Annotated in this window: 30 protein-coding genes (1 of these 30 cut by a window edge); 18 read left to right on the top strand and 12 right to left on the bottom strand. The window is 34.4% G+C overall.

Features of this window, described 5'->3' with window-relative positions; genetic code table 11:
• Positions 1 to 134 precede the first annotated feature (134 nt).
• Both ACODSI_RS01480 and ACODSI_RS01475 read right to left on the bottom strand, forming a co-directional pair.
• Positions 135 to 779, bottom strand: coding sequence for an endonuclease III domain-containing protein (locus tag ACODSI_RS01480; RefSeq protein WP_488915067.1), 645 nt, complete (start codon positions 777 to 779; stop codon positions 135 to 137).
• A gap of 2 nt (positions 780 to 781) precedes the next feature.
• Positions 782 to 1,645 (bottom strand): alpha/beta fold hydrolase, encoded by an 864-nt coding sequence (locus tag ACODSI_RS01475; protein WP_488915066.1) that lies wholly within the window; start codon positions 1,643 to 1,645, stop codon positions 782 to 784.
• A gap of 74 nt (positions 1,646 to 1,719) precedes the next feature.
• Here ACODSI_RS01475 and ACODSI_RS01470 point away from each other — a divergent pair, with 74 nt between their 5' ends.
• From ACODSI_RS01470 to ACODSI_RS01415, 12 genes are all read left to right on the top strand, one after another.
• A complete protein-coding gene (locus ACODSI_RS01470) occupies positions 1,720 to 3,660 on the top strand; it encodes an alpha-1,4-glucan--maltose-1-phosphate maltosyltransferase (protein WP_488915065.1) in 1,941 nt (646 codons plus the stop codon).
• A 66-nt stretch (positions 3,661 to 3,726) separates the two neighbouring features.
• Positions 3,727 to 5,349: a maltokinase N-terminal cap-like domain-containing protein gene (locus tag ACODSI_RS01465; RefSeq protein WP_488915064.1), complete on the top strand. Its 1,623-nt coding sequence runs from the start codon at positions 3,727 to 3,729 to the stop codon at positions 5,347 to 5,349.
• Positions 5,350 to 5,507: 158 nt separating this feature from the next.
• Positions 5,508 to 7,409 (top strand): 1,4-alpha-glucan branching protein GlgB, encoded by a 1,902-nt coding sequence (gene glgB, locus ACODSI_RS01460; protein ID WP_488915063.1) that lies wholly within the window; start codon positions 5,508 to 5,510, stop codon positions 7,407 to 7,409.
• Positions 7,410 to 7,560: 151 nt separating this feature from the next.
• Positions 7,561 to 9,960 (top strand): glycoside hydrolase family 31 protein, encoded by a 2,400-nt coding sequence (locus tag ACODSI_RS01455; protein ID WP_488915062.1) that lies wholly within the window; start codon positions 7,561 to 7,563, stop codon positions 9,958 to 9,960.
• Positions 9,961 to 9,992: 32 nt separating this feature from the next.
• On the top strand, positions 9,993 to 10,811 hold the full coding sequence (locus ACODSI_RS01450; protein WP_488915061.1) for a M48 family metallopeptidase: 819 nt from the start codon (positions 9,993 to 9,995) through the stop codon (positions 10,809 to 10,811).
• Between the two features lie 83 nt (positions 10,812 to 10,894).
• Entirely contained in the window at positions 10,895 to 12,190 is a 1,296-nt protein-coding gene (locus ACODSI_RS01445) for an MFS transporter (RefSeq protein WP_488915060.1), read from the top strand.
• Between the two features lie 19 nt (positions 12,191 to 12,209).
• Positions 12,210 to 12,932 carry a hypothetical protein gene (locus tag ACODSI_RS01440; protein ID WP_488915059.1) on the top strand — a complete coding sequence of 241 codons (723 nt, stop codon included), beginning with the start codon at positions 12,210 to 12,212 and terminating at the stop codon, positions 12,930 to 12,932.
• A 59-nt stretch (positions 12,933 to 12,991) separates the two neighbouring features.
• The gene (locus tag ACODSI_RS01435) at positions 12,992 to 13,588 is read left to right on the top strand and encodes a lipocalin-like domain-containing protein (protein ID WP_488915058.1); all 597 of its coding nucleotides are present in this window, start codon (positions 12,992 to 12,994) and stop codon (positions 13,586 to 13,588) included.
• 224 nt (positions 13,589 to 13,812) lie between these two features.
• The gene (gene lon / locus ACODSI_RS01430) at positions 13,813 to 16,266 is read left to right on the top strand and encodes an endopeptidase La (protein ID WP_488915057.1); all 2,454 of its coding nucleotides are present in this window, start codon (positions 13,813 to 13,815) and stop codon (positions 16,264 to 16,266) included.
• Positions 16,267 to 16,397: 131 nt separating this feature from the next.
• A complete protein-coding gene (gene porQ / locus ACODSI_RS01425) occupies positions 16,398 to 17,420 on the top strand; it encodes a type IX secretion system protein PorQ (RefSeq protein WP_488915056.1) in 1,023 nt (340 codons plus the stop codon).
• 27 nt (positions 17,421 to 17,447) lie between these two features.
• A complete protein-coding gene (gene cmk, locus ACODSI_RS01420; protein ID WP_488915055.1) occupies positions 17,448 to 18,140 on the top strand; it encodes a (d)CMP kinase in 693 nt (230 codons plus the stop codon).
• Between the two features lie 66 nt (positions 18,141 to 18,206).
• Positions 18,207 to 19,463 (top strand): nucleoside permease, encoded by a 1,257-nt coding sequence (locus ACODSI_RS01415; RefSeq protein ID WP_488915054.1) that lies wholly within the window; start codon positions 18,207 to 18,209, stop codon positions 19,461 to 19,463.
• Between the two features lie 42 nt (positions 19,464 to 19,505).
• Here ACODSI_RS01415 and ACODSI_RS01410 read toward each other — a convergent pair whose 3' ends face one another.
• Positions 19,506 to 19,637 (bottom strand): hypothetical protein, encoded by a 132-nt coding sequence (locus tag ACODSI_RS01410; RefSeq protein WP_488915053.1) that lies wholly within the window; start codon positions 19,635 to 19,637, stop codon positions 19,506 to 19,508.
• 169 nt (positions 19,638 to 19,806) lie between these two features.
• Between ACODSI_RS01410 and rpsA the strand changes: the two genes are divergently transcribed.
• Positions 19,807 to 21,579, top strand: a complete 1,773-nt coding sequence (rpsA, locus tag ACODSI_RS01405) for a 30S ribosomal protein S1 (protein ID WP_488915052.1) — start codon at positions 19,807 to 19,809, stop codon at positions 21,577 to 21,579.
• 189 nt (positions 21,580 to 21,768) lie between these two features.
• On the opposite strand, the gene ACODSI_RS01400 is transcribed toward rpsA, so the two are convergent.
• Positions 21,769 to 22,308: an ExbD/TolR family protein gene (locus ACODSI_RS01400; protein WP_488915051.1), complete on the bottom strand. Its 540-nt coding sequence runs from the start codon at positions 22,306 to 22,308 to the stop codon at positions 21,769 to 21,771.
• 158 nt (positions 22,309 to 22,466) lie between these two features.
• Here ACODSI_RS01400 and ACODSI_RS01395 point away from each other — a divergent pair, with 158 nt between their 5' ends.
• Positions 22,467 to 23,033 carry a fasciclin domain-containing protein gene (locus ACODSI_RS01395; protein ID WP_488915050.1) on the top strand — a complete coding sequence of 189 codons (567 nt, stop codon included), beginning with the start codon at positions 22,467 to 22,469 and terminating at the stop codon, positions 23,031 to 23,033.
• A gap of 84 nt (positions 23,034 to 23,117) precedes the next feature.
• Here ACODSI_RS01395 and pheT read toward each other — a convergent pair whose 3' ends face one another.
• Complete coding sequence (gene pheT / locus ACODSI_RS01390; protein WP_488915049.1) at positions 23,118 to 25,538, bottom strand: phenylalanine--tRNA ligase subunit beta; 2,421 nt, start codon at positions 25,536 to 25,538, stop codon at positions 23,118 to 23,120.
• A 248-nt stretch (positions 25,539 to 25,786) separates the two neighbouring features.
• On the opposite strand from pheT, the gene ACODSI_RS01385 reads away from it, so the two are divergent.
• Positions 25,787 to 27,292 (top strand): aldehyde dehydrogenase family protein, encoded by a 1,506-nt coding sequence (locus ACODSI_RS01385; protein WP_488915048.1) that lies wholly within the window; start codon positions 25,787 to 25,789, stop codon positions 27,290 to 27,292.
• Positions 27,293 to 27,364: 72 nt separating this feature from the next.
• Positions 27,365 to 27,748, top strand: coding sequence for a DUF779 domain-containing protein (locus tag ACODSI_RS01380; RefSeq protein WP_488915047.1), 384 nt, complete (start codon positions 27,365 to 27,367; stop codon positions 27,746 to 27,748).
• Here ACODSI_RS01380 and ACODSI_RS01375 read toward each other — a convergent pair whose 3' ends face one another.
• The 6 genes from ACODSI_RS01375 to recG form a co-directional block, all read right to left on the bottom strand.
• Positions 27,749 to 28,675 (bottom strand): AraC family transcriptional regulator, encoded by a 927-nt coding sequence (locus tag ACODSI_RS01375; RefSeq protein ID WP_488915046.1) that lies wholly within the window; start codon positions 28,673 to 28,675, stop codon positions 27,749 to 27,751.
• Between the two features lie 89 nt (positions 28,676 to 28,764).
• Positions 28,765 to 30,063 (bottom strand): TolC family protein, encoded by a 1,299-nt coding sequence (locus tag ACODSI_RS01370; protein ID WP_488915045.1) that lies wholly within the window; start codon positions 30,061 to 30,063, stop codon positions 28,765 to 28,767.
• Positions 30,064 to 30,067: 4 nt separating this feature from the next.
• The gene (locus ACODSI_RS01365) at positions 30,068 to 33,154 is read right to left on the bottom strand and encodes an efflux RND transporter permease subunit (RefSeq protein ID WP_488915044.1); all 3,087 of its coding nucleotides are present in this window, start codon (positions 33,152 to 33,154) and stop codon (positions 30,068 to 30,070) included.
• A gap of 45 nt (positions 33,155 to 33,199) precedes the next feature.
• On the bottom strand, positions 33,200 to 34,261 hold the full coding sequence (locus tag ACODSI_RS01360; protein WP_488915043.1) for an efflux RND transporter periplasmic adaptor subunit: 1,062 nt from the start codon (positions 34,259 to 34,261) through the stop codon (positions 33,200 to 33,202).
• 126 nt (positions 34,262 to 34,387) lie between these two features.
• Entirely contained in the window at positions 34,388 to 35,251 is an 864-nt protein-coding gene (locus ACODSI_RS01355) for a bestrophin family protein (RefSeq protein ID WP_488915042.1), read from the bottom strand.
• A gap of 56 nt (positions 35,252 to 35,307) precedes the next feature.
• A complete protein-coding gene (gene recG, locus ACODSI_RS01350) occupies positions 35,308 to 37,410 on the bottom strand; it encodes an ATP-dependent DNA helicase RecG (protein WP_488915041.1) in 2,103 nt (700 codons plus the stop codon).
• A gap of 125 nt (positions 37,411 to 37,535) precedes the next feature.
• Between recG and ACODSI_RS01345 the strand changes: the two genes are divergently transcribed.
• Both ACODSI_RS01345 and ACODSI_RS01340 read left to right on the top strand, forming a co-directional pair.
• Complete coding sequence (locus ACODSI_RS01345; RefSeq protein WP_488915040.1) at positions 37,536 to 39,617, top strand: M1 family metallopeptidase; 2,082 nt, start codon at positions 37,536 to 37,538, stop codon at positions 39,615 to 39,617.
• Positions 39,618 to 39,689: 72 nt separating this feature from the next.
• Positions 39,690 to 41,426, top strand: coding sequence for an Ig-like domain-containing protein (locus tag ACODSI_RS01340; protein ID WP_488915039.1), 1,737 nt, complete (start codon positions 39,690 to 39,692; stop codon positions 41,424 to 41,426).
• A gap of 35 nt (positions 41,427 to 41,461) precedes the next feature.
• Here the strand turns inward: ACODSI_RS01340 and ACODSI_RS01335 are convergent, their stop codons facing one another.
• Positions 41,462 to 41,682, bottom strand: the 3' portion of a protein-coding gene (locus ACODSI_RS01335) for a DUF7935 family protein (RefSeq protein WP_488915038.1). Its footprint extends 301 nt past the window's final position; only the last 221 of its 522 coding nucleotides appear in the window; its start codon lies beyond the right edge, outside the window; the stop codon is at positions 41,462 to 41,464.

Here is a 41,682-nt window from a genome sequence, read left to right as displayed (position 1 = left end):
TTGTTTTGTTCTGTTTTTTAAAAATAATCATGACTATTTTTACTAAATCGAGTGAAGTATTCTAGCGGCATCCTTTTCTTAAAAAAAAAGTAAAGATACAGCCAAAAGAATGACCCAAAGGAAACGCTAAAATGTTAAGTATTTTTATGAGGATACGAACAGTCTTTACTAATAGGGCATTCAATGCATTTTGGATTTGTTGGACGGCAAGTTTCCCTTCCTAAAAAAGATATTGCCATACCGATTTCACCCCAAATTTCTTTTGGTAAAATTTTCATTAATTCTTTTTCTACTTTATTACCATCTTTTGATTCTTGAATTAAGCCAATTCTGGGTGCTATTCGGATTACATGTAAATCTGCTATGATACCTTCAGCAGGAACATTCATTTCTCTCATTATAACATTGGCTGATTTTCTTCCAATACCTTTTAATGCAATTAAATCATTTAAGTTGGTTGGAATATTATCATTAGTTTTTAAGGTTTGAGCAATTTCGACCAGCCAACTTGATTTGGTGTTGAAGTTTCTAACTTTATTTACATAAGGAAATAAACTATCAATTGTAGCAGTCGACAATGCTTCTAAATTCGGATACTCAGTAAAAAAGGTTGGTGCAATTTTATTAATATTGGCATCAGAATCTTGAGCTGATAAAATAACGGCTACCATCAATTGATATAGGTTGTCATAATTCAGAGGATGTTTTTTGCCTATATATTTGTGAATTAAAGGCTGTAATTTTTCTGCCCAACCATTTGTGTTTTCAAATAATTCCATAATTATTCATTTAGATATTCTACAATTCGTTTTGTAACTTCGCTATTCCCTAGAATTTTTCGATGACCCAAATTTTTGGTTATCATTAATTCTGAGTTTTTTAAATTTTTATGAATATGATATGCGGCTTTAACATTGACATCAATATCATTTTCATCGTGAATTATTAAAACAGGAACAGTAACTTCTTTAGCCGCATTTGAGGCAGAGTAATAGTCCATTTCAACTCCATATTTTTTTTCAAAATGATCTCTGAGTTTGATACTAATTTCCGGATTTAATTTTAATTTTTTAATAAAATCATCAATAATATCTTGAATAACATCACCACTTCCAATAATTATTGCTTTTTTGACGTTTAAATTTTCTCTAATTGCATTTAGAATAGACATCCCGCCAAGTGAATGACCAATTGCGAATTCAAATGATCCGAATTGTTTTTCTATTTCTAAAATAGCAGCAATAAATTCAACCATAATAGTCGAATTTCCCTTTGATTTTCCATGGGCTGGAGCATCAAAACTTATTGTTGAAAATCCCAAATTTACTAATTCATCTGCAATTTTTACCAATTGGGTTCCTCTACCAGACCAACCGTGAACCAGTAAAACTTTCTTTTCAGATTTTCCATAATGATACACTATAATTTCTTTTTTTATCGCAGGAACGTAAACTCTTTCTTGAATGCTGGTTCTATCCATATGAAATTCGCGTTTCGGAATTTTATGTTTTATAGGTGTTGTAAATAATTTTGCTGCAAAAAGCGTTGTCAATTTTGGAGATATTGCTTCTAAAAATTTAGCTGTAACGAGAATTATCTTAGGAATTTTTAATGTTTCGGCTTGAAAAACTTTATTTTTTGACATTTTAATAAATTTTGATGCAATTTATAACCTATTATATTTTTTTGTAATTTACGACAATATAAATATAACTTAAAATGTTAAATCAAAGACGCGTAATAATTGAAAATGTACTGCCTCAACTAGACAATGGGGCTTTTTTTATAAAAAGAATACTTGGACAAACTATAAACGTTACTGCTGATGTTATTTCAGATGGGCACGATGTCATGGAGGCTGTTGTTCATTTTAAACATGAAAAAGAAAAAAAATGGTCAGAGATTCGAATGAATGCATTTCCAAATGATGCATATGAAGCAACTTTTTCTGTAGAAAAACAAGGCTATTACTCTTATTTTGTAGAAGCTTGGATTGATTATGCTTTAAATTGGCAATACGGAATTGGAAAGAAAATCAACGACAATCAGTTTGTTAAATCAGAATTATTAGAAGGAGTAGAGTATATTAAACCATTATTGGCAAAGGTTTCTGTATCAGATAAAAAATACTTAAACGAAGTTATCGATTTATTTTCGAATGAAGTTCATTATGATAAAGCTACAATTGAGGCAGTTTCAAATAGGCTTAAAACCATTTTTAAAGAAAATCCTGCTAAATTTTTAGCCAATCAAACCCAAGAATTAAAAGTTTATGTTGATAGACAAAAAGCTTTGTTTAGTACTTGGTACGAATTTTTTCCTCGATCAGCCTCTAATGAAGAAGGCAAACATGGTACGTTGAAAGACTGTGAAAAATTGTTGCCACGTGTGGCTAAAATGGGATTTGATACCTTGTATTTTCCTCCGGTACATCCCATTGGAGAAGTGAATCGCAAGGGGAAAAATAATGCCACTGATGCCCAACCCGGAGATGTGGGTTCGCCTTGGGGTATTGGTTCTCAGTATGGTGGTCACAAGTCGATTCATCCCGAATTGGGAACTCTAGACGATTTTAAATCTATGGTGAATACGGCTAAAGATCTAGGAATTGAAATTGCAATGGACTTTGCGCTTCAAGCAGCACCCGACCATCCGTGGGTTAAAGAATTCCCACAATGGTTTAAATGGCGTCCAGATGGAACAGTGCAGTATGCTGAAAATCCACCCAAAAAGTACCAAGATATTTTACCAATTTATTTCGAAAGTGGAGATTGGAAAAATCTGTGGAAGGAGCTTTTAGATTGTGCTTTGTTTTGGGTAGAAGAATGTGGTATTAGAGTATTCCGTGTTGATAATCCACACACTAAACCCTTTTATTTTTGGGGTTGGCTGATTGCTGAAGTAAAGAAAAAATATCCAGATGTTTTGTTCTTAGCCGAAGCTTTTACACGTCCGAAGATTATGCACGAATTGGCCAAACAAGGATTCACACAATCATATACCTATTATACATGGAGAAATTCAAAAACCGAGTTGCAAGACTATGTAACTGAATTAACTCAGACCAATCAAAAAGAATTTTTCCGTCCCAATTTCTGGCCAAACACTCCTGATATTAATCCGTTTTCCTTACAAGGTGCCAATGAAAGTACGCATTTACAAAAATATTTTTTAGCGGCTACATTAAGCTCATCCGTTGGGATTTACGGACCAATATTTGAATTTATGGTTTCAGATGCGATTCCAGGTAAAGAAGAGTATATGGACAGTGAAAAGTATCAAACTCGTCTTTGGGATTGGAATAAAGAGAACAAAATTACGATGTTGATTTCTAAAATCAATCAGATTCGAAAAGAGCAATTTTCTTTGCAACAAACCAACAATATTGAGTTTTGTGATACCGATAATGATCAAGTAATTGCCTATTATAAATTTGATGACAATAAAGAAAATGAGACGCTAATGATTGCGAGCTTAGATGCTTATTATGCGAAACAAGCTTGGGTTAAATTACCGTTAAAATCTTTAGGAATCAATGAAGGTCAAACCATTACAGTAGTCGATTTGATTACGGGTAACAGCTATCACTGGGACAAAGAATGGAATTTTGTAGAATTGCATCCAACACTTCCATTTCATTTATTTAAAATTATTAAGTAGTCGTAAGCTATAGACAATAAGCTATATGCTTGCTGTCTAAAGCCTAAAGCTGAAAGCAACATAACCATGAAAAACGAAAATCAAGACAACTTTTCAGCTCCATTTGTATTTAAAAACGAATGGAAAAATGCCCTAATAGATGATGAATTTATTAAAATATTTTCATCAGATATTTTAGAAAACTATATCATCAATAAGCGTTGGTATGGCGGAAAAGCAAGTACGTTGAAGTATATTGAAGTCGTTGATCATTTCAAAATAACCTCCAAAAAAAATACCTATTACGGAGTTTTATTGGAAGTAAATTTTAAAGAAGCATTCTATCAGCATTACTTTATGCCACTTGCTTTTATGGAAGAAGAAGAACTGGATACGAACACCGTAATTGCGCCAGTAAAATTCGGACATATCAGTGGTTTTTTAGTAGATGCTTTACATCAAGATGATTTTAGAAAATTATTGTTTGATAAAATCATCAATTCTAAAGACAAAAATACCGATAAATTGGTGTTTCATAAAGGTTCTTTGTTGGAAGAAACCGAATATAAATCTTCCAAATTCATGGGAGTAGAACAAAGTAATACGTCTATAGTTTATAATGACGAGTACGTTTTAAAAATTTTCCGTCGTATTTATGTCAGCACCAATCCCGACTATGAAATTAGCCGATTTTTAACCGAAAGAATGCATTTTGAAAATACTCCAGCCTATACTGGGAGTATCAATTTAGCGCTTCCTGAAGGCAATATCACACTCGGATTAATGCAAGAGTTAGTGCCAAATCAAGGTGATGCCTGGAAATTCATGCTCGAACAAATGGACGGTGTTTTTGATAATCTTTCCAGAAAGAAAATTAAAATTGATAAACTGCCCAATGTTGAGTTGTTCCGAAGATTAAAAATAAACGAAATTCCACCCGAAATCATTGATTGGGTCGGATTAAGTTTGTTCTTACGCATTCAAACATTAGCGTTACGCACGGCCGAAATGCACATTGCACTCGGAAGTGATATTCACGAAACAGCTTTCACACCAACCACTTACAACGGCGATTACACCGTTTGGCTTAAAAATAGGTTGTTGTATCAATTTCAAAACCGATTGAATATTATCGAAAATAGTTTGCACAAACTAGACGGAATGGCACTCGATTTAGCGCACCAATTTCTAGAAAATAAAAAACTCATTCGTAAACATTTTGTCGATTTCGATTGGACCAAAATGAAATCAGAACGCATTCGTATTCATGGCGACTATCATTTAGGTCAAGTTTTAGTGAATGGTGACGATTTTTACATCTTAGATTTTGAAGGCGAACCCGAAAGTACCATTCGAGATAGAAAAGTAAAACAACCGCCATTGAAAGATGTAGCCGGAATGTTTCGCTCATTTCATTATGCCATTTATGCCACCATTTTTAACAATGCCGATAAATACCCATATCAGCAAGAGGAATTGTTCAAAGCCGGTGAATTACTGTTTAAATATATGGTGGGTACTTTCCTTGAAACTTACATTGAAAAAGCGCAATCGGGTAATTTAAACATTGGCTACAGCCACGAAATCAGCTTTTTACTGAAGTATTGTATTCTTGAAAAAGCGGTTTACGAGTTGGGTTATGAGTTAAATTCTCGTCCTCGATGGGCCGTAATTCCGTTGCGCGGTATTCAAACCATCATGGGATATTAGAAGCGAATGGCTGGGCATTTTACTAATCCCTATTCCCGCTTTTCGTCATGCGCGGCATTTCCTGCAATCGGGGCTAACAAGTAATCTAATCGAATAAAAATAGCATTAAAAAACAAACATATTTTAAAAAAGAATGTGTTTACAATAAAAACAAAAAAATGAACCACGTACAACCTTATTCTATATTTACTGATTTCGATATTAACCTATTCAAAGCAGGAAAACATTTTCAACTCTACGAAAAACTTGGGGCACATCTAATCGAAGTCGATGGAGTTAAAGGCGTTTACTTTGCCGTTTGGGCGCCGTCTGCGCGTTCGGTTTCTGTAGTAGGTGATTTCAATTTTTGGGTTCAAGGCGAACACCAACTCAATGTGCGTTGGGACGAATCCGGAATCTGGGAAGGTTTCATTCCAGGTGTCGATAAAGGCACTACCTATAAATATAAAATTCAATCCAACAATGGCGGTATCATTACCGAAAAAGCCGATCCGTTTGCTTTATATTGTGAGCATCCACCACATACAGCTTCAGTTGTTTGGGACTTAGAGTATAAATGGAAAGATTCCAAATGGATGGACATCCGTAAAGACAAAAACGGCTTAGACCAACCATTTTCAGTCTATGAAGTACATTTAGGTTCTTGGAAACGCAATGGAGAAGGCAAGTTTTTGACTTATGTTGAATTGGCCGATCAACTGGTTTCCTATGTTAAAGAAACTGGATTTACCCATGTCGAATTCATGCCCATAATGGAATATCCTTACGATCCGTCTTGGGGGTATCAATTGGTAGGTTATTTTGCACCCACATCGCGTTTTGGAAAACCACAAGATTTTATGCTTTTGGTGGATAAATTGCACCAAGCTGGTATTGGAGTAATTCTAGATTGGGTACCCTCACATTTTCCTGACGATGCACACGGATTAGGATTTTTTGACGGTTCTAATTTATATGAACATCCCGACAGAAGGAAAGGCTATCACCCAGATTGGAAAAGTCTAGTGTTTAATTATGGCCGTAATGAAGTGCGTTCATTTTTAATCAGTAATGCTATTTTTTGGTTGAAGCAATACCATGTTGATGGACTTCGAGTAGATGCAGTTGCATCCATGTTGTATCTTGATTATTCAAGAAAAGACGGCGAATGGGAACCAAATATTTTTGGTGGAAGAGAAAATCTTGATACCATTAGTTTCCTTAAAGACTTTAACGAAGCGGTATATGCTAACTTTCCTGACGTGCAAACTATTGCGGAAGAAAGCACTAGTTTTCCAATGGTTTCCAGACCAACATTCCTAGGTGGATTGGGATTTGGAATGAAATGGATGATGGGTTGGATGCACGATACATTGCAATATTTTGCTAAAGAAAGTGTCTATCGAAAATACCATCAAAACGACATTACGTTTTCCATGACCTATGCGTTTACAGAAAATTTTATGTTACCGCTTTCTCATGACGAAGTGGTGTATGGCAAACATTCTATTCAAGGAAGAATGCCAGGCGATGAATGGCAGCGTTTTGCTAATCTTCGTTTGCTTTACGGATATATGTTTACACATCCTGGAGCAAAATTATTGTTTATGGGTGGCGAATTTGGACAAACATCCGAATGGAATTTTGAAAGCAGTCTCGATTGGCATTTGTTACAATACGGATTCCACGATGGTATTAAAAAATGCATCACCGATTTGAATGCTTTATACAAAAGTTATCCTGCTTTGTACGAAAAACAATTTAGTGCTGAAGGCTTCGAGTGGATCAACTATTCGGATAATGAAAACTCGGTTTTGGCATACATTCGTAAAGGAACTAAAGAAAAAGAAAATTTGATTGTAGTGTGTAATATGACGCCTGTTGTTCATGAAAATTACCGAATTGGAATTCCGGTAAAAGGAAAACTAACAGAAATTTTCAATTCAGATAAAACCGAATACAATGGTAGTGGAGTAGGCAATACTAAACCGATTAAAATAGAAAAAGAACCCTGGAATGGTAGGGAATTTTCGGCAGAAATTGTCTTACCACCGCTGAGTGTTTGCGTCTTCAAACTCTAATTTATAGAAAACCTATCATTTTAAATAATTTGATAGGTTTTTTCATATTGTTTTAAAAATCGAAAACGTTATAGTTAAAAAAACCTTTAATTTCTTACAAATTTATAAGTCGCAACTTTGTAAATTTGACACCTTGCCAAAAAACTAAACTATGATTATTAATACCGAACTTGAATATAAAGGCGATTTATTTCCTTCTCAAATTATATCTTACAAACACGAAGTTGATTCGATAGATTTTCACACGGATAATAACGTAATTCTGAGGGTGACTGTTCTTCGTGACAGTATGATTCGTTTTCGATTTACTGCCAAAGGATATTTTAGTAATGATTTTTCATATGCTATAGACAAAACTCAATCACATGGCTATAATGTGTTGGAAGTTGTGGAAGAATCCGATCACTATCGCATTAAAACTTCCAAAGTATATGTTGTAGTTCAAAAACACGATTGTAGGGTTGGAATTTATGAATTGGATGGAACGACCATTCTAGAAGATGAAATCGGTTTTCACTGGGAAGAATGCTATGAATTTGGTGGAAACATTGTAAAAATGAGTAAAACGTCTCACGATGGAGAAAGCTTTTACGGTTTAGGAGATAAAGCCACTCATTTGAATTTAAAAGGAAAACGCGTTGAAAATTGGGCTACCGATCAATATGCATTTCACAAAGATCAAGAGCCATTGTATAAAGTAGTCCCTTTTTATATCGGTCTTCATCACAATAAAGCGTACGGAATTTTCTTCGATAACACGTTCCGTTCGTTCTTTGATTTTAGTCATGAACGCAAAGGCGTAACCAGCTTTTGGGCCGATGGTGGCGAAATGAATTACTACTTTATTTATGGTCCTAAAATGAGTGATGTAGTGACTACCTATACGCATTTAACAGGAAAACCAGAACTACCTCCATTATGGACATTAGGCTACCAACAATGTAAATGGAGTTATTATCCAGAAGCAAAAGTTAAAGAAATAACAGGTAAATTTAGAGAACTTCAAATTCCTTGTGATGCCATTTATTTGGACATCGATTATATGGATGGGTTCCGTTGTTTTACTTGGAACAAAGACTATTTTCCTGATCCAAAACGTATGGTTGCCGAATTGGCTAAAGACGGATTTAAAACCGTTGTTATTATCGATCCAGGAATAAAAATAGACAAGGAATATTCGGTTTATAAAGAGGCTTTAGAGAAAGATTACTTCTGCAAACGTGCTGATGGTCCATATATGAAAGGAAAAGTTTGGCCAGGCGAATGTAATTTTCCAGATTATACCAATCCAGAAGTGCGTGAGTGGTGGGCTGGCTTGTTTAAAGAATTAGTCGCCGAAATAGGAGTAAAAGGGGTTTGGAATGATATGAACGAACCTGCCGTGATGGAAGTGCCTACCAAGACTTTTCCATTAGACGTGCGTCATAATTATGATGGAAATAATTGCAGTCACAGAAAAGCGCATAACGTATACGGAACGCAAATGGCGCGTGCTACCTATGAAGGTGTGAAACGATTTGCTTATCCAAAAAGGCCTTTTGTAATTACACGTTCTGCTTATTCGGGAGCACAACGCTACACCTCGTCATGGACAGGCGATAACGTGGCCACTTGGGAACATTTGTGGATAGCTAATATTCAAACCCAACGCATGTCAATAAGCGGTATGGGATTCACCGGTTCTGATATTGGTGGATTTGCCGAACAACCTTCGGCCGAATTATATGCCCGTTGGATTCAATTGGGCGTTTTTCATCCATTTTGCAGAACCCATTCGTCTGGACATCATGGTGAACAAGAACCGTGGAGTTTTGGTGAAGAAGTTATAGACATCACTAGAAAATTTGTGGAATTGCGTTACCAATTGTTACCGTATTTGTATACCATGTTTTGGCAGTATGTAAATGATGGTGTTCCAATGCTGAAACCGTTAGTCTATTTTGATCAAAATGATGCACAAACGCACTACAGAACCGATGAATTTGTTTTTGGAAATCAAATATTAGTTTGTCCAATTTTAGAACCAAATGCTTTGGGAAGACGCATGTATTTGCCTGAAGGAAATTGGTACAACTTCTGGACCAATGAGTTAGTAAAAGGGAAGAAGGAATTGTGGGTAGCAACCGATTTTGATCAGATTCCGATTTTTGTAAAAGAAGGAGCTATAATCCCTAAATATCCTGTACAACAATACGTTGGACAAATAGAATCGCCTGAATTATCGTTAGATGTTTATTTTAAATTGGGTAAAGAAAAGTCTTATGTTTATGAAGATGCTCAAGATGGATACGACTATAATAAAGGTAGATTTAGTTATAAAACATTTACTTTAAATGGGAAGGAAAATGAAATGTTCATTACCCAACATAAAGAAGGTACTTTTGAAACACAATACAAAACAATCAAAATTAATTTGAAAGGATTGCCATTCAAAATTAAAGGTATTGAGATAGATAATGAAAAAATTATTTTTGATAAAGAATCGTTAATACTTGAAAATGGTTTGGAAGTGGATAAAGATTTTACAGAATTGCACTTTATTGGTGTTTAAATTTTGTAAATTTGATTTCAATTATCAAAATTATGAGTTATAAAAGAGTTACCCTTAGTTTTCTCGCCTTAGCATTGGCTTTTTCATGTGCTAAGAATCCATTTACCGGCAAAAATACCTTAGCGTTAGTTTCCAACAGTGAAATTTTGCCATCTGCTTTTCAGCAATACAGTCAGTTTTTATCTGAAAACAAAGTAATTTCTGGAACTGCTGATGCTAAAAGAGTAGAAGCCGTTGGTATTAAAATAAAAAATGCTGCCGAAAAATGGTTGAATGCCAATGGACAATCGGGTTATTTAGCCGATTATCAATGGGAATATAAGTTAGTCGAAAGTAAAGACGTCAATGCGTGGTGCATGCCAGGTGGTAAAATAGTAGTGTATTCGGGTATTCTGCCAATCACAAAAGATGAAGCTGGTTTAGCCACTGTCTTAGGTCACGAAGTTTCTCATGCATTAGCTAATCATGGTCAACAGCGAATGAGTGCTGGTTTAATTCAGCAATTGGGTGCTGCTGGTGTTGCAGTAGCCGTTGGAAATAAAAGTAAAGAAACACAAGATTTGGCTATGACAGCTTATGGTGTTACAACACAATATGGCGGAATGCTTCCATTTAGCAGAAGTCACGAAAGTGAAGCTGATAAAATTGGCTTGACCTTAATGGCCATTGCGGGTTATAATCCAGAACAAGCTATTATTTTTTGGGAACGAATGGCGGCTAATTCTGGAGGACAAGCGCCACCAGAATTCATGAGTACGCATCCATCCGATGCTACTAGGATAGCTCAACTGAGAGCATTAATTCCTGAAGCCAAAGCTGAAGCGGCTAAATTTGGTGTGGTTTTTAAATAATATTGAGATAACAAAAAATGAGTATATTTGAAGCTGTCAATTAATTTTGACAGCTTTTTTTTTTAAAATAAAAACTTAATATTATGCCAAACTTACCTAAAGGTCATCCTAAATTATTAAATGCTTGGGCTTTTTACGATTGGGCGAATTCGGTTTATAGTCTTGTAATTGCTTCTGCTGTTTTTCCTATTTTTTACGAAATGATTTTTAAAGAAAGCGGTCGGAATTATGTTCTTCTATTTGGAACAAAAATAAAAGATACCGCAATGATAAGCTTTGTAACGGCATTTGCATTTCTAATTGTGGCTGTTTGCTCTCCAATTTTATCCGGAATTTCTGATTATTTAGGAAATAAAAAAGCCTTTATGAGGTTCTTCTGCTATATGGGCGGATTGTCATGTATTGGGTTGTATTGGTTTGATATTGATAATTTATTTTTGAGTTATACAGCCTATTTTTTCGGACTTATAGGATTTTGGTCCAGTTTGGTTTTCTACAATTCGTATTTACCAGATATTGCATTTCCAGAACAACAAGATCGCGTAAGTGCCAGAGGATTCTCAATGGGCTATATTGGAAGCACAATCTTATTGATTATTAATTTGTTAATGGTAATGTACCCACATACTTTTGGGAGTGAAACTTCTAAAGAAGCTATGAAAATTTCTTTCGTTATGGTTGGCGTTTGGTGGATTGGTTTTAGTCATATTACGTATTATTATTTGCCAAAAGGAAATAGAACTAATGTACCGTTAACCAGTGATTTTATCTTTAAAGGATTCCACGAACTAAAATTGGTTTGGAAACAACTACAATCTAATGTGCAATTAAAAAGGTATTTGTACAGTTATTTCGTTTTTATTATGGCCGTTCAAACCGTTATGCTGGTGGCAACTTATTTTGGAGCTACCGAAATAGAATGGGGCAGTGATGACAAAACAATGGGATTGATTATTAGTATTCTTCTCATTCAATTGGTTGCCGTAGTTGGAGCTGTTATTACGTCAAGAGCTTCAGAACGCTTCGGAAACATCAATACCCTTATTTTCCTGAATGGGATTTGGGCTATACTGTGTGCTTTTGCTTATTTTGTTCATACCCCAATTCAATTTTATGCGACAGCTGGCTTTGTAGGCTTGGTTATGGGAGGTATTCAATCGATTGCTCGTTCTACTTATTCCAAATTTTTACCTGAAACTGAAGACACGGCTTCGTTTTTTAGTTTTTACGATGTGACTGAAAAAGTCGGAATAGTAATTGGGATGACCATTTATGGAACTATCGATTTAATCACAGGCTCAATGCGAAATGCTATTGTATTTCTAGGAGTTTTCTTTGTACTAGGTTTATTATTGTTGACCCGAGTACCCAAAAAATAAATCCATAAAAATAATTGCTATGAAACTTAAAAATCTTCTAACCTCATTTATTGTTTTGTTTTCAATATCATTATTTGTTTCTTGTGACAACGAACCTGTTGATCCTGTATTAACAAATAGTTTAACATCTCAAATCAATCCTTCATTAATTGATTATTGGCCATCAAATCTTGATAATGAATGGAACTATAATCAAGGAATGTTGTATCAAAATCCATTTAAAATAGTTTCAACTTCAAATATAAACGGTTACACTTATTATAATTTTACAAATACATTTGGACAATTTGATTTACTTGATAATTCTATTCAAATGCAAATGAGAAAAGATAATGGAAATTATTACATTCGACGTCCAGATTCATTTACAACAGAACCGGGTCAATATACAACCCAAGTCAATGCTATTGAATACTTACTTTTTAATCATCACAAAAATGTAGGTGAAACTTGGTCTAGTTCGTATACAACAAATATTACGAGTACTTTTCTTAATCCGCCATTTTTATCTTATACTACGACAACAATAACAAATGTTTTAGGAACGATGCTTGGTAGAAACATGAGCGTTGTGATTAACAATGTAACTTATAATGATATTTTATACTTTAGATTGGATATAACTAGTACAGGTTCGAGTTCACCAACTACAGAATATTATTGGTTTTCAAAAGATATAGGTTGTGTTAAAGCTATATTTTATGATACATCTATTGAAATTTCATCATATACTTTGAACTAAATTTGGCATATTATTTTTTGAAATCTATTTAAATTATATTTATCTAAAAATAATTATATTTGAAAAAAATTAAACCACAGATGAACAAGCAGATTATTTCCAAAATTATAGTATTTACTTTTTCAATGTTTTTATTGGTTTCTTGTGACAATGAAGTTGTTGATCCTGTTTTAGCAGCACAAGTAGCAGCAAGCAATCCTACCAATGGTGGTGGCGGAGGTGGAGTAATTCCAAATTCTATTGCAGGCACTTACATTCTTACTGCTTTTAACACCTCTGTACCAACTGATTTGAATGGTGATGGTACTAATTCTACCAATCAAATGAATGAAACAACTTGTTTTAATAATAGTTTATTTATTTTAAATTCAAATAATACTTTCACTGCTAATTCTAAAGGTATTGATATCGATATTACCTCAACTCCTAATACACTAACTTGCTTTACGGATCCCGATACTACTGGTACTTGGTCTTTATCGGGTAACATTCTTACAACAACTTATGTTGAAAGTGGCGTTACTTATAATGATCAATTTACGGTTGTTGGCAATACTTTAGTTTTTAATGAACCAAGTGGTCAAATTGTAGGTATGGCATCAGGAAATCCGGTATATTTAACTTCAAGTATCGCTCTAGTATATTCTAAACAATAATATTTTTTAGAATTATTTATAAGTTCAAATCCGTCTTTTTGGCGGATTTTTTTTATGGCATAATACTTGACTTATTAGAGCAGTCATTAATAAAGTGCATTCTTACTTGTTTTTGACAACATTTCGGTGTCATACATCGATTTTAATTTAGTAATAGTATAGCAAATCCTATATTTGTTATAGATTTTTAATCCTTTAAATGTCATTTTGACTTAATTTATACTATGTCAAACCATAAACTAATTGCCTTTGACAATTTGTCACTTCAAGAATTCGATACAGAAGCCGAATTAATTCCACTTTTAACTCCAGAAGATGAAGAAGAAATGGCCAATGAAGAATTGCCTGATTCACTTCCAATATTGCCATTACGAAATACCGTTTTGTTTCCAGGTGTTGTAATTCCGATTACGGCTGGTAGGGATAAATCGATTAAGCTAATCAATGAAGCCAATGCTGGCACTAAAATCATTGGTGTTGTTGCCCAAAAAAATGAAGAAGATGAAGATCCAACCAATGAAGACATCAATCAGATTGGAACGGTAGCTCGAATTCTTCGTGTTCTCAAAATGCCAGATGGAAATGTAACCGTTATTCTTCAAGGAAAAAAACGTTTTGAAATCGATACGGTTATTTCTGAAAGCCCTTATTTAAAAGCTACAGTTAAAGAAGTTCCTGAAAAAAGGCCTAGCAAACACGACACGGAGTTTGGTGCCATTGTTGATTCCATCCGTGAATTATCGATTCAAATTATAAAAGAGAGTCCGAACATTCCAACGGAAGCTACTTTTGCTATAAAAAACATTGAGAGCCAATCGTTTTTAATCAATTTTGTTTCTTCCAACATGAACCTTACAGTTGAAGAAAAACAAAATTTGTTAGCGATGAATGCTTTAAAAGAAAGAGCTTTAGAAACACTTCGCTATATGAATGTTGAGTTCCAAAAATTGGAACTTAAAAATGATATTCAATCAAAAGTTCGTTTCGATTTAGATCAACAACAACGCGAATATTTCTTGCATCAGCAAATGAAAACCATTCAAGAGGAGTTGGGAGGCGTTTCTAACGAACAAGAATTTGAAGACATGCGTCAACGTGCCAAGACTAAAAAATGGGACGATAAAACCAGCAAACATTTTGAAAAAGAGTTTTCAAAATTGCAACGCATGAACCCACAAGCACCTGATTTTGGTATTCAAAGAAATTATTTGGATTTGTTTTTAGACTTACCATGGAGTACTTTTTCTAAAGATAATTTCGATTTAAAAAATGCTCAAAAGGTTTTGGATAGAGATCATTTTGGTTTGGAAGATGTTAAAAAACGGATGATTGAACATTTAGCAGTTTTGAAATTGCGTAACGATATGAAATCGCCAATCATTTGTTTAACAGGACCTCCAGGTGTTGGTAAAACGTCTATAGGAAAATCGGTTGCCGAAGCTTTAGGTAGAGAATACGTTCGAATTTCATTAGGTGGATTACGTGATGAAGCAGAAATTCGTGGACACAGAAAAACCTATATTGGCGCTATGCCTGGAAGAATTATTCAAAGTATTAAAAAAGCTGGGACATCCAATCCTATTTTTATTTTAGATGAAATTGATAAACTATCTACGAGTAATCAAGGCGATCCATCTTCGGCTTTATTGGAGGTTTTAGATCCTGAACAAAACAATGCTTTTTATGATAATTTCCTTGAAATGGGGTATGATCTGTCAAAAGTGATGTTTATTGCTACTTCAAATACGATGTCAACCATTCAACCCGCATTGAAAGATCGAATGGAAGTAATCAAAATGTCGGGCTATACTACCGAAGAAAAAGTTGAAATTGCGCGTCAGCATTTGTTTCCAAAACAATTAAAGGAGCACGGATTGACTTCTAAAGACTTAACTATTGGTAAAAAAGAATTAGAAAAAATAGTAGAAGGATATACCCGTGAATCGGGTGTAAGAAGTCTAGAACAAAAGATTGCTCAAGTCATTCGAAATGCAGCTAAATCGGTTGCAATGGAGGAAGAATACAATAAAAAAGTTACGGTAGACGATATTGTAACAGTTTTGGGTGCGCCAAAATTAGAACGTGATAAAGCCGAAGGAAATGATGTGGCTGGTGTGGTAACTGGTTTGGCTTGGACTGCTGTTGGTGGCGATATTTTATTTATTGAATCCTTGATTTCTAAAGGAAAAGGTGCTTTAACCTTAACAGGAAATTTAGGTACTGTAATGAAAGAATCGGCTACTATTGCTTTAGAATACATCAAAGCAAATGCTGAATTATTCGGTCTAAATCAAGATGTTTTAGGAAAATACAACATTCATTTACACGTGCCAGAAGGTGCTACTCCTAAAGACGGACCAAGTGCCGGAATTGCAATGCTAACGTCATTGGTTTCTTTGTTAACGCAACGCAAAATCAAGAAAGGTTTAGCCATGACAGGCGAAATAACCTTGCGCGGAAAAGTATTGCCAGTTGGCGGTATTAAAGAAAAAATATTAGCAGCCAAACGTGCCAATATTAAGGAAATTATATTGTGTCATGAAAACAAAAGTGACATCGATGAAATTAAAGCCAACTACTTAGAAGGATTAACTTTTCATTATGTCAAAGAAATGAGTGAAGTGATTGCAATTGCTTTAACCAATGACAAAGTAAAAAACGCAAAAGTTATTGATTGATACCTTGATCATACATTTAAAAAGGCATGAGAAATTAACGCTCATGCCTTTTTTATTTTTGCTTTTACCTTAACTTTAAAAATAATATCTTCGCATTTCCGTTATAGGTATTGTAAATTGCTATTTTTTCTATGTTTAAAAAACTATTTATCTCCATTATAATGCTTTTTTGCGCTGTTAGTTACAGTCAAATAGGAGGTAAGTCAGTTTATCAGTTTCTAAATTTGGTAACGTCACCACGACAAGCGGCTTTGGGAGGTAAAGTCATCACTATTTTTGATGAAGATGTCAATCAAGCGCATTTTAATCCAGCAACGATCAATCCAGAAATGGACAATCATTTGGCAATCAATTATGGTAGTTATTTTGGCGCTGTAACGTATGGAACGGCTGCCTATGCTTATACGTATGACCGTCACGTACAAACGTTTCATGCTGGAGTGAATTATGTAAACTACGGAAAATTTGAAGGTTATGATGAAAATGGCAATCAAACGGCTTCCTTTACGGGTAGTGAAATGGCCTTATCACTAGGGTATTCGTATAATGTTCCGTTCACTACTTTTTATTTTGGTGCCAATGCCAAGTTGATTTCGTCTACTTTAGAAAGTTATACCTCCTATGGAGGCGCGGTTGATTTGGGTGCCTTATTTATTGATGATAGAAATGATGTGAATTGGGCTTTAGTCATTCGAAATATTGGTACACAAATAACGACTTATGCAGGAACTCAAGAAAAATTACCCATGGAAATTTTGCTTGGCGTTTCTCAAGAAGTAGAGAATGTTCCGGTTCGCTGGCACTTGACATTAGAGAATATGCAACAATGGAAAGTTGGATTTTCTAATCCGAATAGAGCCGTTGGAAGTATAGATGGCTCAGCAACGCAAGAAAAAGTTGGTTTTGTTAATAACGCTTTACGCCATGTGGTTTTTGGAGCAGAATTATTTCCTAAAAAAGGATTTAATTTGCGATTAGGTTATAATTTTAGACGAGGAGAAGAATTGCGTGTGGTAGATCAAAGAAATTTTTCTGGAATTTCATTAGGTTTCGGACTAAAAATGGGAAAATTAAAATTCAATTATTCGTATTCAAGATATACTTTAGCCGGAAATACAAGCCTTTTTGGATTGACTATCAATTTTCAAGAATAAATATAAATCAGATAAACCAACTACATTTTGAAAAAAATTACCATTGCCATCGACGGATATTCATCAACTGGAAAAAGCACTTTAGCCAAACAATTAGCCCAACATCTTGGTTATGTTTATGTGGATACAGGAGCAATGTACCGTGCGGTAACTTTTTTTGCTATGGAAATGGGGTATATTACTGCCGATTTTTTTGACAAAGAAACCTTAATTAATAGTTTGCCCAATATCAAATTGCATTTCGAATTCAATCCCGATTTAGGTTTTGCCGAAATGTATCTAAATAATGATAATGTGGAAAAACAAATCAGAACTATTGAAGTCTCTAATTTTGTGAGTAAAGTAGCCGAAGTTTCTGAAGTTCGTGCCAAATTGGTAGAACAACAGCAAGAAATGGGACATAATAAAGGAATTGTAATGGATGGCCGTGACATTGGTACGGTTGTTTTTCCAAAAGCTGAACTGAAAATATTCATGACGGCGAGTCCAGAAACTCGAGCCCAACGTCGTTTTGACGAACTACAAACTAAAGGTGACAATGTAACTTACGAAGAAGTTCTGAAAAATGTGCAAGAGCGCGATTATATTGATACTCACAGAAAAGATTCTCCGTTGGTTATTGCAGATGATGCCATAGAAATTGACAATTCCTACCTTACCAGAGAAGAACAATTCGCTGCTGTTTTGGAATTGGTTGAAGAAGTTACTAAAACGTTGTAATATTTTTGCAAATCTCAATTTTAATAGTAGATTTACAACCTATTTACATTAAATGAACTATTAACTATGAGTATTAAAAATAGATTAATTGCCATGAACTTCTTTCAATTCTTTGTATGGGGAGCATGGCTTATAACGATTGCAAATTTTTGGTTTGGTACAAAACATTGGGAAGGAACTCAATTTGGTTTGGTTTTCGGAACAATGGGAATCGCTTCTTTGTTCATGCCTACAATCACAGGAATCATAGCAGATCGTTGGGTAAATGCAGAAAAATTGTATGGTGTACTACATATTCTATACGCCTTAGTTTTATTCTGTTTACCACAAATAACAACACCAGATAATTTTATTTACACAATGCTTTTGGCTATGTGTTTTTACATGCCAACCATAGCTTTATCCAATTCAATATCATATAATGGATTGAAAAACAACCCCAATACAGATGTGGTTAAAGATTTTCCACCAATTAGAGTATGGGGAACAGTAGGTTTTATTGCAGCTATGTGGCTGACTAATTTATCTGGAAATAAAGCTACAGCATACCAATTTTATATAGCAGGAATAGCCGCTGTTTTACTTGGACTGTATTCTTTTACCTTGCCAAAGTGCAAACCACAACATGTTAAAAGTGAAAAATATTCATTTATTGAATCTATGGGGTTGGAGGCTTTTAAATTGTTTGGAAGTTATAAAATGGCATTGTTTTTTATTTTTTCCATGTTTCTAGGAGGTGCATTGCAGTTGACCAATGCTTATGGGGATGTGTTTTTGGATGAGTTTAAAAACATTCCTGAATACAAAAGCTCATTTGTAGTTAAATATTCTACGATAATTATGTCGATTTCTCAAATATCGGAGACCTTATTTATTTTAGCAATCCCATTTTTCTTGAAGCGTTTTGGAATAAAACAAGTGATGTTAATTTCTATGTTGGCTTGGGTATTGCGATTTGGATTATTTGCTTTTGGAAATCCAACAAGTGGTTTATGGATGATTATCATGTCTTGTATTGTATACGGAATGGCATTTGATTTTTTCAATATTTCAGGGTCACTTTTTGTAGAAACGTCAACCAATTCCAAAATTCGTTCTTCGGCTCAAGGATTGTTCATGATGATGACCAATGGATTCGGAGCTGTTTTGGGAAGCTTTACATCGGGCTGGGCAATTGAAAAATTCTTTACCCATGAAGGTACTAGAGATTGGCATAACATCTGGCTGGCTTTTGCATCATATGCCTTAGTAATTGCAATATTATTTGCCATTTTCTTCAAGCACAAACACAATCCTGATGAAGTGACTAATGTGAGTCATTAAAAAATATTCTATTACCCGATAATTTCTTTTTTATCGGGTTTTTTATGCCATACCATTCCCATTTAGCCCTGATTGAAGCAATCCGCCGTGCGGTGCGAAAAGCAGGAATAAGGAAACCAAAAAATGCCCAAGCCATTCGCTTCTATAAAACAATCTTTTCTCTTGTTTCTTCACGCTATTTTATTTCTATAATTATTTTGTAATTAAGAAATTATGCTTACTTTTGCACACCTTTTGGCGAAGAAGAGTTTCCTTTAGGTATCAACTATTTATGTAAAACACTGCTGCTGTTTTCTATTCGATAAAAAACTCAAGAAACCCAGCATACAAATTTTTCATCAGCATGTCTGAATTAAACAAAGAACAACAAGCGTTTTTAAACGAATTTAACTGGCACAATTACGCAGAAGGAATTGATGCAGTAGATCAAAAAAACTTACAAGAGTTTGAAGATTTAGTAACTAAAACTTTTATCTCTACGGATCAAGAAGAAGTAGTAGAAGGTGTGGTAGTTAGAATCACTGACAGAGACGCAATTGTTGACATTAATGCAAAATCGGAAGGTGTTATTTCATTAAACGAATTCCGTTACAACCCAAACTTAAAAGTGGGTGACAAAGTAGAAGTATTAATCGACGTTCGTGAGGACAAAACAGGTCAATTAGTATTGTCTCACAGAAAAGCAAGAACTATCAAATCATGGGATAGAGTTATTTCTGCAAACGAAACTGGTGAAATTGTTACAGGTTTTGTTAAATGTAGAACTAAAGGTGGTATGATTGTAGATGTTTTCGGAATTGAAGCATTCTTACCAGGTTCACAAATTGATGTGAAACCAATCCGTGATTACGATGTATACGTGAACAAAAACATGGAATTCAAAGTGGTGAAAATCAACCACGAATTCAAAAATGTTGTAGTATCTCACAAAGCGCTTATCGAAGCCGATATCGAAGTTCAGAAAAAAGAAATTATTGGTCAATTAGAAAAAGGACAAGTATTAGAAGGTGTGGTTAAAAACATTACTTCTTATGGTGTGTTTATTGACTTAGGTGGTGTAGATGGATTAATCCACATTACTGACCTTTCTTGGTCTAGAATCAATCACCCAAGTGAAGTTCTTGAATTAGATCAAAAATTGAACGTAGTTATCCTTGATTTTGATGACGAAAAAACAAGAATTCAATTAGGATTGAAACAATTAAACGCGCACCCATGGGATGCTCTTGGAGCTGAACTTAAAGTAGGTGACAAAGTGAAAGGTAAAGTAGTAGTTATCGCTGATTACGGTGCTTTCATTGAAGTTGCTGAAGGTGTTGAAGGTTTAATCCACGTTTCTGAAATGTCTTGGTCTACACACTTACGTTCGGCTCAAGATTTCGTAAAAGTGGGTGATACTGTTGAAGCAGTTATCTTAACTCTTGATAGAGATGAAAGAAAAATGTCTTTAGGTATCAAACAAATGACGCAAGATCCATGGACAGATATTACAGCTAAATACCCAGTAGGTTCTAAACATACCGGTATCGTTAGAAACTTTACTAACTTCGGAATTTTCGTTGAATTAGAAGAAGGAATCGACGGATTAGTGTATATCTCTGACTTATCTTGGACTAAGAAAATCAAACATCCATCAGAATTTGTTAACGTAGGTGATAAATTAGATGTAGTAGTATTAGAATTAGATGTTGACGGACGTAAATTATCTTTAGGTCACAAACAAACTACTGCTAATCCTTGGGACAAACACGAAGATGCATTTGCTGTTGGTACTATCCACACAGGTACTATTGCTGAAATCGTTGACAAAGGTGCTACTGTAGATTTCGGAGATGATGTTGTTGCATTTATTCCAACTCGTCACTTAGAAAAAGAAGACGGTAAAAAATTGAAAAAAGGCGAAGAAGCACAATTCAAAGTTATCGAATTCAATAAAGAATTCAAAAGAGTAGTAGCTTCGCATACTGCTATCTTTAGAGAAGAAGAAGAAAAAGTAGCTAAAGCTGCTTCTGAAAATGTTGCTGCTTCTAACAGTAACAATCAAGCTTCAACTTTAGGAGATAACAATGATATTCTTGCTGAATTAAAAGCTAAAATGGAAAAAGGAGGTAACTAATCTCTCATTTTCAATAATAATTAAAAAGCCTTACAGTAATGTAGGGCTTTTTTTATGTGAAGCTGTTTCCTGCTGTGCGCTTTATCTTTTTATTTTTTGTCATTGATTTGTACCTCTCAATAACAAAAAATAAAAAGGATATCGCTGCCATCAGGGCTAGGGCTATATCTGTGAGTAGGGATTATGATGTTATAGCGAACTCAATAATTTACGTTCCTCTGGAGTATAATCGTTTATAATGGTATACGTTGGAATGTTTGCTATAGACATCTCATCTAAAATATCTATTAAATTTTTGAAATTTGATTTCTTACTCGGTTTGATAATTACAATTGCACCAGAATTGCGTCTTTCCGAACTAAAACCTTTGTTTTGAATTTGCTTGCTTTTTAAGAGCAGTTCTTTCCGAATACCGTTTTTACCATATTCAAATACTTTGGGAGATTCGGGTGTATATTCAAGATTTCCTATATAACGTACGATTTTATTATCACCATCCAATAATAAGGTAATAACCCTATCACTTACAACGCCACAATGAATAACACAAGTAGGACAACCAGTATAGTGTTCAGGTAAACCTAACTCCATCGCATTTGGTTTTGATAATTCTATGGTTACCATAAAAAATACCATAAGTAGAAATGAAATGCTTATCATAGCCGACACATCAATCTTTGGATTTAATTTTTTACATCTTGGCTTTTTCGATATATTTTTTTCATTCATAACACTGATCTTTACTATTTTAAACGCAAATAAAATCAGGAAATTATGTACCCTATGTATTTTAATCCTACTAAAAATTATGTTAATTTTTATTCATTAAAAACCAAAACAAATTCTTCTGCGTAAATGCTTGTATAACTCTTAAAAAATAACATATTATGAAAAGTAAAAATTTGTTCTCAGCAGTAGTAGTATCTTTAAGTCTTTTTGCAACTGGTTTGACATTTGCTCAAAAAGAAAAAACAGTAACTGTAGGTGGAGCACCAATGTATCCTTCAAAAAACATTGTTGAAAATGCCGTAAACTCAAAAGATCACACTACTCTTGTAGCTGCTGTTAAAGCCGCAGGTTTGGTAGAAACATTACAATCTAAAGGACCTTTCACCGTTTTTGCCCCAACAAATGCAGCGTTTGATAAATTACCAAAAGGTACCGTTGAAAGTTTATTGAAGCCAGAAAACTTAAAAACATTACAAACCATCTTGACCTATCACGTGGTTGCAGGAAAATTAAGTGCTGCTGATATCATGGATTTAATCAAGAAAGGAAATGGCAAAGCAACATTAAAAACAGTTTCAGGCGGAACACTTACTGCTTGGATGAAAGGAAAAGATATTTATCTTACAGATGAAAATGGTACGAGTTCAAAAATTACTATTTCGGATGTAAATCAATCAAATGGTGTGATTCACGTAGTTGATACGGTGGTGCTACCAAAATCATAATTCTTTAAATTTTGTTAGGTTTGGTTAAAGAAAAAGCCATCTACTGTATGTGGATGGCTTTTTTGATTGTATAAATTTATTGGATTATCTTAATTGTGCTCCTAATTCACTTTCAAAATTAGATTGTAATTTACTCATAATCTTATCAATTTGTGCATCAGTCAAGGTTTTAGTAGTATCTTGAAGCACAAAGCTTACCGCATACGATTTTTTTCCTTCGGGCAAATTCTTACCTTCATAAACATCAAATAAGTTGATGTCTTTTAAAAGTGATTTCTCCGTTTGACGCGCAATTTTATAAATCGATTCAAAGGCAACACTAGTATCTACTAGTAATGCAAAGTCACGACGCACTTCAGGATATTTTGGAATGGCTGCAAATTTGATTTTATTCGATAACAATTTGATGACTAATTCCCAATTGAACTCGGCATAAAATACTTCTTGTTTGATGTCAAAATGTTTCAATACCGATTTTTTAACGGTACCCATTTCAACCAAAACATCATTCCCTAAAGTAAAAGCAATTCCTTCGGCAAAAATATCGTTGGTAATAGGAGCGTTTTGTGTTTTATCAAATCCTAAACGAGAAAGAATAGATGAAACGTATCCTTTAAATAAAAAGAAATCGGTTGGTTTTTGCGAATTTGTCCAACTTTCGGAAGTTCTGTTTCCTGAAACAAAAAGGGTTAAATGTTTCTTTTCATTATATCCAGAAAGTAGTTTTCGATAGCTTTTCCCGAATTCAAATAATTTTAAATCACTATTTTTTCGGTTGATATTATACGAAATGGCTTCCAAACCAGAGAACAACATCGATTGACGCATCACCGATAATTCACTACTCAACGGATTCAACATCGTAACATTGTATTCTTCTTTTAACAACTCTGATAATTGAATATAATCGGGAGTTGTTAGTGAATTGGCCATCATTTCGTGAAAACCTAAAGAATTCAACTGTGAAGCAATAATATTTTGAACTTTATAGTCTTCCGTTCTTGACGATTTAGCAACCGTAGCGTTCAATTTTTTGGTAAAATTGATGTTGTTGTAACCATACACTCTAAGAATTTCCTCAATAACATCAACTTCACGCTGTACATCTACACGATAGGCAGGAATCGTCAATCCTAATCCGGCATCAGAGGTACTATTCACTTTAATATCCAGAGAAGCTAAAATTTTCTTTATGGTTTCTTTCGGAATGTCTTGACCTATTAATTTAAAAGCCTTTTCATAATTTAAGAACACGCTAAAATCAGAAAGCTTTTTAGGATAAACATCTATAACATCCGATGTGATTTCACCACCAGCTACTTCTTGAATCAGCAAAGCAGCACGTTTTAAAGCATATTCGGTAATTTCGGGATCAATGCCTCTTTCAAAACGAAATGAAGCATCGGTACTCAACCCATGACGTTTTGCGGTTTTACGAATCGTAACCGGATTGAAGTAGGCACTTTCTAAAAATATAGTCGACGTATTTTCGCTAACTCCAGAGTTTTTTCCACCAAAAACACCTGCCATACACAACGGACCTTTATCGTCACAAATCATCAAATCTTCTTCATGAAGCGTTCTTTCAACATCATCAAGGGTTACAAATTTTGTTCCAGCAGCTACCGTTTTCACAGTTACTTTTCCATGAATCATGGCAGCATCGAAAGCATGTAACGGTTGCCCTAATTCGTGCAACACATAATTGGTAACATCAATAATATTATTTTTGGGTGTTAAACCAATGGCTTTCAAGCGATTTTGCAACCAAGAAGGCGATGGCTTAATGGTGACTCCAGAAATAGTAACACCACAATACCTTGGTGCTAATTTAGAATCGACTACATTAACGTCGATTTTTAAGGTGCGTTTATCTACTTTAAATTTAGATACCGATGGCGTAATCAGTTCTAACGAAGCATTTTTCTGAAGTAAAGCCGCACGCAAATCACGAGCAACTCCCATATGTGACATGGCATCGGCACGATTTGGCGTCAAACCAATTTCAAACACTTCATCATTTTCTATATTGAAAACTTTGGCAGCTGGTGTTCCTGGTTTCAAACTTTCGTCCAAAATCATGATTCCGTCATGGCTCGTTCCTAAACCTAATTCGTCTTCGGCACAAATCATTCCGTGACTTTCTTGACCGCGAATCTTTCCTTTTTTAATTTCAAATTCAACACCGTCTTTATCAAAAAGTCTCGTTCCAATAGTCGCAACAGGTACCTTTTGGCCTGCAGCCACATTAGTAGCGCCACACACAATTTGAACTGGAGAACCATCTCCTAAATCAACAGTAGTAATGTTTAGACGATCGGCATCTGGGTGTTTCTCGCAAGTCAAAACATGTCCCACAACAACACCTTCTAATCCACCTTTAACCGATTGGTATTTTTCAACTATTTCTACTTCAAGTCCTAAGTCGGTTAGAATATTAGAAATATCTTCCGAAGGAGCGTCAATTTTTAAAAATTGTTTTAACCAGTTGTATGAAATCTTCATCGTGTACGTGTAATTTTTGAGTTGGCAAAGATAAGTATTGTAGCATTTACATCAAATTATATTTTGTTCAAATCTATTTTTCTTTTCAATTATTAATTTGATTAAAAATTAGCGTTATTTTTTGGATATGTATAATAATTATGTCTTACTATTTCATACTTATCAATATTGTGCTATTAATTGACCATTTTGTGCTATTTTAAGAAATGAGTTACTACTACATTTGAATGAATCAAAAAATTAAACTTATGAGTAATTTAGTGCAAAGACCACAATTAAAAGAAAAGTATGATAATTATATCAACGGAACATGGACGGCACCTTCAACTGGACTGTATTTTGAAGTAGTATCTCCAGTCGATGGAAAATTATTGGCCAAAGCCGCACATTCTACCAAACTTGATGTCGAATTGGCCGTAAATTCGGCTTCAGAAGCATTCAAAACTTGGAGTCAAACATCGGCAACGGAAAGAAGTAATATCTTAAATAAGATTGCCGACAGAATTGAAGCTAATTTAGAACACATTGCCATTGTTGAAACCTTAGATAATGGAAAGGCAGTAAGAGAAACTATTCATGCCGATATTCCTTTAGCGGTAGATCATTTTAGATATTTTGCCAGTGTTATTCGTGCCGAAGAAGGCTCAATAAACGAATTAGATAAAGACACCGTTTCTATTATTATCAATGAGCCACTTGGCGTTATTGCGCAAATTATTCCTTGGAATTTTCCAATCTTAATGGCTGTTTGGAAATTAGCTCCAGCTTTAGCAGCAGGAAATTGCGTGGTTCTGAAGCCCGCTGAAAGTACACCAATTTCCATCATGGTTTTGATGGAATTAATTGGCGATTTGCTTCCTCCAGGAGTTGTAAATGTAGTCAATGGTTTTGGTGCCGAATTGGGTAGAACATTGGTTACTAATCCTAAAGTAGCTAAAGCAGCATTTACAGGTTCGACTGCTACTGGTAGAATGGTAATGCAATATGCCACTGAAAACATTATTCCGGTTACTTTAGAATTGGGTGGGAAATCCCCAAATATTTTCTTTCCGTCGGTCATGGATGAAGACGATGCCTTTTTGGATAAAGCGATTGAAGGTGCGGTGCTATTTGCCTTTAATCAAGGCGAAGTGTGTACGTGTCCATCGCGACTTTTAGTTCATGAAGACATTTATGATCAATTTATCGAACGAGTTTTAGAACGTGTTAAAGCCATTAAAGTAGGAAATCCACTTGATCCTACTGTAATGATGGGAGCTCAAGCTTCGCAAATTCAAAAAGACAAAATTCTTTCCTATATCAATTTAGGTAAAGAAGAAGGAGCTGAGTTATTATGTGGTGGTGGCGTGAATCATTTAGGAGACGATTTAGAAGGCGGTTATTACATTCAACCAACACTTTTTAAAGGACACAACAAAATGAGAATCTTTCAAGAAGAAATTTTTGGACCCGTATTGGCGGTAACCACTTTTAAAACCACTGAAGAAGCTTTGGAAATCGCCAATGATACGATGTATGGTTTGGGAGCTGGAGTTTGGACACGTGATGCGCACGAATTATACCAAGTTCCAAGAGCCATTCATGCCGGTAGAGTTTGGGTAAATCAATACCACGCTTATCCAGCAGGCGCACCGTTTGGTGGATACAAGCAATCGGGAATTGGTAGAGAAAATCACAAAATGATGTTAGACCATTACCGTCAAACTAAAAACATGTTGATTTCATATAACAAAAATAAATTAGGGTTCTTTTAGTAGATAATCCATTAATTTTAGCCACGAATTCACGAATATTTTAAGAATTCGTGGCTTTTTAATTGCAATACAATGAATACAATTAAACGATTGGAGGCCACTTCAAAAGCAATAGATTTGATAGCAATGCTTTCTGAAAAATTTGGAGATTTAATGTTTTATCAAGCCGGTGGTTGTTGTGAAGGTACGCAACCGCAATGTTTTGAAAAAGGTGGATTTTATCTTCGAAATGAAGATGTGTGTATCGGACAAATCAGTGGCTTTGACTTTTGGGTCGATAAAGATTTGTTTGAATATTGGAAACATGCCCACTTTACACTCGATGTGACTGACGCGATAGGAGCAGGAGGCTTTTCATTGGAAACACCTTATGGAAAAACTTTTGTGGTAAAGTATAGATTATTTACCGAGAGTGAAGTTCTAAATTTAGAAGCAGTGCGGTTGAATACGTTTTAATTAGTGCGTGTTAAAATTCATCAATTGATATTGTTTCGGAGTCACACCTTCGTATTTTTTAAACAATCGAATAAAGTAATTGCAATCTTCAAAACCACTAGCATACGAAACTTCATTGACTTGAATGTTGGGATTGCTCAATAGTTTTTTGGCGTATTTAATTTTTTCGTTAAGAATAAACTCAATCGGGCTCATGCCTAATTCTCTTTTAAAATAACGGTAAAACGAAGTGGTGCTCATGCACGCTTTATCACTTAAATCTTTCAAATTGATAGATTCTCGAATATTCTTTTTTATAAAATCTATAGCTGGAGTAATGGGACTGTTAATGTCTATGTACTTTTCGTTTTCAAAACGCTTGGTCGTTTGCGTTTGAATAATTCGAATAATCAATTCTTGTAAGGTCAAATCGGCAATGGCATCTTTGGTTATCGAATTTCCCATACATTCTTTAATCAATTTGTTGATGGTTCCAGCCAATTCTACATTATTGTAAAAAAAGTAATTCTCATGATCCAATTTCCATAAATTACTTTTGCCTTCTTTAGGGTATTTTTCGTTCAAAAAATCTAATGTATCGGTAATGATTTTATTATCGATGGCAAGCGCTATGCATTGGGTAGGATTTTCTTTGGTCGCTTCAGGAAAATCAATTTTCATTTCAACGTTAGACGGCACAATTACGGTTTCTCCAGGTAAATATTCAAACTGTGGTTCGTCGAATAAATGCATAACTTTTTTGCCACGCAGCATACTCGTTACCACTAAATCGTTGAACTTTAACGGAACTAAATCTGATTTTTGATACGTTTCAAAAATGTTTAATTCACAGTGATCTAATGAAAATATAGTACGATTTTCGACTAATGTTTTTAACGATTTTTCGTGAGTAAGTGCGGGTTTATTTAATAATGTTTTAATTGACATTTAAGCTATTTTGGAATTACTAATGTAGAAAAAATATCCATAAATAGTACATCAACAACTATTAAATCTGCTTAGTTGGTATATACGTTTTAAAAACTCAAGCTACCTGCCAATGATTTTAAGCTAATTTCGTATAACTTAGTTTGAAACTGTGCATTACTATAACGTACTAAAGCATTAATATAGTTCAGTTGAGCTGTTCTGTATTCAATAGGAGTAATGGTTCCAATTTTAAATTTAGCCAATGTAATATCCAGATTTTCCTTGGCAATAGCAACATTTTTTTCCTCCACAGAAGATAATTCTAAGTTGGTTTGATAGCTTTGAAATGCCGTGCTTAATTGTGAATCTAAAGCCGTTTTTTGTTGTTGTAATTGAATATCGGCAGTTGAAACTTGAATTTTGGCTATTTTTTCATTTCGACTTTGATAAAATCCATTAAAAATTGGAACCGCGGCAGAAAAGCCATAAACCAAACCTCTACCTTGTGATTGTGTTACAAATCCTAATGAAGCTTCGGTATGGCTAAAATTATAACCAGAGTTAATTTTGACAGTTGGATAACGACCAGCCTTCACTTGTTTCAATTGCAATTCGGCACTGTTTTTTGCTAAAATTTGCGATTGCAATTGCGGATTTTGTTTTTCGGATAAATTTTTTAAATCACTCAATAATAATGATTTGTCAACAACAGTTTCGTTTGTAACTTTAAATGGAGTAGCGGTATCTCGCGCTAATATTTCATTCAGTTCTATTTTGGTATTTTGATAGGTTTCAATTTGTTTTAATTGTGAACTCGTATCTGTATTCAAATCGACTTGCGCATTTAACACTTCCAATTTGGATGCTTTTCCAATGCTATAACGATTTTGTGCCGTGGCTAAACGTTGTTTTGAAATTACAATGGCAGTATCCAAAGCAGCCAATTGTTGTTGCTGTTGTACCAAATCGTAATAGGTGGTGTAAACCTCACTAATTTTGGTAAAAATGGTCATCTTTAATTCCGCTTCGCCTTGTTTTTGCAATACCTTTAATTGTTCTCGTTTCGCAAACATTTTCATACCATCAAAAACGGTCCAGTCTAGACCTACACCATAATTCAAACTCAAATTTTTAGCGCCATTTAATGATTTTTGAGAACCATCGGCTTGGGTTTGAGTAATGTTTTGAATGCTATTGGAATTAGTTATTGTCGCACTAATATTGGGTAACATTCCTGCATTACCAGCACTCGAATTAGCTTCTGCGATTTTTAAATCATTCGAGGCTAATTTAATATCGTAATTATTTTCTAAAGCAATCTTAACAGCATCTTCTAATTTTAGAATATCCTGTGCTTTTGATTGAAAACCAATTAGTAGTAGTACTATGTATAATTTTGATTTCATCGTATTATTTTTCAAATTCTTCTAAATGATCAAATTCTGGGTGGTGTTTTCTCGCTTTTGACCACATTAAATAGATGGCTGGAATCACAAATAATGTTAGTATCAAAGAGAAAATCGTTCCGCCTACAATAACAACTCCCATTCCGATTCTACTCGTCGCTGCGGCACCGAGTGATAAAGCAATTGGCAATGCGCCTAATGAAATTGCCAAACTCGTCATTAAAATAGGACGCAAACGAGATTCGGCTGCTTCCACAATAGCATCGTATTTTGATTTCCCTTGTTCGCGCAATTGATTGGCGAATTCAACAATTAATATTCCGTTTTTGGTCACCAGTCCAATCAACATTACGGTTCCAATTTGACTGAAAATATTCCATGTTTGACCAAACAACCACAATGAAAATAGTGCTCCAGCTACCGCCATTGGCACCGTTAAAATGATGATTAACGGATCAATAAAACTTTCAAATTGAGCGGCTAAGATTAAAAAGATAAGCAGCAACGCTAATCCAAATGCAAAAGAAGTATTGGAACCACTTTCAACAAAGTCACGAGATTCACCTCCCAAATCGGTTGTAAAACTATCGTCTAAAACTTTGGCTTTTACGCGATCCATAGCTTCAATTCCGTCACCAATACTTTTACCTGGAGCCAAACTTGCCATAACCGTAGCCGACATATTTCTATTGTTGTGATACAATTGTGGCGGATTACTTTTTTCTTCAATTTTGACTACGTTGTCCATTTGAATTAAATTTCCTTTGTTATTTCTAACAAACATCGAGGTTAAATCCAAAGGTTTTGCACGATCTTTTTGATCAAATTGCCCAATGACTTGATATTGTCTTCCATTTTTAAGAAAATATCCAAATCGTTGACCACTTAATGACAGTTGCAATGTTTGCGCAATATCTAAAACAGAAACACCTAAACTTTCGGCTTTTTCTCGATCAATACTCACATTAATTTCGGGTTTGTTGAATTTTAAATTCACATCGGTCACCGAAAAAGTAGGGTCTTTACTCACTTCATCCATGAAAACTGGAATTTTTTCTTGCAATTTTTCAAATGAAGTAGCTTGAATAATATACTGAATCGGCAAACCGCCTCTTTTATTAACCGCAATAGTAGGTTGTTCTGTTACCGATGTTTTAGCATCAGAATACTTTTTAGTCCATTTGGTAACTTTTTCAGCCAATTCCTTTTGAGTACGTTTTCGTTTATCAGGATCGACTAAAGCGATTCTAATACGACCACTATTGGTTGCAGAAGCATTGAATCCGGGCGCTGTGATAACCAAACTAACTTTTTTCTCTGGAATAGAATCGTCTATTAATTGCGATAACTCTTGCATAAATCGATCGGTATATTCATATGAAGAACCTTCTGCTGTGGTAACGGTCATTACTAAAGCACTTCGATCGTCATACGGAGCAGTTTCCTTTTGAAGAATATTAAAAAACAAATAAATCAATCCGAAACAAGCAATTAATATAGGGAAACTAATCCATTTTCTTTTCAAAAAACTTTTCAAATTTGACGCATAACCACTATTCATTTTTTGAAATAAAGGTTCGGTAGCATTGTAGAATTTCGATTTCTTTTGTTCGCCACCTTTCATCAAATAGGCGTTCAACATTGGAGTTAGCGTTAGCGAAACAAAAGCCGATATCAATACCGCAGCACCAATCACCACTCCAAATTCACGGAATAAACGACCAACAAAACCTTCTAAGAAAATAACCGGTAAAAACACAGCCGCCAATGTAATCGAAATGGATATTACGGCGAAGAAAATTTCGTTAGAACCTTTGATAGCGGCTTCTATAGGCGACATACCTTCTTCGACCTTTTTAAAGATGTTTTCGGTTACTACAATTCCGTCATCAACTACCAAACCAGTAGCAAGAACAATCGCTAACAAAGTCAACACATTGATAGAAAAACCAAACATCCACATAATAAAAAATGTAGCTATCAATGAAACCGGAATATCAATTAAAGGTCGGAATGCAATGGCCCAATCTCTAAAAAACAAATAGATGATAAGGATTACTAAAATAATTGAAATTCCTAAGGTTTCTGCTACTTCTTCTACCGATTTTTTTACAAAAACAGTATTGTCAATGGCAATATTGAGTTTGATATCTTTTGGTAAATCTTTTTTAAGTTTATCAAATTTCTTGTAAAATTCTTTTGAAATATCCAAATAGTTGGCTCCTGGAAGCGGTACAATAGCCACACCAACAAGCGGTGTTCCCGATTGCGACATTTTGGTTTCAATAACTTCCGGACCTAATTCTGCCGAACCCACATCACTAAATTTTACAATTTTGGCATTGTCGGTTTTAATAATGATATTATTGAATTCTTCTGGTTTTGAAAGATTTCCAACCGTTTTCACGGTCAATTCGGTGCTGTTTCCAGTTAGTTTACCGGAAGGAAGTTCTACATTTTGCTGATTTAAAGCATCTCTAACATCGGAAACCGTCACGCCATAGGAACTCAGTTTTACAGGATCAATCCACAAACGCATGGCGTATTTTTTTTGACCCCAAATTTGAATACCACTTACTCCAGGAATGGTTTCCAATCTAGGTCCAATCGTATTTTCGGCAAAATCACTCAGTTGTAATTGGTCTCTAATATCACTTTGAATCGTCATCGAAATGATAGCATCCGCATTAGCATCTGCTTTAGAGACTACAGGTGGTGCATCAATATCTTTAGGCAAACTTTTGGCTGCAATAGCCACTTTATCACGAACATCATTAGCAGCAGTTTCTAAATCTTTATCTAAATTAAATTCTACTGTAATCGTACTTGTACCTTGAACACTCGAAGAGGTGATGTTTTTAATACCATCGATAGAGTTAATCGATTTCTCAATGGGTTCGGTAATTTGCGATTCAATAATGTCTGAATTGGCACCTGCATAATCCGTTCTAATGGAAATTTGTGCCGGATCAATGGAAGGAAATTCTCGTATGCCTAAAAAACTATAACCAATAATTCCGAACAAAATAATAGTTAAGTTCAATACTATGGTCAATACAGGTCTCTTTATACTTAAGGTCGATAAACTCATTTTTGTAGTATTAAAATTAGTACTTACGAATGTAAACTGTTTGGTTTATTTCGTAATTTTTACCTTAATAGGTGCTTCATTTTTGAGGGACATAACTCCTGTGGTGATTAATGTATCGCCAACATTCAATCCCGACAATACTAAAATGGAAGCATCCGTTCTAGTAGTTGTTTCGACTTTTACTTCTTTGGCTTGACCGTTATTGGCTACATAAACTTTTTTACCACTTTGCACAGGTACTATGGCCTGCGAAGGCACTATAATCGCATCTTTTATCACATCCAATGGCAAATCGATATTGGCAAAAGTACCAGGTAGTAATTTTCCATTGGAGTTATCGGCTAGGGCACGTACTTGAAGCGTTCTGGTATTGATGTCAATTCCGGGTTCGATAGCATAAACCTTAGCAGTATTTTTTTCTGTTGAATTGGTAGCGTTAAAATTTAAAGTCGAATTTAGCTTGATTTGAGTAGCGTATTTTTCAGGAATAGAAAAGGTGATTTTGAGTTTACCCACATTTACCAAATTAGCGATTAAAACGGTTGGGGTTACATAAGTTCCAGGTGAGATATTTCGCAATCCAATTTTACCCGAAAATGGGGCTTTCACAGCGGTTTTTCCAATTTGAGCACTGATCAATTGGGTTTGGGCTTTTGCTGAACGGTAATCGGCACTAGCAATATCGTATTCTTCTTGACTGATGGCTTCTTTTTGTAGCAATAATTTAGCACGTCTTTCATTTTCTGAAGCTAAATTTTCTTTGGTTTTGGCTTGAGCCAATTGTGCTCTGAGTTCGACATCATTTATTTTAAGTAAAACATGTCCTTGAGTAACAAAACTGCCTTCTTGAAAATTTATTTTTTCTACAATTCCTGAAATTTCACTGCGAATTTCAACTTGTTCGTTGGCTTCAATAGAACCCGAAAGCGAAAGATTATTGTCAAATGTTTGACCTTTTACAACCATTCCGTTAACTGAAATAGGATCTTTTTTATCGCCTTTTCCCTTTCCTTTATCCCCTTCACCGCTGTTTTTAGTAATTCTATAAAAAATCAATCCGCCAAGAGATACAACAAGAATTAGGATAAAGATATTTTTCAATTTCATAGCAAATGTATTATTAGGGTTATAATAATTAAACGTTTGTTTAAGAAACAAAAATAGCTTTAACTAATGAGAAAGTTCTAAAAGTTAATTTTTATTTAACTTTTTATTAGAAGAATTCTATCCTATTTACAACAATTCTTCTACGTGCTTCTTAATATTCATAGCAATTTTAAGGGTTGGCAAATCATTGGCATCACCACCAAATGGATCTTCAATTTCTTCAGCGATCAACTCTAAACTGGCCAATACATAAAAAATGAAAACCACAACAGGAACCACATAATAGCCTAAAGAAAATGCAAATGAGAAAGGCAATGTCATGATGTAAAAGAAAATAAATTTCTTGATAAAAGCGCTGTAAGAATAGGGAATAGGCGTGTTTTTGATGCGTTCACAAGCGCCGCAAACCTCTGTAAAGGATTGTAATTCGGCATTTACTATGATCAATTGTTCGCCTGATATTTTGCCTGATTTGTACAAATCATTAGTTTTCTGAAAAATCATTTTAGCGATTTGATTCGGTCGGTGTTTTTGATGATCGATTTCTAAATCCAAATCGTCAAAAAGTACTTTAGCCGATTCTTCGTTGGTTAAATGTTTTTGTAGAATGGAAGCATAACTAGGAATCAATCTTCTAAAAAAGTGTTTGTCTTTTTCATCGTGTAAGATAACAGAAAGTTTTAGCGCTAAATTCCGTGAGTTATTCACTAACGAACCCCAAAGTTTTCGTCCTTCCCACCACCGATCGTATGCTGTATTGGTTCGGTAAGCAAGTAATAATGATAATACAAATCCAACGGTGGTGTGCATTATGGATATGTTTTTGACAGGACTACTTTCTTCCAATTTGAAGTAATCCATTTCTAGATAACAGATTAAAGCTGAATAGATTCCAATAAAAATCATCAGTGGAATCAATTGTCTAAACGTATCCGATTTATGAAACTTGAAAATATAAGTAATCCAGTCTTTGGGGTTGTATTGTACCATTTTTTTTATTGATTAATTGATAATTGATAATTGATAATTGATAATTTTTGGAGTTACTAACTAATGTAATTCCAAATGTTCTTTTTCTTGCTCATTTCTATAAAAACTTCTCTCATTTTTTGATGCTCAGGCTTTTCCATAGCGGCATCTTCTTTTAAAAGTTTAATAGCATATTCACGTGCTGTCATTAGAATATCACGATCTTTAACCAAATCGGCTATTTTTAAATTTAAAACACCACTTTGTTGGGTTCCAAGAATATCGCCCGGTCCACGAAGTTTTAAATCGACTTCAGCAATTTCAAATCCGTCATTGGTACGACACATGGTTTCTAATCGAATTTTACTATCGTTACTCAATTTAAAACCCGTCATTAAAATACAATAACTTTGTTCGGCACCACGACCCACACGACCGCGCAATTGGTGCAATTGTGACAATCCAAATCGTTCGGCACTTTCAATGACCATTACGCTTGCATTCGGCACGTTTACACCAACTTCAATAACGGTTGTGGCTACCATAATATTGGTTTTACCAGCCACAAATCGTTGCATTTCGGCTTCTTTCTCTACAGGTTTCATTTGTCCATGAACTATAGAAATCGAATATTCTGGTAATGGAAAATCTCTTGAAATGCTTTCGTAACCGTCCATTAAATCTTTATAATCTTGGGTCGAACTTTCATTAATTAATGGATACACAATATAAATTTGTCTTCCTTTCGCAATTTCATCTTTCAGAAATTTCCACACTTTCAATCGATTGGAATCATAGCGGTGTACGGTTTGAATGGCTTTTCTTCCTGGCGGTAATTCGTCAATCACTGAAATATCCAAATCGCCATACAAACTCATGGCTAACGTACGCGGAATAGGAGTAGCGGTCATCACCAATACGTGAGGCGGAATTTCATTTTTCTTCCACAATTTAGAACGTTGTTCTACTCCAAAACGATGTTGTTCGTCAATAACTGCCAAGCCTAAATTTTGAAATTGCACCTTGTCTTCCAACAGTGCATGAGTTCCGATAATGATGTCTAAACTGCCATTTTCAAGTGCTTCGTGAATGATTTTTCGTTCTGAAGTTTTGGTTGAACCTGTAAGTAATTTTATGTTGATATTGATTTCTTTAGCTAATTCAGTTAATCCATTAAAATGCTGTGTTGCTAAAATTTCTGTGGGCGCCATCAAGCAACTTTGAAAGCCATTGTCTTTTGCTAAAAGCATACACATTAACGCCACAATGGTTTTTCCAGAACCCACATCACCTTGTAACAAACGATTCATTTGAGCATTACTTCCCATGTCGTTTCGAATTTCTTTAATCACTCGTTTTTGAGCATTAGTCAATTCGAAGGGCAAATGATTGTTGTAAAAATCGGTAAAATTAGTGCCGACTTTATCAAATGGATGTCCAAGGATTTTATGTTTGCGAATTAAGTTTTTAGTAATTAATTGCAGTTGGATAAAGAACAATTCTTCAAATTTCAATCGGAATTGCGCTTTCGCCAAAAGTTCCTGACTTTTAGGGAAATGAATGTTGAACATCGCTTCATTCTTCGGAATGAGCTTCAACTGTTCAATAATAGTGTTCGGAATGGTTTCAATAAATTGTGCTTTGGTTTCGATAAACAATTGTTGCATTGCTTTATTGATCACTCTATTGGTTACGCCACGTTGAGTAAGCTTTTCGGTGCTTGGATAAACAGGTTGCAGGGCACTTCGCAAACTCGATTTGTGTTCTTCAAGCAATTCCATTTCGGGATGTGCCATAGAAAATTGACCACCATAATTGGATGTTTTTCCAAAAATGACATAAACTTCATTCAGTTTTAAGCTTTCCCGAATCCATTTAATGCCTTGAAACCAGGTAAGCTCCATTTTACCGGTTTCGTCTGCGAAAGAAGCTACTAATCGTTTTTGGTTTTTGCCAAATTCAACGGTTTTGACGTGAATTATTTTCCCAATGACTTGAATTTCAGTTGTAGTACCTTGCAACTGATTGATTTTGTAATACCTCGTTCGGTCGATGTATCGATTTGGAAACAAATTCATCAAATCACCATAATTATGAATATTGAGTTCCTTGCGAAGTAATTCACCTCGCGACGGACCAATACCTTTTAAATATTCTATAGGCGTTTGAAGAAGATTCATTTAACACTAAATAAACTGACAAAAATTCAATAATAATAGAGCGAAGATAGGTTTAAATTGGTAAATTATCAACTACTACTTTTTAAAAACTCTATGTATCTTTGTAGTGCTTAGTCACGTAAATTATGAGGTATTTATTCTTTCTATTGTTTTCGATAGCTTCTTTTTCGCAACAAATTGAAAAAGTTGATTTTATAAAATGTAATGCTACGGTTATGTCCGAATTTGCTACCAAAACATTAACAGGTGGATGTGTTTACACATTTGTTGTTAAATCAGAAATTGACACGATAAAAATTGACGCCAAAGAAATGAATTTTAGTTATGTTACAATCAATGGCAAAAAAGTCAATTATAAAAATACTAGAAGTCAATTATTACTTTTTGAAGGTTATAAGAAAGGTAAAAACATATTGTCATTTGGCTACAATTCTAAGCCTAAACAAACCCTATATTTCACTGGAATTGGAGCAGGTCAACAGATATGGACGCAAGGACAAGGACGATTTACAAGCTTTTGGTTACCCAGTTTTGACGATGTTAATGAGAAAGTTATCTTTAACATGACAGTTTGGTGTAAATCGAAATTTAAAGCGATATCAAATGGAGTTTTATATGATATTGGTTTTGATACAGAATTTGACAGTTCGATTTATAAATTTAAAATGAAAAAACCAATGTCATCCTATTTAGTGATGCTTGCTATTGGATACTTTGAACATCAAACCGAAACTTCACAATCGGGTATTGCGCTGGAAAATTATTACAAACCTATTGATGCCGATAAATATCCATATACCTACAAAGATTCTAAAACCATTTTTGATTATTTAGAAAAAGAAATAGGAGTGAAGTATCCTTGGCAAATTTACCGACAAATTCCGGTAGAGGATTTTTTGTATGCTGGTATGGAAAACACCTCTTCTACCATTTTTGCTCAAGATTATGTAGTGGATGAAAGTGGTTTTAATGACAGAAATTACATTAATGTCAACGCACACGAGTTGGCACACCAATGGTTTGGCGATTTGGTTACCGCCAAATCGGGTAAGCATCATTGGTTGCATGAAGGTTTCGCTACCTATTATGCATTGTTGGCAGAGCGTGATGTTTTTGGAGACGATTATTTTTATAATGCTTTGTACCGTAATTCGATGTTACTACGAAAAGAAGCTAAAACCGATACCATTCCTATTTTAAACGAAAAAGCAAGTTCGTATTCGTTTTATCAAAAAGGAGCTTGGGCTTTACATTATATCAGAGAAACTATTGGAGAAAAAAAGTTTCAAAAAGCCGTTAAAAGTTATTTGAAAAAATACCAATTCAAAAATGTAGAAACTGCCGATTTCTTGAATGAAATTGCTAAAGTATCCGATTTTGATATCATAAAATTCCAAAAAGAATGGTTGGAAGATTACCATTTTCAAACCGAACAAGCCAATATTTTGTTGAAGAAAAGCGAATTCATACGAACCTTATTCGAAATTCAAGCGCAAAAAAATAAACCGTTTAAAGAGAAAGAAGCCTATTTTACAGAAATCATGATGTCGAATGGTTTTTATACATTAAAAAAAGAAATTATTTATCAAATAACCAATGTGCCTTTTGAAGAAAAATCGGCTTTAATTCGCTTGGCAATGCAAACCAATGAGGTTGAAGTGCGGCAATCAGTAGCCGAAACCATTGAATCCATACCAGCATCATTTCAAACCGAATACGAGTCGTTATTGAATGATCAATCGTACGACACCGAGCAAATTGCCTTTTCCAATTTATATAAATCTTTTCCAGATAAACGTGAGAACTACTTAAACATCGCTCAAAATTGGGTGGGTAAAAACGATAAAGAACTGCGAATTTTATATTTGACTTCTTATATTGATTTCCATGCCAATGATGAAAACAACTCAACTATAACCAATTATTTAAACGAATTATTAGACTATACGTCGCCAAAATATGAAAGTTCAATTCGTCAAAATGCGCTTGAATATGTATTGTTAATTGCTCCTAACAACCTCAAAGCTTTAAAAAATTTAGTTAACGGAACCACACATCACAAATGGCAATTTGTAAAATACAGTCGTGATGCGATTAGAGCGCTGCTCAAAAAAGAAGGTTTTAAAGAACTATTCACCTCATTCTTACCAGATTTGTCTGAGTCTGAAAAGTTTCAATTGCAACGATTGTTGGATGAAATAAAATAACTTTTCAAATAGTACTTTTCTGACGCAACCTTTATAGGTTTTTTGTATCTTCACAATATATTAAGTCATATTATGAGAAAAATTATTTTACTGCTATCCCTATCAACAATTGTTTTATTATTTAATAGTTGTGATCCTTCTGAAAATAATTCATCAGATACTAACTTTTCAGAAAATTTTGGAGCGGCTGTTTCTCGAGATTTTATCGGTCAAGTGGTTGATGCTGATAGTCATCCAATTCAAGGTGTTACTATAAAAATTGGAACTTCTTCGGTCCAAACCGATATCAATGGGGTGTTTATTATTAATGATGCTTCGGTTCATGAGAAATTTGCTTACATCACTGCAAAAAAATCAGGTTATGTAGATGGTTCACGTTCTATGGTGCCGACTTCGGGTAAGAATAATGTACGCATCATGCTCTTACAAGATACACCATTGCAAACCATTCAATCGGGTGTAACGAGTGAAGTTTCTATTTATTCGGGAACTAAAGTCACTTTTGATGGTGCTTTTATGGATGAAAATGGAACTGCATATTCGGGTGCTGTTGCGGTATCGATGTTTCATTTAACACCATCAGATGCAAATATCGATAAATTAATGCCGGGTATGTTATATGCTCAGACGCAAGATAATAAAGAAGCTGTTTTAGAAACCTTTGGAATGCTGCATGTGGAGTTGAAAGGAAGTAATGGACAAAAACTGCAAATTGCAACAGGCCATACTGCGCAAATTACCATGAGAATAGACGATTCACAATTGGCAACTTGCCCATCAACCATTCCGTTATGGCATTTTGATGAAGAAAGTGGCTATTGGAAACAAGAAGGAAGCGCTACTAAAAATGGTAATTATTATGTAGGTAATGTAAGCCACTTTAGTTGGTGGAATTGTGATGCATATTCATCCACAAACTATCTAACTGTCACGTTAGTGGATAGTAATGGAAATCCAATTTCTAATGTTGGTGTTAGTTTAGTTGTGAATAGTACCAATTTTAATTCTTACATACAATATACCGATAATCATGGACAAGTTTCGGGATATATTCCCTCGAATCAAACATTGACTTTAAATATGCACAACAATTGCGGAATTTTTTATTCTGCAAATATTGGTCCTTTTTCCAATAATACTATTCTTCCTAATTTTATTATATCAAATAGTTCAACAGTACAATCAACAATAGTTCAAGGTACTTTGTTGAAATGCGATAACACTAGTATTACTAATGGTTATATCCTGTACAATAATAATTTTGTCCCCACATCAAATGGGCAATTTAGTTTTACTACCATATACTGTACTACTAATCCTTATTTTACTTTTAAGGGAGTTGATTCTGATTTAGAACAGGAAACAGATTTGATAAATTATAATTTTACTTCACCTATTACAAATCTTGGAAATTTATTAACATGTAATACGGTATCAGAATTTATTACCTACAAAATTGATAATTTACCAATAAGAACGTACACATCAAATATTCGATGTAACACAAATGGTCCTGCTGGAACTTTTGATAGTTATAGAATTGAAAGATTAAGTAATGATTTGTCCAATGTAGAATTTGTTTTATATTCATACAGTCAAGCTAATGGTATTTACAGCAGTAATATGTATTCTATTTCAGCATTGGATTTTGCAGTTAATTCAAATATAACAAACAATGTTTTGTTTAATTTAAGTTCTTTTGGTGCAGTTGGTCAGTATGTTGATGTCACTTTTAATGGCAATTATAATGACGCTACAGGAGTTCAGCATACAGTGAATGGTGTTGCTCATGTCAAAAGAGACAATTAAAACAAAAAATCCTTCTCAAATGAGAAGGATTTTTTTTATAAAAACTCTTTTACTTCCGATTTTAAATAACTCAAAGCTAAATCTGTGACAGATTCACTTTCAAAAAGTGTACTCAGAATAGTTTCTCTTAGTTTATCGGCGTTAGCCACTTCGTTATTTAAAGTTGTTTTTCTAATGTTTTGAATGATGGTGTTTTTAGCGGTTAAAATCATCGTCCAGCATTCGTCAGAAACATAAATTTGTTGGGTGATGTTGT

The organism is Flavobacterium sp. FG139, assembly GCF_057809695.1.
This window is presented reverse-complemented; position numbering and strand designations above follow the sequence as displayed.

Excerpts from the sequence above, each read along its gene's own strand:
- ACODSI_RS01360 (WP_488915043.1), bottom strand. The coding sequence starts at position 34,261 with ATGAAATTGAAAAATATCTTTATCCTAATTCTTGTTGTATCTCTTGGC.
- ACODSI_RS01370 (WP_488915045.1), bottom strand. The coding sequence starts at position 30,063 with ATGAAATCAAAATTATACATAGTACTACTACTAATTGGTTTTCAATCA.
- ACODSI_RS01365 (WP_488915044.1), bottom strand. The coding sequence starts at position 33,154 with ATGAGTTTATCGACCTTAAGTATAAAGAGACCTGTATTGACCATAGTA.
- porQ (WP_488915056.1), top strand. The coding sequence starts at position 16,398 with ATGTTTAAAAAACTATTTATCTCCATTATAATGCTTTTTTGCGCTGTT.
- ACODSI_RS01340 (WP_488915039.1), top strand. The coding sequence starts at position 39,690 with ATGAGAAAAATTATTTTACTGCTATCCCTATCAACAATTGTTTTATTA.
- ACODSI_RS01455 (WP_488915062.1), top strand. The coding sequence starts at position 7,561 with ATGATTATTAATACCGAACTTGAATATAAAGGCGATTTATTTCCTTCT.
- ACODSI_RS01395 (WP_488915050.1), top strand. The coding sequence starts at position 22,467 with ATGAAAAGTAAAAATTTGTTCTCAGCAGTAGTAGTATCTTTAAGTCTT.
- rpsA (WP_488915052.1), top strand. The coding sequence starts at position 19,807 with ATGTCTGAATTAAACAAAGAACAACAAGCGTTTTTAAACGAATTTAAC.
- ACODSI_RS01470 (WP_488915065.1), top strand. The coding sequence starts at position 1,720 with ATGTTAAATCAAAGACGCGTAATAATTGAAAATGTACTGCCTCAACTA.
- ACODSI_RS01440 (WP_488915059.1), top strand. The coding sequence starts at position 12,210 with ATGAAACTTAAAAATCTTCTAACCTCATTTATTGTTTTGTTTTCAATA.
- ACODSI_RS01345 (WP_488915040.1), top strand. The coding sequence starts at position 37,536 with ATGAGGTATTTATTCTTTCTATTGTTTTCGATAGCTTCTTTTTCGCAA.
- ACODSI_RS01415 (WP_488915054.1), top strand. The coding sequence starts at position 18,207 with ATGAGTATTAAAAATAGATTAATTGCCATGAACTTCTTTCAATTCTTT.
- pheT (WP_488915049.1), bottom strand. The coding sequence starts at position 25,538 with ATGAAGATTTCATACAACTGGTTAAAACAATTTTTAAAAATTGACGCT.
- ACODSI_RS01400 (WP_488915051.1), bottom strand. The coding sequence starts at position 22,308 with ATGAATGAAAAAAATATATCGAAAAAGCCAAGATGTAAAAAATTAAAT.
- ACODSI_RS01355 (WP_488915042.1), bottom strand. The coding sequence starts at position 35,251 with ATGGTACAATACAACCCCAAAGACTGGATTACTTATATTTTCAAGTTT.
- glgB (WP_488915063.1), top strand. The coding sequence starts at position 5,508 with ATGAACCACGTACAACCTTATTCTATATTTACTGATTTCGATATTAAC.
- ACODSI_RS01475 (WP_488915066.1), bottom strand. The coding sequence starts at position 1,645 with ATGTCAAAAAATAAAGTTTTTCAAGCCGAAACATTAAAAATTCCTAAG.
- ACODSI_RS01375 (WP_488915046.1), bottom strand. The coding sequence starts at position 28,675 with ATGTCAATTAAAACATTATTAAATAAACCCGCACTTACTCACGAAAAA.
- ACODSI_RS01465 (WP_488915064.1), top strand. The coding sequence starts at position 3,727 with ATGAAAAACGAAAATCAAGACAACTTTTCAGCTCCATTTGTATTTAAA.
- lon (WP_488915057.1), top strand. The coding sequence starts at position 13,813 with ATGTCAAACCATAAACTAATTGCCTTTGACAATTTGTCACTTCAAGAA.
- ACODSI_RS01480 (WP_488915067.1), bottom strand. The coding sequence starts at position 779 with ATGGAATTATTTGAAAACACAAATGGTTGGGCAGAAAAATTACAGCCT.
- ACODSI_RS01385 (WP_488915048.1), top strand. The coding sequence starts at position 25,787 with ATGAGTAATTTAGTGCAAAGACCACAATTAAAAGAAAAGTATGATAAT.
- ACODSI_RS01380 (WP_488915047.1), top strand. The coding sequence starts at position 27,365 with ATGAATACAATTAAACGATTGGAGGCCACTTCAAAAGCAATAGATTTG.
- ACODSI_RS01445 (WP_488915060.1), top strand. The coding sequence starts at position 10,895 with ATGCCAAACTTACCTAAAGGTCATCCTAAATTATTAAATGCTTGGGCT.
- recG (WP_488915041.1), bottom strand. The coding sequence starts at position 37,410 with ATGAATCTTCTTCAAACGCCTATAGAATATTTAAAAGGTATTGGTCCG.
- ACODSI_RS01450 (WP_488915061.1), top strand. The coding sequence starts at position 9,993 with ATGAGTTATAAAAGAGTTACCCTTAGTTTTCTCGCCTTAGCATTGGCT.